General features: G+C 60.2%; 54 protein-coding genes and 1 pseudogene (1 of these 55 running past the window's edge). 25 read left to right on the top strand and 30 right to left on the bottom strand.

What is annotated here, in order from left to right; genetic code table 11:
• Positions 1 to 413, bottom strand: partial view of an exostosin domain-containing protein gene (locus AC3A5Z_RS22225; RefSeq protein ID WP_487521457.1) — the start only. 1747 nt of this gene lie to the left of the window's left edge; only the first 413 of its 2160 coding nucleotides appear in the window; it begins with the start codon at positions 411 to 413; the stop codon falls past the left edge of the window.
• A 227-nt stretch (positions 414 to 640) separates the two neighbouring features.
• Here AC3A5Z_RS22225 and AC3A5Z_RS22220 point away from each other — a divergent pair, with 227 nt between their 5' ends.
• The 7 genes from AC3A5Z_RS22220 (at position 641) to AC3A5Z_RS22190 (ending at position 8349) form a co-directional block, all read left to right on the top strand.
• Positions 641 to 1675: a hypothetical protein gene (locus AC3A5Z_RS22220; RefSeq protein WP_487521456.1), complete on the top strand. Its 1035-nt coding sequence runs from the start codon at positions 641 to 643 to the stop codon at positions 1673 to 1675.
• A 178-nt stretch (positions 1676 to 1853) separates the two neighbouring features.
• Complete coding sequence (locus AC3A5Z_RS22215; protein WP_487521455.1) at positions 1854 to 2693, top strand: hypothetical protein; 840 nt, start codon at positions 1854 to 1856, stop codon at positions 2691 to 2693.
• The gene (locus tag AC3A5Z_RS22210; RefSeq protein WP_487521454.1) at positions 2690 to 3634 is read left to right on the top strand and encodes a hypothetical protein; all 945 of its coding nucleotides are present in this window, start codon (positions 2690 to 2692) and stop codon (positions 3632 to 3634) included. Before AC3A5Z_RS22215 ends, AC3A5Z_RS22210 begins: the two co-directional genes overlap by 4 nt.
• A gap of 37 nt (positions 3635 to 3671) precedes the next feature.
• The gene (locus AC3A5Z_RS22205; RefSeq protein WP_487521453.1) at positions 3672 to 4385 is read left to right on the top strand and encodes a hypothetical protein; all 714 of its coding nucleotides are present in this window, start codon (positions 3672 to 3674) and stop codon (positions 4383 to 4385) included.
• 1 nt (position 4386) lies between these two features.
• Positions 4387 to 5331: a hypothetical protein gene (locus tag AC3A5Z_RS22200; RefSeq protein WP_487521452.1), complete on the top strand. Its 945-nt coding sequence runs from the start codon at positions 4387 to 4389 to the stop codon at positions 5329 to 5331.
• A 518-nt stretch (positions 5332 to 5849) separates the two neighbouring features.
• Entirely contained in the window at positions 5850 to 7175 is a 1326-nt protein-coding gene (locus AC3A5Z_RS22195) for a DUF1800 domain-containing protein (protein ID WP_487521451.1), read from the top strand.
• 13 nt (positions 7176 to 7188) lie between these two features.
• The gene (locus AC3A5Z_RS22190) at positions 7189 to 8349 is read left to right on the top strand and encodes a DUF1501 domain-containing protein (RefSeq protein ID WP_487521450.1); all 1161 of its coding nucleotides are present in this window, start codon (positions 7189 to 7191) and stop codon (positions 8347 to 8349) included.
• A gap of 7 nt (positions 8350 to 8356) precedes the next feature.
• On the opposite strand, the gene AC3A5Z_RS22185 is transcribed toward AC3A5Z_RS22190, so the two are convergent.
• Positions 8357 to 8752 carry a hypothetical protein gene (locus AC3A5Z_RS22185; RefSeq protein ID WP_487521449.1) on the bottom strand — a complete coding sequence of 132 codons (396 nt, stop codon included), beginning with the start codon at positions 8750 to 8752 and terminating at the stop codon, positions 8357 to 8359.
• A 279-nt stretch (positions 8753 to 9031) separates the two neighbouring features.
• On the bottom strand, positions 9032 to 9877 hold the full coding sequence (gene kdsA, locus AC3A5Z_RS22180; RefSeq protein WP_487521493.1) for a 3-deoxy-8-phosphooctulonate synthase: 846 nt from the start codon (positions 9875 to 9877) through the stop codon (positions 9032 to 9034).
• A gap of 382 nt (positions 9878 to 10259) precedes the next feature.
• Between kdsA and AC3A5Z_RS22175 the strand changes: the two genes are divergently transcribed.
• Positions 10260 to 10661, top strand: a complete 402-nt coding sequence (locus AC3A5Z_RS22175) for a helix-turn-helix domain-containing protein (protein ID WP_487521448.1) — start codon at positions 10260 to 10262, stop codon at positions 10659 to 10661.
• 1299 nt (positions 10662 to 11960) lie between these two features.
• On the opposite strand, the gene AC3A5Z_RS22170 is transcribed toward AC3A5Z_RS22175, so the two are convergent.
• Positions 11961 to 12248 carry a type II toxin-antitoxin system RelE/ParE family toxin gene (locus tag AC3A5Z_RS22170; protein WP_487521447.1) on the bottom strand — a complete coding sequence of 96 codons (288 nt, stop codon included), beginning with the start codon at positions 12246 to 12248 and terminating at the stop codon, positions 11961 to 11963.
• Positions 12248 to 12517 carry a ribbon-helix-helix domain-containing protein gene (locus AC3A5Z_RS22165; protein WP_487521446.1) on the bottom strand — a complete coding sequence of 90 codons (270 nt, stop codon included), beginning with the start codon at positions 12515 to 12517 and terminating at the stop codon, positions 12248 to 12250. The genes AC3A5Z_RS22170 and AC3A5Z_RS22165 overlap by 1 nt, the downstream gene beginning before the upstream one ends.
• Before the next feature lie 498 nt (positions 12518 to 13015).
• On the opposite strand from AC3A5Z_RS22165, the gene AC3A5Z_RS22160 reads away from it, so the two are divergent.
• From AC3A5Z_RS22160 to AC3A5Z_RS22150, 3 genes are all read left to right on the top strand, one after another.
• On the top strand, positions 13016 to 13618 hold the full coding sequence (locus AC3A5Z_RS22160; protein WP_487521445.1) for a hypothetical protein: 603 nt from the start codon (positions 13016 to 13018) through the stop codon (positions 13616 to 13618).
• 111 nt (positions 13619 to 13729) lie between these two features.
• The gene (locus AC3A5Z_RS22155) at positions 13730 to 14212 is read left to right on the top strand and encodes a hypothetical protein (RefSeq protein WP_487521444.1); all 483 of its coding nucleotides are present in this window, start codon (positions 13730 to 13732) and stop codon (positions 14210 to 14212) included.
• Between the two features lie 183 nt (positions 14213 to 14395).
• Positions 14396 to 15517, top strand: a complete 1122-nt coding sequence (locus AC3A5Z_RS22150) for an ATP-dependent DNA helicase (protein ID WP_487521443.1) — start codon at positions 14396 to 14398, stop codon at positions 15515 to 15517.
• Positions 15518 to 16409: 892 nt separating this feature from the next.
• On the opposite strand, the gene AC3A5Z_RS22145 is transcribed toward AC3A5Z_RS22150, so the two are convergent.
• From AC3A5Z_RS22145 to AC3A5Z_RS22100, 10 genes are all read right to left on the bottom strand, one after another.
• The gene (locus tag AC3A5Z_RS22145) at positions 16410 to 17744 is read right to left on the bottom strand and encodes a hypothetical protein (protein ID WP_487521442.1); all 1335 of its coding nucleotides are present in this window, start codon (positions 17742 to 17744) and stop codon (positions 16410 to 16412) included.
• Positions 17741 to 18409, bottom strand: coding sequence for a hypothetical protein (locus AC3A5Z_RS22140; RefSeq protein WP_487521441.1), 669 nt, complete (start codon positions 18407 to 18409; stop codon positions 17741 to 17743). The genes AC3A5Z_RS22145 and AC3A5Z_RS22140 overlap by 4 nt, the downstream gene beginning before the upstream one ends.
• Positions 18410 to 18488: 79 nt before the next feature.
• Positions 18489 to 19439, bottom strand: coding sequence for an SOS response-associated peptidase (locus AC3A5Z_RS22135; RefSeq protein ID WP_487521440.1), 951 nt, complete (start codon positions 19437 to 19439; stop codon positions 18489 to 18491).
• A 115-nt stretch (positions 19440 to 19554) separates the two neighbouring features.
• Positions 19555 to 20262, bottom strand: coding sequence for a GntR family transcriptional regulator (locus tag AC3A5Z_RS22130; RefSeq protein WP_487521439.1), 708 nt, complete (start codon positions 20260 to 20262; stop codon positions 19555 to 19557).
• 19 nt (positions 20263 to 20281) lie between these two features.
• A complete protein-coding gene (locus AC3A5Z_RS22125) occupies positions 20282 to 21541 on the bottom strand; it encodes an alpha/beta hydrolase (RefSeq protein ID WP_487521438.1) in 1260 nt (419 codons plus the stop codon).
• On the bottom strand, positions 21456 to 22544 hold the full coding sequence (locus AC3A5Z_RS22120) for an ABC transporter ATP-binding protein (RefSeq protein ID WP_487521437.1): 1089 nt from the start codon (positions 22542 to 22544) through the stop codon (positions 21456 to 21458). The genes AC3A5Z_RS22125 and AC3A5Z_RS22120 overlap by 86 nt, the downstream gene beginning before the upstream one ends.
• Entirely contained in the window at positions 22541 to 23605 is a 1065-nt protein-coding gene (locus tag AC3A5Z_RS22115; RefSeq protein WP_487521436.1) for an ABC transporter ATP-binding protein, read from the bottom strand. Before AC3A5Z_RS22115 ends, AC3A5Z_RS22120 begins: the two co-directional genes overlap by 4 nt.
• Positions 23605 to 24510 carry an ABC transporter permease gene (locus AC3A5Z_RS22110; RefSeq protein ID WP_487521435.1) on the bottom strand — a complete coding sequence of 302 codons (906 nt, stop codon included), beginning with the start codon at positions 24508 to 24510 and terminating at the stop codon, positions 23605 to 23607. Before AC3A5Z_RS22110 ends, AC3A5Z_RS22115 begins: the two co-directional genes overlap by 1 nt.
• A complete protein-coding gene (locus AC3A5Z_RS22105) occupies positions 24507 to 25472 on the bottom strand; it encodes an ABC transporter permease (protein ID WP_487521434.1) in 966 nt (321 codons plus the stop codon). The genes AC3A5Z_RS22110 and AC3A5Z_RS22105 overlap by 4 nt, the downstream gene beginning before the upstream one ends.
• Before the next feature lie 118 nt (positions 25473 to 25590).
• On the bottom strand, positions 25591 to 27216 hold the full coding sequence (locus AC3A5Z_RS22100; RefSeq protein ID WP_487521433.1) for an ABC transporter substrate-binding protein: 1626 nt from the start codon (positions 27214 to 27216) through the stop codon (positions 25591 to 25593).
• A 257-nt stretch (positions 27217 to 27473) separates the two neighbouring features.
• On the opposite strand from AC3A5Z_RS22100, the gene fahA reads away from it, so the two are divergent.
• Genes fahA through maiA form a run of 4 tightly spaced genes read left to right on the top strand, consistent with a single transcriptional unit; the run spans position 27474 to position 30471 of the window.
• Positions 27474 to 28724: a fumarylacetoacetase gene (gene fahA / locus AC3A5Z_RS22095; protein ID WP_487521432.1), complete on the top strand. Its 1251-nt coding sequence runs from the start codon at positions 27474 to 27476 to the stop codon at positions 28722 to 28724.
• The gene (locus AC3A5Z_RS22090; protein ID WP_487521431.1) at positions 28724 to 29584 is read left to right on the top strand and encodes a fumarylacetoacetate hydrolase family protein; all 861 of its coding nucleotides are present in this window, start codon (positions 28724 to 28726) and stop codon (positions 29582 to 29584) included. Before fahA ends, AC3A5Z_RS22090 begins: the two co-directional genes overlap by 1 nt.
• Before the next feature lie 9 nt (positions 29585 to 29593).
• Positions 29594 to 29830, top strand: a complete 237-nt coding sequence (locus tag AC3A5Z_RS22085) for a fumarylacetoacetate hydrolase family protein (RefSeq protein WP_487521430.1) — start codon at positions 29594 to 29596, stop codon at positions 29828 to 29830.
• Positions 29827 to 30471 carry a maleylacetoacetate isomerase gene (gene maiA, locus AC3A5Z_RS22080; RefSeq protein WP_487521429.1) on the top strand — a complete coding sequence of 215 codons (645 nt, stop codon included), beginning with the start codon at positions 29827 to 29829 and terminating at the stop codon, positions 30469 to 30471. The genes AC3A5Z_RS22085 and maiA overlap by 4 nt, the downstream gene beginning before the upstream one ends.
• 184 nt (positions 30472 to 30655) lie before the next feature.
• Here maiA and AC3A5Z_RS22075 read toward each other — a convergent pair whose 3' ends face one another.
• The 6 genes from AC3A5Z_RS22075 to AC3A5Z_RS22050 form a co-directional block, all read right to left on the bottom strand.
• Positions 30656 to 31891 carry an MFS transporter gene (locus AC3A5Z_RS22075; protein WP_487521428.1) on the bottom strand — a complete coding sequence of 412 codons (1236 nt, stop codon included), beginning with the start codon at positions 31889 to 31891 and terminating at the stop codon, positions 30656 to 30658.
• Positions 31891 to 33183: a TRAP transporter large permease gene (locus tag AC3A5Z_RS22070; protein ID WP_487521427.1), complete on the bottom strand. Its 1293-nt coding sequence runs from the start codon at positions 33181 to 33183 to the stop codon at positions 31891 to 31893. The genes AC3A5Z_RS22075 and AC3A5Z_RS22070 overlap by 1 nt, the downstream gene beginning before the upstream one ends.
• Positions 33180 to 33614, bottom strand: coding sequence for a TRAP transporter small permease (locus AC3A5Z_RS22065; protein ID WP_487521426.1), 435 nt, complete (start codon positions 33612 to 33614; stop codon positions 33180 to 33182). Before AC3A5Z_RS22065 ends, AC3A5Z_RS22070 begins: the two co-directional genes overlap by 4 nt.
• Before the next feature lie 150 nt (positions 33615 to 33764).
• Positions 33765 to 34799, bottom strand: a complete 1035-nt coding sequence (locus AC3A5Z_RS22060; RefSeq protein WP_487521425.1) for a TRAP transporter substrate-binding protein — start codon at positions 34797 to 34799, stop codon at positions 33765 to 33767.
• A gap of 40 nt (positions 34800 to 34839) precedes the next feature.
• On the bottom strand, positions 34840 to 36513 hold the full coding sequence (locus tag AC3A5Z_RS22055; protein ID WP_487521424.1) for a hydantoinase B/oxoprolinase family protein: 1674 nt from the start codon (positions 36511 to 36513) through the stop codon (positions 34840 to 34842).
• The gene (locus AC3A5Z_RS22050) at positions 36513 to 38561 is read right to left on the bottom strand and encodes a hydantoinase/oxoprolinase family protein (RefSeq protein WP_487521423.1); all 2049 of its coding nucleotides are present in this window, start codon (positions 38559 to 38561) and stop codon (positions 36513 to 36515) included. Before AC3A5Z_RS22050 ends, AC3A5Z_RS22055 begins: the two co-directional genes overlap by 1 nt.
• A gap of 194 nt (positions 38562 to 38755) precedes the next feature.
• Here AC3A5Z_RS22050 and AC3A5Z_RS22045 point away from each other — a divergent pair, with 194 nt between their 5' ends.
• Complete coding sequence (locus tag AC3A5Z_RS22045; RefSeq protein WP_487521422.1) at positions 38756 to 39421, top strand: helix-turn-helix domain-containing protein; 666 nt, start codon at positions 38756 to 38758, stop codon at positions 39419 to 39421.
• A gap of 14 nt (positions 39422 to 39435) precedes the next feature.
• Complete coding sequence (locus AC3A5Z_RS22040) at positions 39436 to 40725, top strand: NAD(P)/FAD-dependent oxidoreductase (RefSeq protein ID WP_487521421.1); 1290 nt, start codon at positions 39436 to 39438, stop codon at positions 40723 to 40725.
• Between the two features lie 250 nt (positions 40726 to 40975).
• Here the strand turns inward: AC3A5Z_RS22040 and AC3A5Z_RS22035 are convergent, their stop codons facing one another.
• Both AC3A5Z_RS22035 and AC3A5Z_RS22030 read right to left on the bottom strand, forming a co-directional pair.
• A complete protein-coding gene (locus AC3A5Z_RS22035; RefSeq protein ID WP_487521420.1) occupies positions 40976 to 41665 on the bottom strand; it encodes a DUF6946 family protein in 690 nt (229 codons plus the stop codon).
• A gap of 393 nt (positions 41666 to 42058) precedes the next feature.
• A complete protein-coding gene (locus AC3A5Z_RS22030) occupies positions 42059 to 42853 on the bottom strand; it encodes a DUF533 domain-containing protein (protein ID WP_487521419.1) in 795 nt (264 codons plus the stop codon).
• Between the two features lie 802 nt (positions 42854 to 43655).
• On the opposite strand from AC3A5Z_RS22030, the gene AC3A5Z_RS22025 reads away from it, so the two are divergent.
• The 4 genes from AC3A5Z_RS22025 to AC3A5Z_RS22010 all read left to right on the top strand — a co-directional run bounded on the left by AC3A5Z_RS22025 (position 43656) and on the right by AC3A5Z_RS22010 (position 46552).
• Positions 43656 to 45443 (top strand): nucleoside hydrolase-like domain-containing protein, encoded by a 1788-nt coding sequence (locus AC3A5Z_RS22025; RefSeq protein WP_487521418.1) that lies wholly within the window; start codon positions 43656 to 43658, stop codon positions 45441 to 45443.
• 677 nt (positions 45444 to 46120) lie between these two features.
• Positions 46121 to 46267, top strand: coding sequence for a hypothetical protein (locus tag AC3A5Z_RS22020; RefSeq protein ID WP_487521417.1), 147 nt, complete (start codon positions 46121 to 46123; stop codon positions 46265 to 46267).
• Between the two features lie 8 nt (positions 46268 to 46275).
• Complete coding sequence (locus AC3A5Z_RS22015; RefSeq protein WP_487521416.1) at positions 46276 to 46407, top strand: hypothetical protein; 132 nt, start codon at positions 46276 to 46278, stop codon at positions 46405 to 46407.
• Positions 46394 to 46552, top strand: a complete 159-nt coding sequence (locus tag AC3A5Z_RS22010) for a hypothetical protein (RefSeq protein WP_487521415.1) — start codon at positions 46394 to 46396, stop codon at positions 46550 to 46552. Before AC3A5Z_RS22015 ends, AC3A5Z_RS22010 begins: the two co-directional genes overlap by 14 nt.
• Positions 46553 to 46849: 297 nt before the next feature.
• On the opposite strand, the gene AC3A5Z_RS22005 is transcribed toward AC3A5Z_RS22010, so the two are convergent.
• The 3 genes from AC3A5Z_RS22005 to AC3A5Z_RS21995 form a co-directional block, all read right to left on the bottom strand.
• Entirely contained in the window at positions 46850 to 47590 is a 741-nt protein-coding gene (locus AC3A5Z_RS22005; protein WP_487521414.1) for an MgtC/SapB family protein, read from the bottom strand.
• A gap of 302 nt (positions 47591 to 47892) precedes the next feature.
• A complete protein-coding gene (locus tag AC3A5Z_RS22000; RefSeq protein ID WP_487521413.1) occupies positions 47893 to 48873 on the bottom strand; it encodes a sensor domain-containing diguanylate cyclase in 981 nt (326 codons plus the stop codon).
• On the bottom strand, positions 48870 to 49106 hold the full coding sequence (locus AC3A5Z_RS21995) for a hypothetical protein (protein ID WP_487521412.1): 237 nt from the start codon (positions 49104 to 49106) through the stop codon (positions 48870 to 48872). The genes AC3A5Z_RS22000 and AC3A5Z_RS21995 overlap by 4 nt, the downstream gene beginning before the upstream one ends.
• 289 nt (positions 49107 to 49395) lie before the next feature.
• Between AC3A5Z_RS21995 and AC3A5Z_RS21990 the strand changes: the two genes are divergently transcribed.
• The gene (locus tag AC3A5Z_RS21990) at positions 49396 to 49710 is read left to right on the top strand and encodes an H-NS histone family protein (protein WP_487521411.1); all 315 of its coding nucleotides are present in this window, start codon (positions 49396 to 49398) and stop codon (positions 49708 to 49710) included.
• Positions 49711 to 49963: 253 nt separating this feature from the next.
• On the opposite strand, the gene AC3A5Z_RS21985 is transcribed toward AC3A5Z_RS21990, so the two are convergent.
• On the bottom strand, positions 49964 to 50581 hold the full coding sequence (locus AC3A5Z_RS21985) for a trimeric intracellular cation channel family protein (protein WP_487521410.1): 618 nt from the start codon (positions 50579 to 50581) through the stop codon (positions 49964 to 49966).
• A 644-nt stretch (positions 50582 to 51225) separates the two neighbouring features.
• On the opposite strand from AC3A5Z_RS21985, the gene AC3A5Z_RS21980 reads away from it, so the two are divergent.
• A complete protein-coding gene (locus AC3A5Z_RS21980; RefSeq protein WP_487521409.1) occupies positions 51226 to 51702 on the top strand; it encodes a fasciclin domain-containing protein in 477 nt (158 codons plus the stop codon).
• 71 nt (positions 51703 to 51773) lie between these two features.
• Here the strand turns inward: AC3A5Z_RS21980 and AC3A5Z_RS21975 are convergent.
• The 3 genes and pseudogenes from AC3A5Z_RS21975 to AC3A5Z_RS21965 all read right to left on the bottom strand — a co-directional run.
• Positions 51774 to 51955: pseudogene (locus AC3A5Z_RS21975) on the bottom strand (transposase); the annotation flags it as partial.
• 430 nt (positions 51956 to 52385) lie between these two features.
• Positions 52386 to 53921: a hypothetical protein gene (locus AC3A5Z_RS21970; RefSeq protein ID WP_487521408.1), complete on the bottom strand. Its 1536-nt coding sequence runs from the start codon at positions 53919 to 53921 to the stop codon at positions 52386 to 52388.
• 302 nt (positions 53922 to 54223) lie between these two features.
• Complete coding sequence (locus tag AC3A5Z_RS21965; protein ID WP_487521407.1) at positions 54224 to 54700, bottom strand: hypothetical protein; 477 nt, start codon at positions 54698 to 54700, stop codon at positions 54224 to 54226.
• Positions 54701 to 54809: 109 nt separating this feature from the next.
• Between AC3A5Z_RS21965 and AC3A5Z_RS21960 the strand changes: the two genes are divergently transcribed.
• Both AC3A5Z_RS21960 and AC3A5Z_RS21955 read left to right on the top strand, forming a co-directional pair.
• Positions 54810 to 55334: a PepSY domain-containing protein gene (locus AC3A5Z_RS21960; RefSeq protein WP_487521406.1), complete on the top strand. Its 525-nt coding sequence runs from the start codon at positions 54810 to 54812 to the stop codon at positions 55332 to 55334.
• Between the two features lie 168 nt (positions 55335 to 55502).
• Positions 55503 to 55955 (top strand): hypothetical protein, encoded by a 453-nt coding sequence (locus tag AC3A5Z_RS21955; RefSeq protein WP_487521405.1) that lies wholly within the window; start codon positions 55503 to 55505, stop codon positions 55953 to 55955.
• The last annotated feature ends 330 nt before the right edge of the window (positions 55956 to 56285 follow it).

Below are 56285 nucleotides of genomic sequence, written 5' to 3'. Positions count from 1 at the left end.
GCCAGAACCGAGATCGCCTCGGCGCTGTGCTGTCGGGTCAAGTCCAGCCAGGTGCCGTAACTCGGCCGGCCGGAGGTTTTGAGCACGGTGATCTTGTCGTGGCGGACAGGCGGCATGTGCCCGTCATCCACCAGAAGGAAGATCCGGTCGATCCCCGCGACCTCGACGTTTTTCGCAAGGCAGCGGTCGAGCTCTTCTTGGCGGTCATGGTCTTCCGAAAGATAATACGGAGTGAACAAGTGAATCTTGGTCATCCGTCGCCCTTGAGTTTCATGGCTTTGACTGACTTCTCTTGCATGTGGTCTTGACATTGGGTCAACCCTGAGGAGACCGGCTGCGAGGGCGGTTAAACATAGATCTCTCCTCTGAACAATGCGGTTCCATGGAGGTCTGGCGCGGAATGGCGGGATCACTCATACTGGCTATCAAGGATGCGGCAGCCAGACATCTGCATCCTGTCGCGGTTTGCTCAATGGTGACCATCTTGGCTCTGATCATCGGGATGACATCTTCCCCCCTGTGGCGGAAGCCTTCCGAGCAGTTGCTGTTGACAGCCGTGGAGACCTTGTTCTAGGCCGCTGCAGCATGGCTTTCGGGCAAGGGCGCCTCATCGGTGCTCGCGAGACAGGAACGAAAGATCATGACGCTGTTCTTTGTCAGCCGCTCCGTGAGCGGCACTCGGATGCCATATGTTGCAGACAGTGTGGAGGACAACGCTTTCTGCAGTTTTCAAAGCTCGGGAGGCGCCATGTCAGTCCAGACAGAACTTCAGCCGCCACCTGCCAGGGATGGCGCGATGCGGTTCTTTTTCACCTCAGGGGTGAATGGTCCAGGGGCCCTCATGCGCTTGGGGGTGTCAGAAGCATCGCCCTTCGACCCGAAGGGCCTGCGGGCTGCCCTCGAAAGCGGTGCGCAAGCTCTTGTTCTGTTCCGCAGGGCCGAGACTCATGTGGTGGCGGCAATGGAACACGGGTCGAACCCGATCGATGCCCTGTCCGACTGGACAGTGGAAATCGGGCGACTGTTCCTCATCCAGCGCCGTCACCGCCGCCGCATCCTGCTGGCGGAGGACAGCCTCTTGCAGACCGAGGGTGACAAGCTGCGGCCCCTTATGGAGCGGCTGGGACTTGCCGGGCCCTTGCCGGCTGCGTCGGCCCCTCCGGCCTCGCCCGATCCGCTTCATCTGGCTCTCGCCCTCCAGCTTGTCAGCGCCACCCCGGAGGCGCTGCTGCTGCGTGACGAACTGGAAGCCAGCAGCCTACCCAACGCTCCTCTTGCTCTGAGCCCTCAGCAGATCACTCTGGCAATGGAGCAGATGAAGGCGCTCGTTTCGGAGCGAGATATCGCCCTTGGCCAAGTTGCCGTGTCACGCAAGGCCCTTCAGGAAGAGCGCGATCTTCTGAACGCGCATATCCTTGAACTCCAGCAGGAATCGGAAGCGCGATCCGCCCTGGCCGCCCGGCTCGAGACCCGGCTGGCCCAGATGGAAGAACAGCATCGGATATCCGTCGACCATGCGCGCAAGGCCACCCAGCGCGAAGAAGCCCTCTCCGCTCAGGTCGCCGCGCTCGAGGCGGAGCGCGACAAGATCTTTGCCTCGCATTCCTGGACGATCACCGAGCCCCTGCGCGCCTTGAACAACATGCTGGGCGGGATCGCCGGCAAGAGTAAGTGACGTCATGCTTCAGCCACTAATCGAGCCCGGCGGCGGCACCATCCTGCATATCGGAGCCGGAGACTGCCCCGAACTTGCAGATCATCTCGCCTCCGGCGCGAAACGGATCGTCCTTGTCGAGCCGAGGCCCGACCGCGTCGCCGATCTGATCCGGCGGACCGCCGACACCCGGGTCGAGGTGATCGCTGTGGCGATTGCTGGACAGGATGGCGAAGCCGATCTGAAGACCTTCAACATCCCCGGTCTGGCAAGCCTGCGGGATCCTTCGCTGCTGCTGGAGCTTTACCCGGGCTTGCAGACCACCCGCCGCGTCCGAGTGGAGACGCTGTCGCCAAGCACGCTGATGACCCTGCTCGAAACGCTTCCTTCCCCTGTCCGGGTGATCCTCGACGCCCCGGGGGCTGAAGGCGATATTCTCGACGCTTGGCGGGCGGATGGCATGCTTGCGAAGATCGACACGATCGAATTGAGATGCGGCAGTGCCGCCTGCTTTGCAGGGGGTCGTGACTTGGCCTACCTGCGCGGCCTTCTGGAGGCAGGGGGTCTCGAGGCCGTTGCAGGCGATATGACCGATCCGGACTGGCCGATCCTGCTGTTCCGGATGAACAGGACTGCTCTGGCGGCCGCCAGGACGGAGGGCAAACCCAAGGAGACGGCCCCCAAGGAGATGGCTGGCAAGGCGGCCTCGGCCGACAGCCTCATTCGTGAGCTGGAAGACAAGCTTGCTGCGGCCCGTGCCGAGCTGGGGCTTGCTCTGCGGCTGCAGACCCTCGCCTCCAGCGACCTTGAGAATCTCCGGAAGCGTCATGCCGAGCTTCTGGAGCGCAAAGAAAGTCAGGACATGCTGATCTCGCAGCTTGTCACCCGGCTTGAGGAAGCCTCGGGCTATCTGCAGGATCTGGCGCTTGTCAAAGCCGGGACCCCCGCCCGGCTCGGGGAGCAGGACGCTGCCGTCGCGCAGATCCGATCCGGCAAGCCGACGCAGAGGGGCGGCAAGGGGCGGAAGTCGCAGGGATGACGCGGCAGACCGACCGAGACCGGCTTCAGGGGCTGCTCTCCGGGGCTCTGGACCTGATCACGCAGCAGGGAGTCCGGCAGGGGCGCGTGGTCGCTCCGGCCCCTTTGGAAAGCCTGCTGGACCAATGCCGCGCGATGCATCGTCAGGCCCTGGCCGAGCAGGAGAGGCCCATCCGTCTCCTGCACCATTTTGCCTGCACCGGCGGCACGATCCTGTCGAAATGCATTGCGGCCATGCCCAACGTGGTCTTGCTGAGCGAGATCGACCCGCTCAGCACGAACCAGAGTTCCACCTTTGCGCCCAGCGATCTGATCCGGCAATTGCGGCAGAGCCGACACCCCCTGCCCCAGGACTTGGCCATCGAGATCTTTCTGGCCGGGCTCGCGCCGCTTCAGACTAGCCTGAAAGGCTCCGGGCGTCATCTGGTTCTCAGGGACCATTCACATTCGCATTTTTGCACCGAGGCAGACTGGACCACGCGTCCGTCCCTGCGCGAGATCGTTGCCCGTCGGCATGGCGTCGTCTCGGCGGTCAGCGTCCGCCATCCGATAGCCTCCTATCTCTCGCTGCTCAACAACAGGTGGGTCCAGTTCGAGCCCGCAACGCTGGACGAATATGCCCGCCGCTATCTTGCCTTCCTCGAGATGCATGCCGCCCATCCGGTCTTCCGCTACGAGGATTTCACCGCCGATCCGGAGCCGGTTCTTGCGGATCTCTGTCGGGCGCTGGAACTGCCCTATGCCCCCGGAACGCCGCTTCTTCTGTCCGCCATCCGGATGTCCGGAGACAGCGGGCGCTCGGGCGATGTAATCGCCCCCCGTCCGGACCGCATCCCGCCTGCCGCTCTCCGCGACGAGGCCGCGGCGAGCCCCGCCTACATTGCCCTTTGCGACCGGCTCGGCTATCCGCCTCTGGAAGACCTTGATGCACAAGACGCCTGACAGGCATTTGCTCCTCCTCCCACTATGAAAGCTCGTCATGGCTGAACCAGGCATCTCCCACCCGAGCCGCTGCGTCCTCATCCTCGGCATGCACAGAAGTGGAACGAGCGCCCTAGCCGGCAGCTTCCGGGAATTCGGCCTGCATATGGGGGATCTGCTCGACAAGAGCTTTGCATTGAACCCGAAGGGTCTGCAGGAGCCTGCCTCGCTCGTCTACATGCATGAAAATCTTCTCGAAGCCAATGGAGGGGCATGGCACGAGCCGCCGTCGGAGGTTGTCTGGAAACCGCTCCACACCTCGGTGCGGGACCTGTTCATCGAATCCCGTCATGGCCGTGGCACATGGGGCTTCAAGGAGCCCCGCACGCTTCTTGTTGTTGATGGCTGGATCGAGGCACTGCCCAACTGGACAGGCGTTGGCATCTTCCGGGACCCCGGAGAAGTCGCGCTGTCGCTCAAGAACCGCAACGGCTTCGATCTGGACAAGGGGTTTCATGTCTGGCGCGCCTACAACGACCGGCTTCTGGCGATGCACCGCCGACATGGGGTGCCCTTCATCGAATTCACTCGGGATGCCGACAGGATGAGAGAGGGCATGCGCCGACTTGCCCGGCACGCGGGTCTGACCCCGTCGAATGAGACGACATTCTTCGACGAGAGCATCCCGAAGAACATTGGCAAAGCTGAGGCTCTCGATCTTCCCGACGATGTCCGGCGAACATTCGATGCCTTGAAAGAGGCGGCTCTCTAAGATGTCCAGCCTCATTCACTCGACCCGGCTCTTTCCCAAGGGAAAGGGCGCAGATGCCTATCGCGTCACCGGGATTGCCTCGAGATGCGACTGGGTGGTTCTGACGGACACTGCCGCTCCGCAAAGCGCCCTCCTCCGTCAGGGAGGCCCGGAAGAGCCCAGACATATCTTCCTGTCGATGCGGGCCCCTTTCGTCGCCCTGCGGGTCTTCGCCCGGGAGATCCTGCCAAATTTGACATCACCCTTCATCCTGATCAGCGGCTCAGAAGATGTCACCCTGCCCCTGCAGACGGATCGGCGCTGGAGAGAGTTCACTGCCGAAGAACACGCGCTGATAAAGCACATCAACGACAGCCCGCTGTTGCTGCGCTGGTTCGTCGAGAACCTGAGCGCCGGTGCCACCGGGAAGATGTCGTCGCTGCCCCTCGGCATGGTCTATCCCGAAGGCGCGGCGGCGGATCTGACGGAGATGCCGGCCGTCCCGCCGCTGGCGGATCGACCCTTGCGGGTTCTCTGCGCCCATCGCGTCCGCGAGGGGGCGCAATGGGACATCCGCCGGGAGGTCACCCGGCTGGGCGAGGGCGCCTGGTCAGGCTGGACGACCGTGCTAAGGGAAGACGTTCCCGAAGACAGGTTCCTTCGCGAGGTGGAGGCGCATTCCTTTGTCCTCTGCGTGGAGGGTGGCGGGGTGGATCCCTCTCCGAAGGCCTGGCAGACATTGCTGCACGGGGCGATCCCGATCATCCGCTCCTCCAGCCTGCGCGACAGCTACTCGCAGCTGCCGGCGGTGTTTCTGGACGACTGGCAGGCGGATCGGATCGACCTGAACACGCTGTCCTCATGGAAGGCGATGCTCATGGGCCGGATGGATCCTCCCTCTGCACGAGAGAACCTACGCCAGAGGCTAATGATAGATTACTGGTGGTCTTGGGTTGCAACGCGATAAAGTGTAACAAGATATAAATCAAATGCCAGGAAGCTCCGTCGAGGCCAGGATAGCTGGACACATCGAAAAATGAGATTTCATTCGACATGAATGCGAAATGGCACATACGTGGAGTAATCGAATGGCAGTCGATGTGTTCATCCCTGTAACAACAGGCGCCTGATTATGTTGCTTCTTTCAGTGCCTGAGGCTGATCGCAAGGCTGCACGGCTCCATGTCGAAGCCCACCAAGAAATTGTGGCCTACGCTCTCCGAGATTCCCTACGTTAGTTAATCCCTCGTTAAAGCTCTGCTCCCTCTCCGGCCAGAGCGCCACGAGCTGCCCCAAAGGCAGAGGATCGGGCCTTGTCGCACCTATGATCCATCCGGGCTAAGGTGAGCGGATCGCGGAGAACTATAGGCCGCAGCTCTCTGCGGCGCAGCGCCGCGTGGGGCGCCGGGGGGATATCCGCGCGCGGCACCCTGCGCGACAGCCTCCCGCATTGCCGCCCCTTCCGGCGCGTGGCATGGTGACGGCCATGACACCGGCGCTTCTCGAGGATATTCGCTTCGGCTACGGCCCCCTTGGCAGCCGTGGGCCAGAGCAGAACGGATTCGAGCCGGAGCGGCTGCTGGCGCAGCTCGACGGGCCGGACCCGGCGGGGCGCTGGAAGCGCCCGCCGCTTGCCGAACGACTGGCGCTGCGCGAGGCGCGGCGGGCCGAGAACCTCGCCCGGCGTGAGAACCGTGCCCTGCCCCGCCCCGCACGCGAGGAACTGGACCGGATGGCCGCCGCCGACCGGCAGGCCTGGGTCGGACGGGCGGCGACCTCCGAGCGGGGCTTTCGCGAGCGGCTCGTGAACCTGTGGTGCAATCGGCTGACCGTGGCGAGCGGGCGCGGCGATTTGCCCTTCCTCGTGCAGAGCTTCCGCGACGAGGCGATCCGCCCGCATGTGCGCGGCCGCTTCGCCGACATGCTGACGGCCTCGGTCTTCCATCCGGCGATGCTGATCTATCTCGACCAGCTGCGCTCGGTGGCGCCGGATTCGCGGATCGGACGGCGGCGCAGCCTCGGGCTGAACGAGAACCTCGCCCGCGAGCTGCTGGAGCTGCACAGCATGGGCGGGCGCGGCTATGACCAGGGCGACGTGACCGAACTTGCGCGGCTGCTGGCCGGGCTCAGCCTCGGGCCGGAGGGCGTGGACTTCGATCCGCTGAAGGCCGATCCGGGGCGCAAGACCATCCTCGGCCAGCGCTACGGCGAGGGGGCCGAGGAGATCCGCCGCCTGCTCGAGGATCTGGCGCTGCGCCCGGAGACCGGGGCGAGCGTGGCGCGGATGCTGGCCAGCCATTTCCTCTCCGACACCCCGCCCGCCGATCTGGTGGAGCGGATGACGCGGCGCTATCTGCGCAGCGGCGGCGAGCTGCGCGCGACCTACGCGGCGCTCCTGACCCATCCCGCCGCCGCCGACCCGGTGCTGCGGAAGATCCGCTCGCCGCATGACTACGTGACGGCGACGCTGCGGGCGCTCGATCTGACCGGGGCCGAGACCCTGCCCAAGGGAACCCGGCCCCTGCCCGAGATGCTGCGCGGCATGGGCCAGCCGATCTATTCCCCCGGCCAGCCCAACGGCTGGCCCGACACGGGCGACGACTGGCTGACCCCGCCGATGCTGGCCACACGGATCGACTGGGCGGTGAGCCTCGCGCGGCGCGGCGCGGAGAAGACCGACCCGCTGCTGCTCTCGGCGCGGGTGCTGGGCGATCTGGGCCAGCCCGCAACGCATCAGGCGGTGCGCCGGGCCGAACAACGCTGGGAGGGGGTGGCCGTGCTCTTCGCCTCGCCCGATTTCATGCGCCGCTAGAAAGGGCTCCTCCATGGCCGACCTCCTGCTCTCGCGCCGCGCCTTCCTCATCGGCTGCTCCGCCGCCGCGAGCCCGCTGCTGACCCCGATCAGCTTTGCCGCCGCCCCCGGCGAGAACCGGCTGGTGGTCATCGTGCTGCGCGGCGCGATGGACGGGCTCGACCTTCTGCGCCCCTTGGACGATCCGGCCTATCGCGCGCTGCGTCCCAAGCTTGCCGCCGATGCCGCGGCTTCGGTCGATCTGGGCGGGCGCTTCGCGCTGCATCCGGCGGCGGCGGGGCTCGTGCCGCTCTGGGAGAAGGGCGAGCTCGGCTTTGCCCATGCGGTGGCCACACCCTACCGCGACCGCAGCCATTTCGTCGGGCAGGATGTGCTGGAGAATGGCGCGGGTGACGGCGGCCTGACGCCGCGGCAGGACGGCTGGCTGAATCGGGCCCTGGCGCAGATTCCGGGCGCCACCGCCGAGACCGCGGTCTCGGTCGGGCTGGAGCGGATGCTGATCCTCGACGGGGCAACGCCCACCGGGCATTTCCTGCCGGTGCACGAGGCGGGGCTCTCATCGCAAGGGCAGGTGCTCCTGAGCGCGCTGCACGGGGAGGATCCGCAATTCGCCCCGGTCTTCGCCGGGGCGCAGCAGCTGGTCGAGGAGACGGCGGGCATGAAACGCGCTAAGGGGGTCGATGGCGGGGCCGAGCTCGGCGGCTATGTCGCCGGGCGGCTCCGGGACGAGGCGCGCATCGCCAGCTTCTCGCTCGGCGGCTGGGACACACATCAGGGGCAGGAGCGCCATTTCCCGGCCCGGCTCGACACGCTGGTTCAGGCGATCCTCGCGATCCGAGACGGGCTGGGGCCGCTCTGGGACAAGACGATGCTGCTGGCGATGACCGAATTCGGCCGCACCGCCGCCGAGAACGGCACCGGCGGCACCGATCACGGCACCGGCGGGGCGCTGGTGATGGCGGGCGGCGCGCTGCGCGGCGGCAAGGTGCATGGCCGCTGGCCGGGGCTGGCCGAGGCCGATCTGCTCGACCGGCGCGACCTGCGGCCCACCGGCGACGTGCGCGCCTATGCCGGCTGGGCGCTGCACGACCTCTTCGGGCTCGGCCTCTCCGAAATTGAAGGCGCAGTCTTTCCCGATCTCGAGATGGGCGCCTCGCCGCAACTGTTGCTCTGAAGTAGGCCTATTTTACCAAGCGGATATGAGCTGTTAACAACCTTGGCTCAAGAACGCCGAAAGCCAGAGCGGCAAAGCCCAAACTGCGCCCGTCAAGTCCCAAAGGAAGTGGGCCGTAATCAAGGTTTACCGATCTCATCCACTCAACAGAACGCTCGACCCGTGACGCGGCCTCTCTAACGGCATTGCGGCCATTTTCATCTAAAATGCGTAATGCCAAGCTGGATTCTGTGCGGCATATAGTGCGTATGGCAAGGCGAACAACCACTTTCAGATCCGGGCCGTTATATGGTTCTAAAGAGGTTTCTAAGTCACCAAGTTCTGCGACAATTTCTGACAATGGCGGCAAAATCTTATTGATCGGAAACATAACTCTAGGACAATCCCGCTCATCTTTCTGCAAGGTTCTCCAGCAAATTTTGTTCAAAACTGAGTTTAGGTCGCTGAGCATCCGACACCTGATTAATGCAATATGAGATGTGAATCTGTTCAGGCATCATATGATTATTATCTATCAAAGTTCCGCGTCTTGTTGTCACATGCCTTCTCAAGATGGGGTGTTTCACCTGCTCATATAGCCTGCCTGCTCAGACAGGGCATGATGACCTGTTCAAGCGTTTTTCTAGTAAGAACAGCTTAGCGGCAATGAAATGAGGGGTGGCCTGGCTACCAGGGCCGTGGGCTACAGACTTTGAGTGGCCGCCAGGGATTTCGTCAGATCGTCATAGGCACGCAGCGTGGCGATCAGTCCGGCCATCCGCTCGATGGGAATCATGTTTGGCCCATCCGAAGGCGCGTTGTCCGGATCCTCATGCGTCTCAATGAAGAGCGCGCTCACCCCCACTGCACAGGCGGCGCGCGCCAGCACCGGGGCAAATTCGCGCTGTCCACCCGAAGCACCGCCGAGGCCTCCCGGCTGCTGTACCGAATGAGTGGCATCGAAGACTACTGGCCAGCCAGTCGCAGCCATGGTTGGCAGGCCACGGAAATCGGTGACCAGTGTATTGTAGCCGAAGGAAGTGCCACGCTCGCAGAGCAGGATGTTGTGGTTTCCAGTCGAGGCTACTTTGGCTGCCACATTCGCCATGTCCCAAGGTGCCAGGAACTGGCCCTTCTTAATGTTCACCGCCCGCCCGGTCTCGCCCGCGGCGAGCAGGAGATCGGTTTGGCGTGAGAGGAAGGCCGGGATCTGTAGCACGTCGCAGACCTCGGCCGCCGGGGCGCAATGGCTTGACTCATGCACGTCAGTCAGCACCGGACAACCAAATTCCTCGCGGATCCGACCGAGGATCTCCAGACCATTCGCCATCCCGAGCCCGCGGGCGGTGCCCAGTGAGGAGCGGTTGGCCTTGTCGTAGCTTGCCTTGAAGACGAAGCGCGTGCCGGTGGGGGCGCAGGCCTCGGCGATCCGTTCGGCCATCATCCGCGCATGATCGAGGCTTTCCAGCTGGCAGGGCCCGGTGATCAGCATGATCGGATGGCTGCCACCAACCAAAATGTCGCCGATGTTCACGATAGTCTGTTGCATGTCGTCCTCCAATTATCTCTCTGACTACGCGATTCACAGTGGGGTTCAAGCCTGAATTGGCTTCCGAGAACAAGCCTTGGAGGAAACCGTGTCGCCTCAACAAGCAAGGAAACCATGCGACCACGCGGCTACCGCTATAGAGCAGCCCCGAGGAGAATTAGAATTCTGGACATGGGCTTGTCTCTCGCATGGCCCTCGAGAGAGCCGGTTCTGCGTTTAGGGTCGCCTCATTCTCTACCGCAGGTGGCGGTCCGAATCTGGCCAAATGCCGGTTAATTTATAAACAGAAAAACTGGAGTAACAATCCCACAGTTCCCCATCAGGCCGTCTCTATAAACTAACAACGCAGCAAGTTCGCTGCTGATGTTTATGGAGATGACAAATGACCAAAAAGCCTCACGCTGAAACCCGCCTCGCTCAGTTCCTTTCTAAGCGTGTTCTGGAGCTGCGCGCTAAAAAGTCCCAGATTGAAATTGCGAATGAGGCGGGCTTCATAAATCCGAACATGATTGCCATGATCAAGAACGGTTCCTCCAAACTTCCCTTAGACCGTGTGCCTGCACTGGCACGGGCACTTGATTGTGACGCTGCATATCTGCTGCGCCTCAGCTTGGAGCAGGCGATTGGCGACACTGCGGCTAGGGCAATTGTCGAAATCTTCGGCACGCCGGTCAGCGCCAATGAAGCAGGCTGGCTGCAGGAACTGCGCGAAGCAAGTGGCCATTCCGATCCTCGGATGACCTCGCGTGGTCGCGCTGCTATCCGGTCGGTATTCAGCAAATGATCAATTTGGATCGTCAGGTGGTAGAGGGGTTTCGGCTCCCCAGTAGCGCCCCCGTTACGGACAATGAGAAAGCTTGGATCGACCTGTTGCGCATGATTGTAGGTGATCGCGATCCCCCGCCGACCTACATGGCGGCCCGGGCTCTGCAAGAATGTCTTCACCATCCGACGTTCTGAAATGACTTAGGGAGCAATGGGGACAGGTCAGGATCGTCGTTCGTGGATTGCTCTTCTGTCTTCTTAGCGGTTCTTGTAACGAGATGTGCCAAGCGCTTCCTCGCAATGTGGGCTGGAGTAAGCGAACTTATTCCAGCCTTCGGGAGCCACCGCCTGCGATCGCCGAAGACTTGTTGTGACACAATCTCCGCGCATTTGCTGCCCGATGAGTGGAGGCGTTGGTTGGTGCCACTGCATCTAGGGTTATCAAATGGCCAAAGACCAGAAATAGTTTACATCGATGACCGGAAAGTTTACGTCGCAGCGCCATGATGTTTACCTTACACAAACGGTGGGAAACTTTTCCTAGCTAAAACCACTCATCATGAGGCGAAAAACCGTGAAAAAGTTTACCATATGTTTACCTTAAGTTTACATCAGAAACGCTGCAAAAAAAAATCGATGCCAGTATGCGAACGGCATGGGAGCGGCTCAAAGACCTTAGCTGTCCGGCGGCGCCAGGTGTAAGCCCCGTAAATAGAATAGGCCGAGGGTTTACAGCCTAGGATCGAAAATTTTGAAAGAACGTCAGCCTATGGCAGGTGGCGATTGAACTCAGAATCACTATAGTGAGTTGTTCGAAGCGATAGTCTGCGGAAGCGCGCGCCTGCACGTTTAACGCGCCGCTGCGACGGCCCTTAGCTCCCTTATGATATGCATGTTTTGCGGGCGGGCGGCAGAGCGAGTTGCCGCAAACCAGGTGCGTGGGCCATGTGCGCTGAGGGCATGGCATCGAAGAAGCTGGGCACGGACGTAATCCTGATCCTCCAGACGCCTGAGCGACAATCCATTTGATGAGTCCACGCTACGGGGTTCTCCCAGGCGCTCTCTGACGTCCATCAGCGGATGAAGGTCTGCTTTTGCTCATGCGTCAGCGTGCCGGGATTGACGATCTCTTCCAGAAGAGTGCTTTCGATGTGCCGAGTGGAGCCGGGAGCTCGTCAGGGGCGCAAGGGGAGGCATGCCGATCACCCATGCGGGTTACACCAACGCAAATCCAAAAGACCCCTGAGGCGCGCTCACAGCGCCGTGCGGGCACCTCTTCCGGCCGCAGCGCCTGGTCTCATTCCAGCCAGCCAAAGAGTCAGTCGATCAGGTCTTGCCACTGACGAGCGCCATGAAGAACGCGGACGATTTCCACATCTTCCCCCCCTTGCCGGTAGAGGACGAGATAACGCCCCGCCGGGAGCAGCCGTAGATCAGGCCGGATGTCGGCTCGCATCACACCCATGCCGGGCATGAGGGCGAGGTTTGCAAAACGCTCTTCGATGTCGTCCAGCCAGCGCTGTGCAGCCCGACCGTTGTCGAGGGCAATGTAGAAGGCTATCTCCCGCAGATCGTCCTCAGCTTTAGGCAGGATGCGGAAGGTCATCAGTCTGCGACCTGGGCCCTCAGATCCGCGCGTAGTCTTGCAAAGGTTGCTGGGCCATCCTGCGCAGCACCGCTGGCGATACCAAGATCCCACTGGCGCCGCAGCTCATCTACTGCCTGCCCGCGCTGTCTCTTGCGTAGCCGCCAGTCGCGCAAGGCTTCGCGCATGACCTCGCTCGCCGAAGCATATTCGCCGCTGCTGACCGCGTCCCGGAGAGCGGCGGCGAGCTCGGGTGTCAAAGCAACGCTTAGTTTTTCTACATGGGCCATGGGTGATCCTTTCTGGATCTTACAAAAGTAGGAAGAATTCCTACTAGTGGCAAGTCTGCCGTTGAGGACGAGGGAGTGCCAGTATGCAAGCGAGAGCAGGCAGAGCGGGCTCGATGAGGCGTGCAAGCAGGACCGGGATGCGAGTGCATAAATAAGGGTCCTGTGATGCCTCTGATCACCGGCTGCTATCTGTCTCGATCTGGGCCCAACCCAGCTACCTGAGGTGCGCCAGGCTGTACCACATCAGCGCTCTTCCTCCACTATTGCCTCAGAAAAACGCCTGGTCGACCATGCCAGTTCTTGAGAAAACTATAGAATACATCGGGTTATGAACAGAAATCTGCGTCTGCTTACAGAGGTCCTGATGATTGTCGGTGCATCACTTTGATCTGCTACTATATTTGAAAGTAGCTGTGAACACGCCCTCCCCAGCTGAATCAACGTGCTTGTCCCCCGGACTGCGCGTCCAATAAACATGTGCCTATATAGGAATGCAACATGACCAATATTGATGACTTGAGAGCCCGATTTGTCGCGGATGCAGCGTTAAAAAGCGCACGCGGATCGTCTACTTCTGCGGATAAGCGCGCGCCTAACTATAAGACGCCTTTCAATGACCTCCCTAGTAGTGCTCTGGAATCGATTGCAGAGAAGGCTAAACTTGACGAGTCTTTCAGCGCAGTTCTTGAAGACTTGTTGCTTTACGGATTTGAAGATGACCGTGACAAGCCTTTCTCTGCTTTTCTGAGAAAATGTGGCTCGATCGATGAAGTTCGGGAATGCTTGGCTGATTGGTCTAGACACCTTGGTGAAGTGACTAAGACTGTAGACGATCTTAGTAAGATGTTAGACGGTTATGGTGCGGCATATGCCACGATTGCGGTGCTGGAAGATAAGGTATCGGAAATGCCCCCCAATGTGCTTCTGGACCTCTTGGAAGAAGGGAAGGCGATTTTAGTGCAGAGCTTTGCACTCGGGCTTAGCGGACCCAAAACTTTGCCTGTTGATGTCGCGAAAGAGTACATCCGGAGCGCTCTCCGGCTCAAGGCTCTGCACTCTGACGCAGGCTGGGCAAGGCAAGCCATTTCGCAGCTCGCATAGAACATCTTAGGGGTCCCCGCAGCTTCGCATCGTAGAAAAGTGAGATCGTCACGTCCTATGATCTGTTGCTGCGGGATGCCTGCAACTTTTCTCAAATACGGAACCAATACAATGACTTTTTCGAACAAACTCGAGGTCCAGGCACCGCCCTCGGAGACTATGCAGCATGACCTTCAGCGCACGCGTGAATGGGAAGCACGCGATGACACCTACGCGCATAACGTTGAGATCATGTTCCCTATGGCCGTCCGGCGCAAGTTTGGCCTGGATGCGCTCGTCATCGACATCCGGGATATTCTCACGCTCTGCGCCAAGGATCGCGAAGGTGGGCAGGACCTCATCGACATCCGGGACGAGTTTTATCCGGACGAGCATACCTACGACGACGATGACGAGGATCTGAGCCGGCATGAGCTCGATGATGATCAGATGGAGTTCCTTCAGGCCGCGGCATCGTCGCTTCTCGAGGACGATCAGGTTGTGAGCCGTCCCGATAAGGGTGGTGATGCTCCGAACGCTGCGCTCGCAGGGCCCGACGAGGAAATGTCGGGCTACATCTGGGTTCATGAAGGGGACGAACCGCCCCGTGGCTGAGGGCGCATTTTAATAACAGCGCACGCAGGGCAAAACCCCTGAGCCGCTGCTTTCGCCAGCCACCGGGTTACAGTTCCTGCTAGCCGGTGTGCTAGGCCGCAGCGCTTGAACTTCCAAATTAAACCGCGTTGTCGCCCCGGGCTCTTCCGAGGGCTCTCTCCAACCGTTCCTAAGGACCAAACCATGACCGCTCATCATCCCGCTCTGTCTGCTGAACAGATCTCCGCTCTGGACAAAGCCGGTTCCTGGCTCAGGAGCAGCCGCAAAAACAAGAAGCAGGTGTTCAAACTCTTTGGTTACGCCGGCACCGGCAAGACCACGATCGCCAGGCATCTTGCCGAGGGCGTAAATGGTGACGTTTTATATGCAGCCTTCACCGGCAAAGCTGCGCTCATGCTGCAGAAGAACGGTTGCGCAGACGCCTCCACGATCCATCGCCTGATCTACAGCTTCGAAGAACAGCCGGATGGCTCTCAACGCTTTGTGCTCAATCCTGACAGCCCTGTTGCGAACGCTTCGCTTGTCATCGTCGACGAGGCCAGCATGGTAAGCGAAGAGCTCGCTCGGGACCTGCTCTCGTTTGGCAAGCCCGTCCTTGTTCTCGGCGATCCGGCACAGCTGCCTCCGCCGGGCTGCCCGGGCTACTTCGTTCAGGGCACGCCGGACGTGATGCTGACCGAGATCCATCGTCAGGCGCTCGACAACCCGGTGCTGAGGCTCGCGACCGCGGTGCGGAACGGCGCGTATTTGCAGATCGGTGACTATGGCGAAAGCCGCGTCCTCTCTCTGAGGGATGTGCAGATGGCAGACTACCTGGCGGCGGATCAGATCCTGACGGGGACCAATTCGCGGGCCGGGCGGTTGAATGATGATGTTCGTGAAGCTCTTGGACGCAGTAGTCCTCTGCCTTGCGTCGGTGACCGGCTTGTTTGCCTTCGCAACGACTATTCCAAGGTGATCGTCAATGGCGGGATGTTTGAGGTTCGGTTCGCAGACAAAGCGCGCCACGCACCTGGCTTGTTGAACCTGAAGCTGGCCAACCTCGATTTTCCGGATCTGCCGGAGTTCGTGGTGCGGGTGCCGGAGGAGTGTTTCAGCCTGGAGGGCGCTGGGACTACGATAACTGCGCGCCGGGACGTCCAGCTCTTCAACTATGGCTATGCCTTGACCGTACACAAGGCGCAGGGCAGCCAGTGGGACAACGTGCTGATCTTTGACGACGGTGACCGTTTCGCGAAAGACCGGCACAAGTGGGCCTATACCGCGCTTACTCGCGCCGCTGAGCGCGTGACGCTGGCAGTCTGACATAGGCGCCACCCAGGGGCAGAGAAGTTCATCCAGCGCTTCACTGTCCCTCGTTGCTGATCCCCCGGGGAGGGGACGAGGGGACTGTCCAAGGCGAGCCACGACTGGTCCACTTCGCGGTGAACCTGACAGTCGTAATCGTCCAGGGTGACGCATGGTTGCTGCACCTGAGCTGCACGTCACCGATGCGAAGCCCGACTTCATGCTGATGCATTGTGATGCTCGCGCTGCCGATGCACGTATATCATAGACCCTATGCAGTTGATCACGCTCCCTCGACCCCAACTTCTGCAACGCCGAGGAATGGCTGGGCGCTCATCCACACGGGACGCGGCGTAGAATTCTCTATGCCGTGGCAAGGTCCAGGGGCGTTGTCATCGTCATCTTCGGCGTGTGTATGGTCAGCGTGATCCAGGGCCGCCAGATCAGGGGGCGAGGAATGGCTCGTCATCCAGTGGGGAACGGGCGGGCGGTTCCATCTCCATGGTCGATGTCCTAGGGATTTCGAAGCAAGTCGATGGGGATGCGTACTGAGGGCGGCGTGTTCCGGGGACGAAAGCTCCCGTAGAGGTTTGCCGAAGTTCTCGCCCACATGCGCGTTGCACGGGGTTCCTGCGGGTGCGCGCTGACAACTAATTGTCCCAGATCAGGGTGGTTCGGTCAAGAATTTCTGGAAATCATCCACCGATGGCAGCGGGGTTCTGCCGGTATCGATACCGCTCAAGACGTCAGTAAATGCTTACCGATCATGAAGTCACAGTTGGGCCTTGGCCGTTCGCTCTAATGACTCTCCCACATGCTGCTCCCTCCTTTATGTCTCTCCTCTCTCCCTTCCTTCCTCCCCCACATCCTCCAGGACGGGATGCAGGTTCATGCTCCTACGCCTCCTTCATCACCTGCGTCTCCAGGAGAACGCCTTCCACTTCTTGGTCAGCGCATCGAAAGCGTCGCCGGCGCGCTCGTTGAACTCTGTCCAGGCAAGCCGATCGCCCGTGCTGCCCGTGCCGACCCGGTCTCGTTCATCTCCTCTTCTGCGCGCCTGCTTTGCCTCAAGTGCTGCCAGCGCCTTCATGAGGTCGAGCCCGTAGAGGCCGCGCGAGACGAACTCGTTCCAGAGAGGGCCGTGGCGGTCCTGATCTTCCGGAAATGTTGGCAACCAGAATGTGAGGTAGCGCTGGCGAACATCCCGGAACTTCAGCTTGGCTAGATCTTCAATTGAAGCCACGCCGAACTGCTGGCTCAGCCTGTCGTAGCCCGCGACCTCGACTTCGATCCGGGCACGGCGATCCTTCTCCGGCAGAACTACGGTTGTCCCCGCCGCTGCGTCTCTGTGGTCTTCCACTTTATGCTGGATTCGATACTGAAGGTTCTCGAGCTGCGCGCCGCGGTAGAGCGTGCCGTCCAGATAGAGCTGGTTGCCGACCTTGCCGTGGCGCAGCCGCTCTTGGACATGGGGCTCATGAACGGCATTGTCCGGAAATCGGCGAGGGGCTCTTTTGGGGCTGCTGAACAGAAAGTATGTGATACTTTTGCCACTAGCATCCGGGATCGGATACTGCTGCCGGGCATCTGCATGGTGGGTTTCGAACAACCCCGGGTCGACGTGCAGGTGACGTTGGAGCAGACCGACCATCTGCTCCCGGAGCTGGACGCGCTCCGAAGGATCCCAGCTCCCGCGCGGATAGACGTCCAGCGCCACCTCGAGCAGGAAGGGCCGAACCTCTGTCTCAATGCCGAAGGCTGCCTCGACCGCCGCCAGTGCAGCCGACACGCTGCCGGGCGTGGGATCCTGGAGAAGGACCGCGAAGATCCTGCCCGGCCCGAGGCTGTGATCGATGCCTGGTGGTAGAGCTATCACCCCGCGCCAGCCGATCTTCCCGTCCCCGGAAATCATGTCCTCCACATAGCTGGCGGATCCGGATCGCTGTATCTGCGCGCGAAGTCCGCTCCAGGACGTGGTCAGCCGCGTCGCAACGATCAGGATCATCCGGTCTATCAACGCATCGAAGCGGAAGTTGCCCTTGAGCGCTGTTGTCGGCGTGAGGGCCAGTTTCCCGACGAGTCTGGCCTGGGGTCTAGCGAAGGTGCCGGTCGAACTTTTTCCGGCTGTAAAGAGATCGTAGCCGAGGGTGGATCGGGGCAGGGATGCGCCCGCCGGGCCTCTGTAGAACGCGCTACGGGCCGCGGACGTGTAGTCCAGTGGTAGGAGCAGGGCAGGATGCGTCATGCCCGCCCTGAGCCGCTCCGGAGGGCCTTCAGCGTGCGCTCCAAGTGGGGCGAGCGAACCCGCCTCTTTGACGTGCCCGAGATTATCTTTGTCGTCGCCAGATCTGCGAGATAGGCCTCGAGATACCGGAACGCGGTTGCTATCCGCCGGCGAAAGTCGCTGGGGGCGGTAGCTTCGCCAAACATGATCGTCCAGCGCTTGCTCAGGTGGGTTCTCGTAAGACGCTCACTCGTATGGGCGGACGGTTTGGTCGACATCCCCCGCCAGGTCCTCTTCCTGTCGGCGTCGTGTAGCTCTGCAGCCGCAGCCGCAACCGTCCGGAGCACCGCGATGTCGTCAGGGTTCGATCCCGGCACCGGAGCAAGACCTGGCTTGCCATTCACCACCCACCTGCCGAAGCACAGGATTTCGAGATGGCTCGGAATACTGCCATCAACTCTGATATGGTCAGCGGCAGAAGAGGGACGAACTCTTCCTGCAACAGCGCCCCGCAGCTGGCGGACAACAAGAGCGTTCAGTCCTTCAATGAAAGCTTCAAGATCCAGGCAGATCCCGTCGGGTGGCAGCCGGCAATGCGGAAATCTCACAGCAATCCAAGCAGCACCCAGCCGGAGATTTTTCGCGGCGGGGTCGATAGCTGGGCCCAAGAAGAGTGGGTATGTCATCGATCTTTTTCTTGATTCTGCATGTGGGCAGTGCATGCCACCAGAGGCTTAATCTGTGCAACTGTGCTGGTTCCACCATTCAACGCTTCTGCAGTATCTGAACCGCCAGCGAACGCTGCAGCGCCTTGGTCTCGCACCAAGGCGCGCGGAGCCACGCTTCCCACTCCTCTGGCTCTGTCAGGATCACCGGCATGGCCTTCGGGTGCGCCGGGGCGACCTCGGCGTTCGCCTCCGTTGTCAGGAAGCCGAAGAGCTCGTCCGTCGTTTCACTATCATTGATGCTCCTTACCGAAGTCCATGTCGTCCAGATCCCTGCGAAGAAGGCTGGCCGATCATCGACAACCCGGAACCAGGCGTTCCTTCCGTTAGGCATTCGGATGTCCGGGACGGCAAAGGTGGTAAAGGGCACAAGGCAGCGGCACTCGGTACCGAGCCAGCGACGCCAGTGCGGCGACTGGGTGTTGCGGATGTCCGTGACGCCGGGATCGGTCGTCTTGCCGATCATGAACTGGGGCGGCGTCGGCATGCCCCAGCGCGCCATGAGCAGCTCGAGCCCCATCTTGCTCGCGCGAATGATGGGTGCGCGATCGTCAGGACAGATGCGCTGTTGCGAAGGCAGGTTACCTGCAAGATTGGTGAACGGCACGGCAAACAGCTGACGCAGGGCATCCTGCGACTTTGCCTGAGAGTAGAGATTGCACGCCGGCTGTGCCTCTTTCGGTCCTGCGGAAACATGCGGTGAGCTGTAGAGCTCGCTCATGGTGTCGTCGGCCAGCGCCAGCATGGGAAACCTCTCCTGGAAGGCAACCGCGTCCTCGATGCAGCGAAAGTGGACCGACATCGCATCGCCCAGCCAGGCGCGATGCGCAGTGTGGGCCACGTTTGCCGCACCGAACTGGCGATGCAGCCAAGTCCAGACGTCGTTCTGAGTGCCCAAAGAGAAGAGGCCATTTTCTGGGATGAGCACGCGGATGCGCACCGGGAAGGCGTGCTCATCGATCTTGCTTTGCTTGGGGCTTCGGCGAGTCATGCAAGAACATATGAAGAACATTTGCGGACTTCGGAAGTCAGAAAGGCTGAAGCGGCTCCTTGTCGTCAGCCGAGCTGGTGTCGGAAGCATGACTTATTGGTCGGGCAAAAAGCGGTTACATTCCATTGAGCTCATCCGTAGCAGCTTCGTCTTGCAATGTTGGGCTCCGGCTTTGCGCCGCTTCCAACCGCCTCTCACCTCCGATCCGGCGATATGACGCTCGCGATGAGAGGAGGTGTGCCTTCATCACTGTTTCGGCCCATTCCGCGTCGCCAGCCTCGAATGCATCCACAAGCTCACCGTGCTGGCGGTTGCTGCGCAGCAACTCGTTTCGGGTCCAATTGTTGAAGGTAGGACTGACCACCGGCTTGCGTGCTATTGCGTTGATCATCTCAGCCAGCATGGCGTTACCACCTTGACCCCAGATGACGCGGTGGAATGCCGCGTTTATCTCGCGATAGGCGCGGCGGTCGGGTTCGGCGTTGTCGATGGCATGATCCATGCGCGCATGCAGAGATCGCAGGCGATCTAGGAAAGGCACATCAACATTCGGCACAGCAAGCCCCACCGCGATGGGCTCGACCGCAGCGCGCATGGTAAAGATGTGGATAATCTCGTCTGGATCCGTCTCAGCAACCACCGCACGGCGATAGGCTTCGCGTTGGATGACGCCCTCGGTCTGCAGCCTGCGTAGAGCTTCACGGATCGGAGTGCGGCTGACGCCGAGGCGACTGGCGAGTTCGCTTTCCGGCAGCACATCACCGCCGATGTAAGTCCCATCGGCAATCAGAGCGCGTATTCGGCTATAGATATTTTCGGCCATCCGGCACTCCGATGGAATGTTACTCAAACCCGCGTCGGGAGATCCAATCCGAAACTATCGTGGCCGCCGCAGCAAGATGATCGGGCTGGCCGACAAAATAGTGGTTCGCGCCACTGATCACTTGCATCGTCTTGTCCTGCGATGCCACGGCATCATGGATGAGTCGAGTGTGAGGCTGTGGTACTGCGTCGTCCGCCCCACATTCGACGGCAAGAAATGGTACGGTGACATGTCGCCCCGTCTGGAGGCTGTCGGCACGGGTGTGGGCGGGAGACCATTGCGACAGCCAGCTCCGCAGTGTTGAATAGCGGCCCAGACCGACGGGGCCGCTGTTCACGGTTTCTGGGTTGCCCATGTAACTCCAGCCGGGTTGACGGCCATTGGGATCAATTGTGGGATCGAGGAAACGAGGATCGGCCATCGTCCGGTGCGTGACAAAGCCACGCTCCATCTCAGCTCCACCCTTGCGGCGCAAGTCATGCAGGGTCTGTTCCACCCGTTCGGTGATCCGGCGCATTCGGTCTGCTTGCGCTTCGCGATAGCGGGCGACAAAAGCAGCGTCGAGCAATCCCCGGTCGGCGTATCCAAGCCGATAGAGATCAAGCTCCGGATCGCGATCGTCCGGGTTAGCCTCGTCCCGTACTGAAGGATCCAGCCACTCGGTCAACAACACAGCCCGCGAAGAATGTGCGGCCAGGCTTAGTACTGCATCCGCTGGGATCAGTCGGGCTGCCACAATATCCGCAGGATCGCCCGCTGGGGTTTCGGTGATCGTCGGGTTCTCGGCCTGTGACTGATAGAGCATGGTCAGTGATCCACCGCCGCTCCACCCGCAGAGCACAACTTGCTCGTAGCCCCAATCCTCACGTGCGGCCCGGATATAGCCGCCGAGATCCAGCAACACGTTTTCCATGATCAGTGCAGTGTCGTTGCGCTGATACCGGCTCCCCGCGCAGAGGACATGATAGCCGCGCTCCGCCATGGCACGTGGCAGTGGCAGCAGCTGCAAAGTCGACGCGGGGTGCATAAAGATCAGCAGGGTCGGTGATGCCACGCCCACCGGGCGGATCAGTATGCCCTCCATATTTGTAAGACCCTGACTGCCTGCGAAACCATATGTCTCTGTAAAGGCCCGATTGGCGGCAAGGGTCAGATGTTTCCAGTCGAAGGTCAGCTCATGCATTGCGGGGAACTCAGCTTGGGGCATGGGCAAGGACACCGGCATCTTCAATGTGAGTGACCCGCCCTGCTTCCGGTCGAGGTAGGTCAGGATAGGCATGGCTGGCGCTGTCGTCGTGGATGTGACAGCGCACGCGGCGTTCCTCCGACTGATTGGACAACGCGGGCTCCACGGCTTCGCAGAGTGCGGTAGTAAAAGGGCAGCGCGAGGAAAATCGGCACCCCGGCGGGATGTTCAGCGGCGACGGTACGTCCCCCCGCAGTTCTTGTCGGACGGGCGCTTTACCCGGGTCCATCCGCGGAACGGCGGCCATCAAGCGCTGCGTGTAGGGATGCAGTGGGTCTGAAAGAATATCCTCGGCTCTGCCTTCCTCCACGACCCGGCCTAGATACATCACGACCACATGGTCGCAGATATAACCGACCGTCGCGATGTCGTGCGAAATGTAGAGCACTGCCAACCCCAACTCGCGTGACAATTCATCGAGCAGTTCGAGAACGCTGGCTTGGATCGACACGTCCAGCATCGACACCGGTTCGTCCGCTACAATGAACTTCGGCTCCAAGACCAGCGCACGGGCAATGGCGATGCGTTGGCGCTGCCCACCGGACAGATCGGTAGGGTAGCGGTCGATGTTGTCGGCTGCCGGGATACGAACAAGGTCCATCGCCCGAGCCACCCGCTGCCGTCGTTCCACCGCAGTGCCAATCCGGTGAATGACCAGTGGCTCCTCAATGATCTGTCCGATGGTGAGGCGCGGGTTCAGCGAACTGTACGGGTCCTGGAAGATGATCTGGGCCTGACGCCGGTAGTCCTTGAGGGATGGGCCCTCGACATGGGTGATATCCTTGCCGCGGTAGAGCACCGCTCCACCTGTTGGCTGGTACATGCGGACCAAGGACATGCCCAATGTGGATTTGCCGCAACCGGACTCTCCGACAAGTCCGACAATCTCGCGCTCCCGGATGGTCAGGTCCACACCGTCCAACGCCCGCGCGACCATGGGTTTCTGACCAACAAGGGCACTGATGATGCCACTGCGCGCCTGAAAATGTGTCTTCAGGTCGCGCGCTTCAATGACAGTCTGCCGAAGGTCGGTCATGCCGGCTCTCCCAGTTTGTGCCAGGTTTCAGGCTGAGTAGAGGCCTCGCGAAACTCGGCTGCTCGCTCGATATAATGGCAGGCCGCGGATTGCGCGCCGACCATGACCATTGGCGGAGCGACTTCCCGGCACTTCTGGGTGGCAAAGGGACAGCGGCCAGCGAACCTGCAGCCCGGTGGAGGGCTCACCAGATTGGGAACCACGCCGGGAATCGAGATGAGCGGCTGCCGCGGTTGTCCTCGAACGGGTAATCGTGGAAATGCATTCTGCAAGCCCATCGTGTAGGGGTGCAGCGGGCGCTCCAGTACAGCGGCCGTGGGTCCGGACTCTGCCACGCAACCAGCATACATCACCACAGTCGCCTCGCAGATCTCCGCCACGACCGCGATGTCATGGGTGACAAGAATCATCGACCGCCGCATGTGGTCGTGGATGCCGCGGATGCGGGCCATGATCTGTGCCTGCATGATTGGATCCAGTGCGGTCGTGGGTTCGTCCGCCAAAAGCATTCCAGCATTGAGCGCCAGCGCCATCGCGATTACGGTCCGTTGCCGCATACCGCCAGAAAACTGATGCGGGAACTCGCGCAGGCGGGATGTCGGCAGGCCCACCAGTACGAACATCTCCTCAGCGCGAGCCCAAGCAGTTGCGCGGCTGACTGCTTCATGCGCGCGGATTGCCTCGACGATCTGATCCCCGATGCAGTAGACCGGGTCCAACGAGTTCATCGCACTTTGGGTGATCAGAGATATCCTGGTCCAACGAATATCCCGCAATGCCCGTTCCGACAGGCCAAGGATGTTCTGCCCATCGAGAAGCGCGCGACCTTGAACGATCGTACCGTCTGGCAACAGGCCCATCAGGGCCTTGACGACGGTGCTCTTTCCGCAACCGCTCTCGCCCACAAGACCAAGGTTTGTGCCTGGACGGACGTGGAAGCTGACATCCTGCACTGCGTGGAACAACCCGCGTGTGGTGCGATAGGAGATCGACAGGTTCTCGACCCGCAACTCTGCGGCGGGTTTCGTGGCCAGCTTCTCGGTCAGTTGCGCCAGCGACATCAGCGTCTCCTCAGCCGCGGATTGGTCTGTTCCTCATAGGCCCGGCCGATGAGGTACAAGGACGACACCAGTAGAACCAAAGCTAGCGAAGGCGGCACGACCCACCACCAGGCGGTGCGCAGATTGCCACTGGAAAATGCGGTGTTCAGCATCTGTCCCCAAGAAATCGCTTGCGGATCGCCGAGGCCGAGAAAAGACAGGCTCGCTTCCGTCAGGATGGCAAAAGCGACGGACATCGTGACCCACAGGAACACAACACGGAACACGTTCGGCAGGATGTGCCGCAGGATGATGTGCAGGTGAGAGGCGCCGGCAGCGCGAGCCCATTTCACATATACCCGCTCGCGCTCCGTAAGGACTGCCGACCGAATGATGCGCGCTCCGTTACGCCAAAACAGGACCGTGATGACAAGGATGATGTTTTCTATGCTTGGGCCCAAGAGGGCTACCGCAACAATAGAAAAGGGCAGAGTGGGGATCGACAAAGCAATGTCGGTAATCCTCATCAACACATCGTCGATCAGCCCGCCGAAGTAGCCTGACACAACACCGAATAAGGTGGAGATGAAACCTACGGCAATCGCTGCCACCGTTCCCACAAGCAGTGCTACGCGGAAGCCGTGCAGGAATTGGCTTAGGACGTCCTGACCAAAGGCCGTCGTTCCAAAGGGATGGGCAGCCGTGGGCGGAGCCAGCCGGTTCAGCCTCCCGCTTTCGGTGAGCATCGCCTGAAAGGGATCGTATGGCGAAAGCCAAGGCGCGAACACGGCCAGCGCAACAAACAGCATCAGAACCGCAACGCCGACGACCGCGAAGCTGTCCTGCATCATCATGCGGAGGGAGTCTCTCGCGAACGCCCATGGGCTACGACCGCGAATAGCCGCCGGTTCGGGGGACACTGTCATTTGTACACCACCCTTGGATCAAGCTTGCCGTAGACAAGGTCTGCCGCGAGGTTCGCCAGCACGATCATGACGGCCAGCAGGAAGAAGGCCGCCTGCGCGAGCGGATAGTCCTGTCGTGTTACGGCAAGTACGAGTTCGCGCCCGACACCCGGCCAAGAAAAGACTATCTCGATCACCACGATCCCAGCGATGGTTTCGGCAAGCGCCGGAAACAGCCATGTAATAAGCGGCAGCATGGAGTTTCGCGCGGCATGCCAGGCGACCCGGCGTGGCGGCACTCCCTTGGCACGAACTAACTCGATGTAGTCTTCGGTCCGATTCTCAACCACGCCGGACCGCATCAGCAAGAGGTTTTCAGGGAGAAAGTAGATGACGACCGCGATAAGCGGCAGCGTAAGATGGTGCAGGAAGTCCAAGGTCAGGTAGCGGGCAAAGCCTGTTGTCTCACCCGGATCACCCATGCCAAAGCCGGGGAACCAGCCCAGGGTACTTGAGAACACGGTGAGCAACGCAATACCAATGACGAAGTTAGGTACCCCGCGGATGACAGTCGCCAAGAAAATCCCTGACCGCTCAAGCTTGCCGCCGCGCTTGGCCCAGCCAACCGCAGTGCCGATCACCGCCCCGATCGCTGCACCTAGTAGGAGACCCGGAACCGCCAGCCACAAGGTGTTGACGATCAGCGGGAACAGTACTTCCCACACCGGTTTACGATAGAAAAACGAAGATCCGAAATCGCCCTGCAAAAGATTGCCCAAGTAGGCGATATACTGATCCCAGAGGGATCCTGTCAGACCCCATCGTTCCAGCAGCACCTGCCGTGCCTCGTCAGTCAAACCGCGTTCCAGCAGAACGGCCGTCGGATCGGCAGGCATGACGCGAAACATGAAGAACATGATCGTCGTGACGGCCCAAACCACCAGCACGCTCTGGGCAAGGCGACGAAGGATATAGGCGCGCATGGCAACCTCTGGGCATGCCTGGATCAAGACGGCAAAGGCCGCGCAATGCTACAGGCTGTCTGCAGGAAAGGATGGAGCCTGCCGCAAAGGTCCGCGGCAGGCCTATCAGCCCAAGCGTTTATTGCTTGGGATAATGCAGTCGTCCGCTGGCATCCCAGCCGTAACCTGCGGCTTCCAGAGTCGCCTTGGCGGCCTCGATGTCGAAGGGAATTTCCGGCAGGTTCGGGTTGTGCCAGAGGCCGATCTGCGTCGGAACGGGACCTTCACCGGCGGGCACGGCAAAGCCCAGCCAGCCTTCATTCGCGGCGCGCTGCTTCGACGTAGCCTGGCGCAGGGCCTTGCGGAAGGCGGCGTCAGTAAACGGTGCCTTTTCGTTGTTCAACCAGATCAGCATTGAGCCATGCGAGGGGATTTCAAGAAAGTCGAGGTGGTCGTTCTCCGCGGCGAGATCGCTCATGGCTGCAACCGGCAGCACCATACTGGCAACGTCTCCAGTCCCGTCTACCATGGCCGATCGGATCGCATCGGCCTGACCCAGCGCCAGCCGGCGCAGACCATCATATTGCGCCGGATTGAAATGCTCCGCGAAGGTTTCCAAATCATGCGTTTCATTCACACGCCAAGACTTGAACTTGAACGGCCCGCTGCCGATCACCGCGCCGTCGGCCACCACGTCGCGAGCTACCATATCTCCTTCGTAATCCGCCCAGATGTGCTCCGGCAGAATGAATGCATAGGGCAGAACGGTGGTGATGAACGATGCATCCGGCGTCTTGAGGGTGACGTTGAACGTCAGGTCGTCAATTTTTTCAGCACCGGACAGGTTCGCGATACGAGAGGACATGGCTGGCGGTTGCAACTCCACCACCTTGTTGAGCGTGAACACCGCGTCGTCCGCTGTCACTGCTTCGCCGTCATGGAAGGTCATGCCCTCACGCAGCGTGATCTTCACGGTTTGCGGGTCAGTAAATTCCCATGCACTGGCCGCCCATGGTACAGTCTCGCCCTCGGAGTTGTTCTTGGCGAAGGTGTCATAGACAAAGCGTAGCCAACCAACTGCCCCCTCCTCGGCCATCGGGTTATAGGTGGTGACATCCTCGTAATGCGCCCAGTCGAGGATACGATCGTCGGTCAGCGGACGCGCGGAGAGCCACGGGTCGATCAGACCTTCATGGGCGGCAACTGGTTCGGGGCTGGTGACATTCTCCCATTTGTCGCTGTTCCACAAAATGCCGTAGACGGTGTTCGTCGCTGGCCACCACGGCATCTTGTCGTAGAAATACTGTTGCGCTTCGTGAACGAGCTTCACGCGCTCAGCTGGATCGACGATTTCGCGCTGCTTCTGAACAAGTGCGGTATACTCTTCGTCGCACCACTTCGCTCCGTTCCGCCGTGCGCCGCAGGCACCGAGATCGTGCAACCAGTAAGTCGGATCAACCCTATCGGGATCTGCGCCGACGGTGAAGACCGCCATGTCCTCTAGCCCACCGCCAACCATGATGTTGGAGATAAAGCTGCTGAATTGGATGGGTTGCATCTGGAAGGATAATCCCAGCTTCGCCCATTCCTCGGACAGCACTCGGGCCGATTGCTCGTACATTGGCCCCATATCAGTCGCATAATAGACAAGCTGGATCTCCGGCACCGGCTCTCCCAGATCCTGGGCTGCGGCGGCACCGCACAACGCGGCAATACTCGCTGGCAGCCACAAGGGCGCGGCCAGCCTCCTGATGGTGGCAGTCATGTCCTCTCCTCCCTTAAGCGCCGTTTATGCGCGCTGGAACCGTCCGCAGTGCGGGTGGTCTCCTCCTCCATCGCGTGGTCGGTGCAGATCAAAAGTGTATACGATAATTTAATGTGTCAATGTTTTTCTTCTTGATGTTTGAGCATAATTGACAAAAGTGAATACAAGTCGATGCGTGTCTTGAGATGACAAGGCTCAGTTAAGCTAGTCTCAAAACATCACAAGTGGCAGGGGAGGCCGGGGTGGAACGATCTTGGGTGACCAGTGCGAACAGCGCTGACAACGACTTTCCGCTGGCGAATTTGCCTTACGGCGTCTTCGCGACAGGCGGTGAAAAGCCGCGGTGCGGCATTGCCATCGGCGACAAAGTCCTAGACCTATCCGTCTTGGCGGCTGCCGGCATACTGCACGCAGATTGTGGATTTGCCGATGGCGAGCTGAACACCTTTATGTCCAAGGGCGCTGAGCTCTGGGCCGAAACGCGTGCCCGCGTCACAGACTTGCTGGCCGAGTCAGGGTCAGGCGAGCTGCGAAAAGACCCGGATCTGTTGGACCGTGCCCTCCTGCCAATGAAAAGCGTGCAGATGCGGCTGCCCTTTCGCGTCACTGGCTACACCGACTTCTATGCAGGTCGCCAGCATGCCTTTAATTCCGGTTCCATCCTGCGGGGGCCTGAGAACGCTCTGACTCCAAACTGGTCTCACATGCCCATCGGCTACAATGGCCGCACCTCAACAGTCGTCGTCTCCGGCACTCCTGTACGCCGCCCACTAGGCCAAATCTTGCTGCCAGGCTCCGATGTACCCAACCTCTCCGCCTCGCGTCGCCTTGACATCGAAGTCGAGTTCGGTGCCGTGGTGGGGATACCTACCGAGATGGGCCAGACCCTGTCGGTGGCCGAGGCTTGGGAGCATCTGTTCGGCTTCGTGCTTCTGAACGATTGGTCGGCCCGTGACATCCAGCGATGGGAAGGCCAGCCCCTTGGGCCGTTCCAGTCGAAGGCCTTTGCAACAACTGTAAGCCCTTGGGTCGTGACCCGCGCCGCGCTGGAGCCGTTCCGCAGCAAAGGCTGGCCACGCGACCAGACCTTGCTACCCTATCTAAATGAAGCTGAGGACTATTTCTTCGACCTCCAATTGGAAGCACATCTTGAAGCGAAGGGCACGGCTACCAGCCGCGTCGTCCAGACCAACACGAAACACTTGTACTACTCCGCTCCGCAGCTGCTAGCCCATCACGCCCTATGCGGATGCCGCATGGAGAGTGGCGACCTTTTGGGATCCGGGACGATCTCGGGTCCAGAGCGCGGCAGCTTTGGGTGCCTCATGGAGCAGACATGGGGCGGACGCGATCCCGTTGAGTTAACGGACGGCGGCACCCGACTGTTTCTCGAAGACGGCGACATCGTCACGCTGACGGGCTGGGGCCAAGCTGATGATTATCGCATTGGATTTGGCCAGTGCGAAGGCCAGATTCTGCCCGCACCAACAAAAGTAGGAGCAATCTAATGCGGTTATGCCGATACGACGAAAACCGATTGGGAGTGGTGCGAGGCAATGCCGTGCATGACGTGACTGCGGTGCTGGAGGAGCTGCCGACCTTCCGCTACCCGCTGCCCGATCACGACCCGCTGATTGCCGCGCTGCCTGATCTGCGCGCGCGGATTGAGAAAATGGCCGACGAGGCTGCTGCAGTCTCTCTTGGAAGCGTTAGGCTATTGCCCCCGGTCGCCTCGCCGCGCAAGATCGTGGCAGCACCGGTGAATTATCGCTTGCACCTTGATGAGGCACTGGCTGATCCCACAATCCACCACCAGACAAACATCATGCCCATCGACAAGGCTGGCCTGTTTCTGAAAGCCACGAGTTCGCTGATTGGGGCTTCGTCACCTGTCATCCTACGCCATCCCGACCGCCGCAATGACCACGAAATCGAACTAGTCGCGGTTATGGGCCGCCGTGCCGACCGTGTCTCTGCCGCAGAAGCGCTGTCTTACGTGGCAGGCTACTGCATCGGATTGGATATGACGATGCGTGGCACCGAAGAGCGCAGCATGCGGAAATCGATCGACACCTATTCAGTGCTCGGCCCATGGATGGTGACGGCAGACGAACTGGCCGATCCGTCGAACCTATCGATGGAACTCACGGTCAATGGCGAGATCCGCCAGCAAGCCAGTACCGCTGACCTTATCCGCGATCTTCCGACGCTGATCGAGCGCGCCTCTTCCTTCTACACGCTGATGCCGGGCGACTTGATCTTCACCGGCACACCTGAAGGTGTCAGCGGGGTGCAATCTGGTGACGTAATGGTAGCCACGATCCAATGTATCGGAAGGATGCAAGTGTCGGTTCAGGCGGACCGGTAGGAAAAACAGATGGAATATTGCAGCGTGAACGGCTTGGTGCGGCAGGACGCAACACTGGATCAGCTAATCTGGTCAGACTCTGAGATCATTGCCGCATTGTCATCATCGGTGCCGATCCCGCCAGGAGATCTGGTCTATACCGGCACCCCTGCCGGCGTCGGCCCGCTGGCGCATGGCGATATCTGCACCGTCCACATCAAAGGCCCTGCTCCAGTCACTACCGTCATTGCCCCGCGCACGTCATGATCTTGCGTCTGCACAACTACTTCCGCTCTTCCACCTCCATCCGCGTCCGGGTCGCGCTGGGGTTGAAAGGGCTCGACTACGACTATGTTGCTTGGAACCTCCGCGCCGAGAAGCACTCTTCACCTGAGTATCGTGGGATCAATCCGCAGGGACTGGTGCCTGCCCTTGAGGTGGACGGCTTGGTGCTCACACAGTCGCTGGCGATCATTGAGTATCTAGAGGAGCGCTTCCCCACCCCTCCGCTTCTTCCCGCCGATCTGGCTGGTCGCGCACGGGTACGCGCTTTGGCGAACATGATCGGTTGCGACATCCATCCGCTAAACAACCTGCGTGTCTTACGGCAACTGGAAACTCGCTTCGGAGCAGGTCCAGACGCGCAGGCCGACTGGTTTCGTCATTGGGTAGGCGAAACCTTTCAAGCGCTGGAGGCGATGCTGGCAACAGATTCAGCTACCGGTCGCTTCTGCCACGGGGACACGCCCGGCCTCGCCGATATCTGCGTCTATGCCCAAGTGCTGAACAACACCCGTTTTGGGATTGACGTATCCGAGTGGCCTGCCATCTCGCGCATTTTCGCAGCCATCGGAGATCTGGAAGCGTTCCGTGCAGCCGCTCCTGGCCTGCAGCCGGACGCCGTTTGATGCTAGCGAGTACCTTTCGTGCGGGACCGGCTTATGGGGGGCGTCCCGAAGCAGCCAAACAGAGCTAGGACGCGAAAGGCGATCAGGTTTAGGCGCAGATTCTCAGCGATGCATATGCCACCTTATCGGCAGCCGAACGTCACTACCCCATAGCGCAGCCCCGAAATGCGGCGGTCAATAGGTTCTATGCTTGATCCTCTGAGGACGACTGATGCCAAGCCCACCAGAGCGCCATGACCTGAAAGGCGGCAAGACAACCCAAGGAATAAAAGTAGGGAGTTTTCGTTAAATCTGCTTCCGTCCAAGCGAATACGACACCAAGACCATACTGAATTGCGAAGGTGGTAAGGATGACAGCAGTGTTCATCAGTGCATTAGATATCCCAATCATGTCTTTGCTCTGGGCAAGAGCCACGTAGGCGTAGGATAGAGTCACCACGTTATAGGTAAGGGAAAACAGCAGCCAGGCGGCCGGATTGGCGGCAACTGGCCCGGCGATGAGCACTATCTCTGCAATGATGAACAAAAAAGCACTACCCAGTACAACATGGCGATAGTTGATACCGAACCTCTGGAGCAAGCTTGAGATCATGCCGCCAAGGGCCGAGCCTATGGTCAATGCGACGGCCATGGCCGTCAATGTCCATGAAATTCGGTCAATAGGGTAATCGGCAACACTCTGCATCCAGGTAGCGGCCCAAAGCCCCTGCATGGCGGTACCGGTTCCAAAGCACAGTGCGGACAGCGGAAGATAGCTTCTTAGCCGCGAATTGCGCGCAGCAACCGGAACACTGCGAAGCCGTTCACGCCAAGAGACTCGTCTCGACTGCTTTGGGTCAGGGGTGGCCACGAAGATCGCGCACGCCAGGACGAGGATGAGACAGGCCAAAACTAGAAATATCTGCTGCCATGTCCAAACCTGAATCAGCAGGCTCACTGGTCGTGTTGCACCGAGGGCGCCCAGCCCTCCCGCCGCGAGGAAGAGGCCTGTCGCAAGAGGCAGTTGACGGGCCGTCAGCCAGAGGTTCGCTGTTTGAAATGAGGCGACCAGACAGCCCGCCAGACCGATGCCTATGAGGAGCCGCGCAAGGACCAGCACGACAACATCATTCGACAGGCCGAACGTGGCGACACCGATAGCCGCTGTGCACAGAAGTGCGGCTTGCACGCGGCGAGGACCATAGGCATCCAGACAGATACCGATTGGTATCTGTGCCAAGCCTAGACCAAGGAAATATGCCGCAGTCAGAAATCCCAAAGCATTAGGTCCTAGCCCCAGATCCTGCTGGAGGGCGGGAGCCAGAATGGCGTTCACGGTGCGGAAGAAGAGCGAAAAGAAATAGGCGGTCCCGAACAGAAACAGGACGAAGAACAGCCGCCCCTTTCCGAGGCCGCTGTCGTCGGTGTCAGATACCCCCATTAGAACATCGTTCTGGGCAGCAGCAACGCGATGATTGGAAACGCCGTAAGGATCCCAACACCTGCGAGCAGGATCAGCCAGTAAGGCATAGAGGCCCAAGCGGCCTGCAGCAGCGTCACACGGTTTCCCGTAATTCCCGAGATGATGTAGAGGTTCATCCCTACTGGCGGGGTCAGCATTCCCACCTCAATCAGGATGGTGACGATGACGCCCAACCACACCGGATCGAAGCCAACGCCTGTCATGACCGGAAAGACGATGGGCAGGGTCATCAGCATCAACGATATGCCGTCGAAGAAGCAGCCAAGGACGACATAGAATACACATACGGCGAGGAGGACCATCATGGGCGACATGTTCATGGCCTCGATCGAGGACATGACCTCTCGCGGAAGGCCCAAGATCGAGATTGCTTGGGAAAGGATTAGGGCACCGAGCATTACGACGCCGATCGCAACGAACACCTGCACCGAGTCCGCAAATGCATCCCACAGCTTCCGGAACGTAAGTCCACCCCAAGCGAATCCGAGGATAATCGAGGAGAGAACACCCAGGCCCGCGGCCTCTGTGGGCGTCGCCAAGCCAAGATAGATCGTTCCTAGGACCGCAAAAATCAGCAGCGCGAAGGGCCAAATCGGCAGCAGTCCGGCCAAGGCAGCACCAAGACCAACGTTATCTCCTCCCGCAGGAACAGCTCCATCAGTCCGACTGACCACAAAGCCGATGTAGAGCATCATCATCACGGCAAGCATGAGCCCGGGAAGAAGGCCGGCTAGGAACAGTTGGCCAATGGAGACCTGCTGCGTAGCGCCGTAGATCAGCAAGGAAAGGCTGGGCGGGATCAGCAAACCCAGGGTTCCTCCTGCCGCAAGCGTTCCGACGACGGCCTTAGGTTCGTATCCTCGTTTTACCAGTTCAGGATAAGCAACGGAGCCGACAGCGGCAGCGGTCGAGGTCGAAGCACCCGACACCGAGCCAAACAGTGCGCTTACGGCAATGTTCGTGTGGAGTAGCTTGCCTGGAATCCGCATGAAAAGAGGAGCTACGGCTGTGTAGAGACGGCTGCTGACGCCGCTTACGAGCAAGATTTCCCCCATGAAAATGAATAGGGGAACCGCGCTCAATGTGAAATCGGTGAAGACATTCCACATTGCATTAACAGCTAGGTCGGTTGCTCCGCCGACCACAAATTGCAGGATTACCATCCCTGTAAGCGCAAGCCCCAGTCCGATAGGCAAGCCGGTGACTGCGGTGAGAAGAAAGCCGGCGGCGATTACGAGCCATACCATCATTCACCCCCTCCCGCGGGATGGGAAGGTCTGTCCGGCTCTACCGGCGCGATGGCGAGAAACAAGGCTGCGAGCCCCGACAGGAGACATGACAGCGGGAGCAAGGCTGTCCATGGCCACAGGATCAGCCGGCTGCCCGCGCTGCGCGCATCAAGCGCCAGAGTGATCTGCAGATAGTCCCACGTCAGCTTTCCGAACCAGACGCAGAAACCAAAGATCAGCAGATGCGCCACGCGTCGCATGATGGCCTTACCACGCGACGACAGCAGGTCCGGGACGATGGAGACGCAAATATGGGTCTGGCGCCAGGTCACGACCGGCAGGCCGGCGAAAATCATCGACATGAAGAGCAGACCCACCAGCTCCTCGGTGAAGGCGAAGGGGGAACCGATCAAGTATCGCATGACTGAAGAAAGTGTGACGAATACCGCCATCATTACGCCAAGACCCGCCGCAAGGCGCGCGAGAACTGAGGCCAGCCGGTTAGTCCAATGTATCGCAAGCAAGTGCTATCCCCCAAAGGCATTTCATGGGTGCCAGGCACAAAGCGCGGTCTGTTCAAGACGCGCGCCTTGTGCCCGCGTTTACTTCACGGCTTCGCTGATTGTCTGATAGACTTGTTCGGCATTTCCGCCGGCTCCCGCTGAGAGCTCCTTCCAGACCTCGCCAGCCGTGGCGACGAATGCCTCGCGATCGCTTTCGGGGAATGGCTCGAGCAATTCTCCCCCGCTGGCATAAAACTGTTCCATTGCTTTTTCGTCGTTTTCACCGCTCAGATAGGACGCGAAGGAGCTCTTTTCGGCCTCGGCCGCGGCATCAAGAACGATCTTCTGAACATCTTCCGGCAACGCATCGTAGGCGGTTTGCGATGCAATGAGGTTCAGAGGGTGCAGCACATAAGGGAAGAGATAGCTCGCATAGGGGGCGACCTCCTGCAGCGAGACGGTTACCGCCAGTCCGATAGGATAAACGGCGCAATCGACCACCCCGGTCTGCATTGCAACATAAAGATCGTTCTGTCCGATGATCTGCGCAGAGATCCCCATCTTTTCGAAGACGTCGACGTGGAACTGCTCCCAGACGCGGATCTTCTTGCCTTGGAGGTCTTCCAGTGTCCTCACAGGCTCCTTGCACATGATATGCGTGTCCCGCACCGCATGGCCGATGAAGCCCAGCAGCTTGATGCCGGCCTCATCGTAGGTCTCCTCGTAGATCGTCCGGAGCTCGGGAAGTATCCTCTGAAGTGTTTCGGGTTCGGCGACAACGCCGGGCGGGAGCGTATAAGCATATTGTGGCTTGTCGCGCGTCAGATAGCCGGGATAGATCCCCGCCGCTTGGATAATGTTGCCACGCGGCAAAATGCGCAGCATGTCAGCATCCTTGACACCAAGGCTGCCGCCCGAGAACACCGTGATGTCCAGCTTATCGCCGGCTTGTTCAGACACTGCGTCCGCGAAGGCTTGATAAGCCTGTGCCTCAGGGCGCCCGGGTACAAACACGATGTGCATTTTCCATTCGGCGTCTGCGGCCGAGGCCATGTTCGGCTCGGCGAATGCCGCTCCTGTCAGCACCAGAGCGGTACCGACAAGAAGCGATTTGAAGCTGTGTGGGTGGGACATATTCTTCTCTCCTGTTGTTACCGGATGTGTTCCGGTTGACTCAAGCTCCGTAGATTTCGGCAGCCAGTTCTGCGCTGACCTTGCCATTCTCGACATCCGCTCTCACGAGCGCGCGATCACGTTCCTTAGGATCTCCGAAACCTCCGCCACCGGCTGTCTCGATGAGTATCCGGTCGCCAGCAAAGAGACGCGTGACGAGTTTCGAACGGACGACCTCCTCCTCGCCGCTGGCGCGGTAGATGACGGTCCGGGCGCGCATTCCGGGCTCGCCGCCGAAGGCGCCGGAGGGCGAACAGAAGTGACGCTCGCCGCGATGCGTGAAGGTGACCTCTCCTGCCAAGACCAAATACTCGCGTTCGATCCCCAAGCCGCCGCGCTGGCGGCCAGCGCCACCTGAGTCCCGACGCAGACGCGTCTTGGTAATGCGGATGGGAGCATCGCGTTCAAAGGATTCCACGGGCAGGTTCATGCAGTTCGTGGCATCGGTTTCCACGACATCCACACCATCCCTGTCGGATCCGGCCCCGCTTCCGCCGGCAATGAGCTCGCCAACGACATATTGTTTCCCCTCGGGGTCGGATCCGCCGAACATCAGGGCCAGCATCTCGCCCGCAGCATCGGCACCGACGACATCGGGAAGGATGTCGCGCAGCGATCCCAGGATTGCTCCCGTCGCGCGCTTGATCGTGGCTGTTCGAGAGTTGACCGGCGCGGGTGCGACCGGGTTCAGGATACTCCCTTTCGGTAACACCAGATCCACCATCCGGAAACAGCCGCCGTTGGTGGGTATGTCTTTGCCAGTGATGGTTCGGAGAACGAAATAGGCTGCGGCCTGACTGCCTGAGGGCACCACATTGAAGGGTCCACGGACCTGAGGATTGGTCCCAGTAAAGTCGCAGACAAAGCGCCCGTCCGCGATCGTCACGGCGACCTCGATCCGGATCCGCTTATCGAGTTCAATCCCGTCGTTGTCATTGAAGTCGACGTAGGTGTAACGGCCCTGCGGCAGTTTTAGCAATGCCTCACGCGTCATCTTCTCGGATCGGTCAAGAAGTTCGCCGAACAGGTCCAACATGAGTTCGGCACCATGCACATGCGCCAGTTCGGCAACCCGCCGCGCGCCTACGGAACAGGCAGATACCTGTGCATTGATGTCGCCCATGAATGTATCCGGAATGCGGCTGTTGAGCCGAAGGATCTTGATGACTGTCTCATCGAAGGTTTCGTATCCGCTGCGAAACTTCAGTGGAGGGAGACGCAGACCCTCTTGGAAAATCTCGGTTGCATTGGTGGGGATTGAGCCTGGCGACATGCCACCGACATCCTGATGGTGTGTCATAGCGGCGGCGAAGGCGATGGGGCGATTTTCGGAGAAGATTGGCATCACTAGTGCGATATCGGGCAGATGTGTGCCGCCCAAATAGGGATCGTTCATCAGGTAGATGTCGCCATCCACCATCCCGGAGGGCGGGAACTCCGAGACGATCCGTTTCACCACAGGGATCATCGTGGCGAGGTGGATCGGAATTGCGATCGCCTGAGCCAAAGATTCTCCTTCGAGGGTGAAGAGGCTCGCGGAGGCATCGAGCCCTTCCCGGACGATCGGCGAAAACGACGAACGCAGCAGAGTGGACTGCATCTCGTTCGCGATCCCGTCGAGCTTGTTGCGGACCACCTCAAGCGTAATCGGATCGATCGCTGCCAGCTTAGCCATCATGCGTCTCCCTTATCGTTGGTCAGAAGAATGTTGCCCCCGTCCAGCACCTGGATGGACCATCCTGGGGGAACCACCGTCGTGGTGTCCGCTTGCTCGATCACGGCAGGCCCCGACATGGTGCTGCCCGGGATCAGCCGGTCGCGATCGTAGACATCTGCATCAACGCGGGCGTCATAACCTGGTAATGCAATCCCCCGCCTTCCCTTACGCGCGTTCTGCCCATCCTTAACGTCGGGCGCCCTGTCGATCAGCGCGTCACCACCAGAGCGATGGATCGCGCGAAGGTTAACAACTTGGGCCGGGGAGTTAGCCGCATGACCAAAGATCCGGAAATGCGCGGCACGGAAGCCGGTGCGCAGCTGGTCCGCAAGATCCTCGCCAAGCGTGAAGGTGACTTCCAGGTAGTGGGATTGACCAACAAAGCATACGTCTGCTGAGTAGCGAACCTCTGTAGCGTCGGCTCCCACGTTCTCCTTGGCCATCAGGGCCGCGCAGGCAGCGTCTAGCGCCTTCAGTTCCTCAGTCACTTCGGTAAGCGACAAGTCATCGAGATGGCGTGCGTAAGCTACCGATTTCTCGTGTTCTATGACGGCTGAGAGAAGCCCGATCGCCGAGAGCACCCCGGGGTGACGCGCCATAAGGATACGGTTAATGCCAAGATCCGTGGCAAGCGCTGCAGCGTGGATGCCTCCTGCACCGCCCAAGGGCAGCAGCGCAAACTCGCGCGGATCATATCCTTGCCGGATGGAAACCAAGCGTATTCCCTCAGTCATCTGAGTATTGACAACTCGATGTATCCCCAAAGCCGCCTCTTCGACGGTCAGACCAAGGGGCGTTGCTACCGTTTCTTCGATGACCTTGAAGGACAACTCCGGTTTCAGCTTCAGGGTGCCGCCTGCAAAATAATCAGGATCGAGATAGCCCAGCACGATGGATGCATCGGTCACCGTGGCGTTTTGCCCGCCCCGGTTGTAACAGGCAGGACCCGGCTCTGAACCAGCCGAATGCGGTCCGACACGTAATCCTCCGGCACCATCGATCCAGGCGACGGAGCCGCCGCCCGAGCCGATTGCATTCACGTCGACCATCGGCACGCGAATATTGTAGCCAGCGACATAGCCTTCAGGCCGGATCAGGGGTTCGCCTGCCCGAATAAGCGCGATGTCGGAACTTGTGCCTCCAATATCTACGCTGATGAGATCGCCGATCCCAGCAGATTGCCCCACCATTTGAGCGCCGATCACCCCCGCCGCGGGACCTGACAGGAACAGCCGCACCGGGCGCTGCCGAGCCACTTCGCTGCATGTAATGCCGCCTCTCGACTGCATAATCTGAAGGGTCGCAGGAACGCCTAGGCTCTTGAGACCGTCCTCAAGATTGCCAAGGTATTTGTCAATGACCGGCTTTATGTAGGCATCAAACGCCGTTACGACCGTTCGCTCATATTCCCGAAATGCAGGATCGACTTCGCTCGACAGCGACAGGGCTATAGCCGGATAGAGATCGCGGATGATCTCAGCGGCGCGACGCTCGTGATCAGGGTTTATGAATGAATAGAGGAAGCAGATGGCAATACCCTGCACTCCGCCTTCTGCCAGATGCTTTGCCGCAGCGCGAACACTGTCCTCGTCCAGAGGCGTGATTACCGTTCCGTCAGGATCGACCCGCTCAACGACCTCACGGCGCAGGGCGCCTGGCGCAAGATAGCCGGGCTCCTCTGGATCGAGCACCGCGGCATAGAGCGTTTGCCGGATCTGCCGGCCTATTTCCAGAATATCCTTGAAGCCATCGGTGGTCAGAATGCCGGTTTTGCCCCCCTTGCGTTCGATGACAGCGTTGGTCGCAACGGTGCTTCCATGCACGAAACGCTTGATGTCCGTTGCCGAGATACCCGACTCCTGTTCGAGCAGCCGTATGGCTTCGAGCACAGCCTTGCTCGGATCGTTTCGCGTGGTTGGCACTTTCATGACGCGCAGCGGTTGCCCCGGTTCACGACACACCAAGTCCGTGAAAGTGCCGCCGATATCTACACCTATTTCAGCCATGATTTGTCCGTGTCCCTCTTTGTCTGGATGAGTTCTGATCTGGTGATTTCACGCGCGTATTAGCGTCCGTCGAAGTGTTCGGGCGGGCTGCGCCTGCCCGGTGCGGAGCCGCCTGCTCATCGTCAGATGTTGCTACTTTGAGACATCTTCCTCACGTCAGCCTCCACGTACGAAGTCGCCACGAAACTTTATAGTTGAAATTCCCGATCTGTTATTTCACTGTGACGAAAGAAACAGCGGGTTGTCAATCAATGGATGCGAGTTTTTCGAGTCGACCGACAAGAACGCGGGCAGGGCCCGAGCTGGGCGGCAGCGTGGGCACAATGATCAGGCAGCGTCGAAAAGTTCGCGGCCTGTCGCTGAAGGATGTGGCCGCCAAGGCGAACGTCTCGATTGGTTTGCTGAGCCAGATTGAACGCGGCATCACCATGCCCTCGGTTCGGTCGCTCGGTGGGATATGCCATGCGCTCGAAATGCCTGTTGGCTGGCTTTTCGAGCAGGGCCTTTCGCCGGACAGCAGCAAGATCGTCGTCCGCCGGCATGCACGTCGCATTCTAGATCTCGGCCCAAAGGGAATGATCAAGGAGTTGATGACTCCCGACAGTTGCACCGGCGTGCAGATGATGCGGCTCGTGATACGACCTGGCGGGTCCACTGGGGATACGCCCTACAATCATCCTACAGGTTCCAAATGCGGGACGGTTCTTGCCGGTACGCTCGGGCTTGAGGTGAACGGCGAGGTAGAGCGGCTGAGTGAAGGCGACAGCTTCGCCTTTGACGCGATATGTCCCATCCGGTTCTGGTGCGAAGGCGAACAGGACACAGTTGTTCTTTGGGTTGTTACTCCGGCCGTCTATTGAGAATGAGGAACTGCATGATCCGTAACGAAAATCCGAGCCTTTCCAATTCGCTCTGGACAGCGACGGCCAACAGCTTCTCGCCGTATGAGCCTCTGGTAGGAGAGCATCAAACAGACGTGGCAATCATAGGCGGCGGCTACACCGGGCTCTCTGCTGCCCTCCATCTTGCAGAAAAGGGCGTGGCCGTCACGTTGCTGGAGGGAGAAGAGCCCGGCTGGGGGGCCTCGGGACGGAACGGAGGACAGGTCAATCCGGGATTGAAGGAAGATCCAGATGTCATTGTCGATCGTTTTGGCGATTGCCTCGGCGGCCGCATGGTCGAGTTGTCTGGAAGTTCGGGCCAATTCGTCTTCGACCTGATTGCCCGGCTCGGCATCGACTGTGCCGCAAAGCAAACGGGCTGGATCCAGCCGGTTCACAGTGTTCAGGCGGAGAAAACGGTTCGCTCTCGGGTGGAGCAGTGGTCGCGTCGAGGAGCGGCACTCCGGATGCTCTCGAAGGAGGAAACAGCGCATCTGCTTGGCACGCACGACTATAGTTGCGCGATGATCGACGAACGCGGGGGCAACCTGCATCCGCTAAACTATGCCCTCGGTTTGGCTTCGGCAGCGGTTCGGGCAGGTGCTGTCGTGCACGGGAACTCTCGTGTCACTAGGTTGGCGCAGGAAGAGCGGGGGCATGTTCTGATCACGAGCACTGGGAGGCTTCGTGCAAGGATTATTCTGGTTTGCACGAACGGCTATACCAGCGATGTCACCCCGCCCCTGAACCGAACGGTTGTACCAATTTGCTCAATCCAGGTTGCCACGGATGTTCTCGCTCCGGAGCTCGCGCAGACCATCCTTCCTTTCGGCCATTCGGCCTCGGACAGCAGGCGACTTCTTTTATATTATCGAAAGGATCAAGATGGCCGCTTTGTCATGGGAGGGCGCGGAGCCTATAGTGCCAGCGGCATCGCCTCGCAGATGCAGTCCTTACGAACAAAATCCGAGACGCTCTACCCTCAACTTCGGGGCACCCCATGGCGGTTCGCTTGGGGCGGCTTTGTCGCGATGACTGCAGATCACTATCCGCACCTCAACCAGGTTGCTCCAAATGTCATGGCGGCGATGGGATACAACGGGCGAGGTGTGGCCATGGCATCGGTCATGGGGAAAGTCTTGGCTGACTGGGCTTCTGGAGCATCGCCGGATGCACTACCTTTTCCGGTTACTCCCCCTTCGCCCATTCCTCTACATTTCCTTAAAAAGCCTGCCGTCATAGCTACCGTAGCTTGGTCGCGACTGCGCGATTCCCTCGAATAAGCAAAAAACGTTCTGCAAGCCTACCGCAAGAAGCGTGAGTGCATCGCTTGTTACATCTCCTATAGGCGTAATTTTCCTTAAATGCAGAGCACTGTCAGCCAGCCATTGGTACTATGTTAGTCGCGATAAGTTACCCTTATCGGACGTGATGTGAGGAGTGGCGCCGACAGCAAGCGCGATATCGAAAGGCTAGCTAAACTTTGCGAGGCCAAGGCTCAGCCGCCGTCGGATAAATGAGCCTTTCCCGGGACTAATCTGCATTGATCGCCGTCTCCTCTTCTTGGACAATGTATCTTGGATCTCCGGTGGCCCATCCGAGGATCAGGTCGCGTCCGTCCGGTAGCTTTCGCACCAACGCAGTCCCGCGTGCGGCGTCAAGTCCAAGGAACCCGCAAAACGCGGCGAAGTCCTCGAACCATCTGTGTTCTTGAGAGAAGGACTGGACGATCATCGCCGCGGCACCCGCGTGGAAGCGGTCTGCCTCGACGATCGCAGCAGCCGTGCGATGGAACAGCTGGTAGCGCAGATCCGATGGCGGCTCCGGACATCCCAGCAGGGCGCAGATGGCGGAGAGACGTTGCCGTTTGCCTGACGAACCACTCTGCAGCCAGTGTCCGAGCGTCTTATCGAAAGGCTCATTGACCTTGGCTTCAACCGCGAGAGCGATGGTGCCCACAAGAGCGCGCACGAGGGCAAAGACGTCGCACTGGCTTTCCCGGCTCCCGCCGGGTAGCGGCACTTTGTGCTCCGGGATGGCGAAAAGAAGGTCAGCCTTAGGGCCGAGGATCGCGGCGATCTCCGTGGGGAGGCGGCCTCCGGCTGCTTCCCAGGAGCGCGCGGTCGCCATTGCGGAGTAGCCGGCGCGCCAGTGCTTCTGTGGATCTGCGAGCAGGCGCCGCCAGTCAGATAGGGCCTGAGTAGGCACAAGTATTTTTGACATGGTTTGACGATGTGCCAGATCTGCAGATCGCGCAACCTTCGGATCAGTTCGCCAGCTGGTCCGATGCGACCGCGTCACAAGCATACGAGGGCATAGAGAATTCACATAGGAGTGAAATACGTATAGGGGGCGCAGCCCCCGGTAGGGGCCTCACATGGCGCTCCTGCGAAGCCCAGCACCACGCCAAGTGCCGCAGCATCGCAGCGCACCCGGAATTGATACCGCGGCAACGCGGGCGGCGCACATACCCGCGGGGCCTGCGCGTTAGCGTGGAGTGCCTAAAAGAAAAAGCGACCATCAGCGCTATGGCCCGGAGACGAAGGCAAGAAAAAGCCCCTACACCGGGGGAGGCGTAGGGGCAGAGAGAAGGGAGAAGGACAAGAGATTCTAGACTTAAACTGAAGACGCCACCGCGCTTGGAGCGCCGGTCATTTTGTGAAGTCTGGCGACCACGCCAGCATCAAGACGCAACGCCGTAGCCAAGCGGCGGAAATAATGGCGTTCTGCTTCCGTATCGATGTCGACTGCCATCAGCGCCGCCAGATAAATCTCCGTAGCAACCTCGGGACGTGACACTTGCGCCCCCAGTGCGTCGACATCGACAGGGCGCTGCACCTCTTCCCGCGCCGCCCGGCGCTCCTCTTCGGTCGCCTCGTCGTCGTGCATCCGGCCGAGGAGCTTTTCCATTTCAGCGTCATCAACGTGGCCGTCGACCTGTGCCGCCCCAATCATGGCCCTGAGCACCAGTCGCTCGGTATCGGGGCCAGTCAAGGCCTTCACCTCTTCTGCAGTTGGCTCCATGTCCGGTGCAGCGGTGCCCGCCTGTTGCGCGGAGTGGTCCCGCCAAGCTTTTAGAGCCAGCGTCCCGAGCACTGCCATTGCCCCGCCCTTCGCCGCACCGCCAACGCCGCCGCCGAGCAGCGCCCCAGCCGCGGCCCCGATGCCGCCGATCTTGGCGCCGCTCATCCCGCCGGCCTGATCCTTGCCAAGAAAATCACGCGCCTTTTGCGCCAGATCTCCCCCCGCCCCGGCGCTTCCGACCCCTCCCGAGCCGCGCATTAGCGAGCCAAGGATCTGTTCGATCCCCCCGCCCTGCCCGGCGTTGGAGGCCCCGGTGCGCAGCCGATCTTGCGATTGGCCAGACGTTCCCTGACTGATCATCTTCCCGATGATGTTTCCCAAGCTCATGACATTGTTCCCCACATTTGGCGGCGCGGCTGCGCGCGATTCTCCAATTTAATGGTCGGGGCAAAGGTATGGTTCCGAATGCCGGGGGGCACCTGGGTCAGACCGGGCGATAGCCTCATGGCAACCGACCCTAAGTCAACGTCGACAAATAAGGTCATCACTGGCCCGGCTATGAACGCCGCATGGCTACCATGCCACTGGTATCGCTGTGGCCACAGTTACCCTGCCTTTGCCTTGGCCTTGTGGTGATCGGTCTGCAGCCGGGCGGATCACACCTCGTGTAGGCCATCGAGAGGGGGCTTTCCATTTCTCCAATGCCTCAAACCAATCGGCTCAATTCTCCCCTCTCTGCCGGGACAACCGGGACACCCTATAGGGTGTCTCGTCGCGTCCCGGGACAGACCGGAACATGTCCCGCTGTTGTCCCGCTTTGTTCCAGTGCAGAACGAGACGGGGACACGCAAGCAAAAGGAGTCAGAGCCAGTTTTGCGCGCCAGTTGAGATGCTGGACAGGAAGACCGGTGCCGACTTCTGTGAGGTCCGTGGGCCCGACACAGAACACTGGGCGTCGGCAGGACCTGCGGGTCGGCGGTATTACGTAGTCAGTAGGCCGGTTTTTGCCGGAAAACCGGGACGCGCCCTTCAGGCCTACACACCAATCCTGAACCTGCTAGGCCTCTCCCGGGCTTTCACCGCCCCTTAACCATCATCGCGGCAATCGGTCTCTCTATCTGCGGTTGAGCGAACGAATGCGAAGCTAGCTTGTCTGATTTAGGCACCGACAACGGAGACCCAACCCGCCATGCCACTTCCCAGAGTCTTCATATCGACCGACCTCAGGCTCGCCGCCGAGGAGAAGGACGACTCCCAGTCGCTCATCCATGCACTGCTCTACCAGGACAAGATGAACATCGTCGGCATCGCCGCCACCCCGTCCAAGTGGAACGCCCAGGACGGCCTCGTGGGCGACATCGACCGCATCATCGACACCTATGGCCTCGACCACGCCAAGCTCGCGGCGCACAGCGGCGACTTCAAGACCGCCGAGCAGCTGAAGGCCATCAGCTGGCAAGGCGCGCTCGACACCGCGCCGGGGCAGGGCTGGTCGAACCCCACCGACTCCTCCCGCGCCATCATCGCCGAGGCCAAAAATGCTGCGGCCGCCGGCGAGAAGCTCAACGTGCTGACCTGGGGCGGCGAGACCGACCTCGCGCAGGCCCTCCACGACGACCCGTCCATCGCGCCGCACATCCGCTTCTTCAGCATCGACGACCAGGACGAGACCGCCTACGCCTACATCAAGGCGAACTTCAAGGGCGCCTTCGACATGTGGGTGGACAACCTGTCGACCTTCAAGGGCACCCACGCCAGCCCAGTCGGGGGCGAGTGGACGCAGGACATCATCAAGGGCTGGCATGAGGAGAACGCGCGCGGCCACGGCGCGCTCGGGGACTTCTTCTCGGAGTTGTCGGGCGACATCTTCAACGTCTCGGGCGTTAAAATGGGTGACAGCCCCACGGTGTTCCGCTTCCTCAGCGGCGATCAGAACGACCCCACAAAGGAAAGCTGGGGCGGAGAGTTCGTCCAGCAGCCGTCAGGCGGCCCGGGGCGCTACTACACCGACAACCCCGACGACGCGCTCGACTTCAACCGGCCCGACACCGACGGCGCCATGACGGTCTACGAGGACCGCTCGGCCTGGCTGGCGGACTTTGCCACGCGCCTGGACTGGCTGAAAGGCGACGCGCCCACGCCAACGCCCACCCCGCCGGCAGCCGGCAACCTCCTGAGGGACGCGTCCTTCGAGGTGACTTCCGTCACGACCGGGCAGTGGACCGAGCTCAGCTCGACCGCCGGCTGGACCGCCATCGCGGACGGGCGCATGGAGGTGTGGGACGCCCACCGCGGCGTGACCGCCACAGACGGCTCGCAGTTCGTCGAGCTCGATGTCTACGGCGACGCGCGCGACGGCATCTTCCAGGACGTCAACGCCGCCACGGGCCAGGCGCACACGCTGAGCTTCGCCCTGCGCACGCGCTCCGACGCGCCCGCCTCGACCAATGACGTCGAGGTGGTGTGGAACGACCGGGTCGTGGCCACGGCCACGCCCGGGACGGACTGGGGCACGTTCACGACCACCGTCACCGGCGCGGCGGGCACGGACCGGCTCATCATCCGCGAGGTGGCCTCCCAGGGCGGCGACGGCGTAGGCGCCCTCCTGGACGACTTCGTGTTCGTCCGGTCCGAGGCTCCGACGGGCGGCACGGCCCCCGACACCGTGTCGGTCCGGGTAAGCGGCGACGCGTGGGAGGGCGACCCCGCGTTCGCGCTCCTCGTCAACGGCGTGACGGTCGCCCCGTCCACGATCGTCACGGCGGACCGCGCGGCGGGGGAGTGGCAGACGCTCACCTTCACGGGCGACTGGGACCTCGACGGCAGCGATCAGGTCGGCGTCAGGTTCCTCGAGGACCGCTATGCCGGGCCCGGCCGCGACCGCAACCTGTATGTGGACGAGGTCAGGCTGAACGGCGAAGCCAACGGCGCGGACAGGACGTTCCTCCAAGCTGGGACCGAGACCTGGGATCTCTGACGGGCCGGGCACGGGCGACGGTCCGGGGGTGCCGGTTCGAAGCCCCCGAAGTCCGCCAATCCTTCAGCAGGGCGCATGGTCGAGCCCGCGCTTCGCTGAACATTCTGCTGCACGTCTGATGGGCCAGCGCTGTGTTGGCTTTCCTACCCTCATCTACGGCACATCCGGCACACCTGACCTTCGTGCCATGTGATGCTGTCTTGCGGCAGCCGTTCCAGATCCTTGACCGGGCAGTCTGCTAGACAAGCGTCTATCGCATCCGTTGTCATCACCCGAGTGCGGTCATGCAACGTCGTCATCGGGTCCGATGATGCCTCCGTGACGATGGTGCAGGTCAGGCCTTGGAAGTCGGGCAGCGTCACGCTGGTCCGGAGCCCAGCCAGAATAAAATATGCGCACCCCCGACGGGGGCGGGAGTGCGCTTAAAATTCTCATTAAAGGAAAGTTTGTGATCTAAGGCCGGACAACGTAGACCCAAGGCGGTCGTTCCCGCATCGGATTGAAACAGTCTGTTTCCGATGCGTGACCAATTCGGATCATGTGACCCGCGTATCCGAATTGCGGTGACAGCACGCTGACGTTCGTGATCAGAGCGGCGTCAGGAAGGCCGTGCCAGAAGGCTGCAGGCGGTCGCCCGACAGCGGAACCGCGCAGGACTCAGCAGAAGGAGACGTTGCATGGCGCGCATCAAGGGGTCCAACCTGAACAACACGCTGCAAGGCACCGGGACGGCGGACGAGATCTTCGGCCTCGGCGGCAACGACCGGCTCTATGGCCGTGCCGGCAACGACGAGCCGAGGGTGGGCGCGGCGCCGATGTGCTGAACGGCGGCATGGGCAATGACGAGATCGATGGCGGTGCGGGCAATGACGTGCTGACAGGATGTCTTCGAGTTCGACTTTGGTGGGGGCCGCGACCACATCACCGACTTCACCAATGGCCAGGACCGCTTGGATCTCGATGATTTCAGCCGCTCGCAAGTCGAGGCGGTGATTGATGGTGCCCGGCAATCGGGCAGCAATGTGGTCCTCACCCTCTCGCAGAATACCAGCATGACGCTCGAGAACACGAAACTGGCGCAGCTGGACATATCCGACTTCCTCTTCTGATCCACCGTCGTCACTTCCTGTGCCAAGACACGCCCATGGCGAAACCGCCTAGGTCACCCTTTCAAGGAGGTAACCCGGGCGGCCTGTCTTGAATTATCGGCCCCCAGGCGTGCATCGGCGCTCGCACCTGCAGAGAGCCACCAGCCGCGGGTCCCGGAGGTTGTCGGCACCCCCTTGCCTGCACATGCGAGACGCGCAGCAGGCGATACAAGTCGTCCAGGTCCAAGGCAGCCTCCCTATGCAGGTCTAGGAGGCAACGATTGCGATGACTTGCTAAAAATAGGCAAGCTGGGGGCTTCACCCTCGCGCCGGTGATCCCGCCAGCGGATCATCGGTCGGCATGATGGCATAGCTCTGAATGCCCGGTGCTCTGGCGAGAGCAGACGCCAGCCTGTCGATTTGCTCGCTCCCCCGGCAGTAGGTTGAGGTGGTCAGTTCCAGAATACTGGCTTCCCGATTGAAGCTCTGGCTGATGGCCCCCTCCCCCAGCCCTTCGTTTTTCAAGATAGTGCGCATCGCCGGTGCATCGAAGGCACCTCCAGCCTCAGTTACCACCCGCAGCCGCACCTCGGTGCGCACCGAAAGCAAGGCGAAAACGATCCGCAGCAGCATCAGAACAATCAGCGTCGCGAAAGTGCCGGCTACCGCGAGCCAATACATGCCAACGCCGTAGACGATCCCGAGTGCTGCCGTAATCCAAAGAGACGCCGCCGTGGTCAGGCCATGGACCGAGGGACCCTCGCGAAAGATCACCCCGGCGCCAAGAAAGCCGATACCGGTAAGAATGCCATGCGCCATCCGGGCTGGATCCGTGACAAGCTGGGTTTCAGGCAAGAGAGTGACGACCCAGTCGGCCTGATGCGCGGCAGCGAGCGTTAGAAGTGTTGCAGCGAAGCAAACCAAGGTGTGGGTTCGGAGTCCCGCAGGCTTGCCACGGAGTTCACGCTCCAACCCGATGAGGAGGCCCGTCGCAAGACTGCTGAGCAGGGGGAGCGTGAAGTGATCCTCTGCAAAACCGCGGATGAACTCTTCTATCATGTAGTGATCCCCTATCTCCGAAGGAGAATGGCGGGACGAGACGCTTCGTTCCTCTATAAGTGTGAAGTGCCAGGAGTGGCTGCAGACGTCAGCATCCTCCGCTCACCCCTGATAACCGCGAAGCATTATCGAAGGCGACTTTGACAGGTGCTTATAGGTCACGCTGGCCAGCGTTTACCCCTGACAAGCAGGGCCCTGCGGGCGGGGCATCCGTGTTGCGAAGGCAGGCTCATAGCGACTAGCTGAGCCAATCCAGCAACGAAGATCTCCTCGCCAGGAAGCCTGCGATCAAGGAAGGATCTTTATCCGCACCGACAGCAGTTTCGACCGCCAGCCTTTGCTTCGTAGAGCAGACCGTCGGCCCCAGCGAGCCAGGCGTCTACAGAGGTCACATCTTTGCTCAAGCTGAGTGCGCCGAAGCTCGCGGTGACGCGAAGGTCAATGCCATCCACGGCGACGGGTGTCTCGGCAAACCGTCGGCGCAGCCGTTCGGCCAGACCGGCCGCATCGGCCTGATTGGTGTTCGGCAACAGCACGGCAAATTCTTCGCCACCGATCCGGCCCAAGGAGTCGCTCTTGCGCAGCTCAGCTAGGCATCTCTGGGTAAGGGTTCTGAGAACCGTGTCTCCGGCAGGATGACCGTAGGTGTCATTGACGGCTTTGAAGTGATCGACATCGAACATGATGATCGCTGCCTCGGTCCCATAACTCGAAGACCGTGCTATCTCTTTCTCGGCGATTTCGACCCAGCCCCGGCGGGTCATGGCGCCGGTCAGGCCGTCGCTCATCGCGATCTGCCGGAGTTCAAGCTCATTGAGGATCAGCGCCGCAAAGCTTTTCATGATCTCGACCTGCGACGCGTCGAAATTGCGTGGCTTCATGTCGATCGCACAGAGTGCGCCAAGGTTGTAACCGTCAGGGGTTTCAAGAGGAACGCCCAGGTAGCTGCGCACCCATGGATCGCCGGTAACCAGAGGGTTCATCATGAACCGTTGATCGAGCGTTGCATCTGGGACCACAAGCGGATCACGCGTCTTGATCGTGTGTGCGCAGAACGCGATCTCTCGAGAGGTCTGGCAAGCGGACAGCCCGGCAATCGACTTGAACCATTGCCGTTCCGCATCGATTAGGCTCACCGCCGCGATCGGCACGCCAAGGACATTTTGAACAAGCTTGGTAAGCTTGTCGAAAGGTTCTTCCGGCGGAGTGTCCAGGACGGAATAGCGGCGCAGAGCAGCGAGCCGCCCAAGCTCATCCTGCAGCTTATCATCGTGCTGGATCATGTGCGTAACGCAAGGATGGCCGTGATGAGTTCATCACGATAGGACTCGAAAGCCTGCTCGACGACAGAACGAACATGCTCTTCATCCATTCCGCTGTTCAGGAGGCTCGACGCCAGCGTCAGCAGGCCCTGACCTTGACGTTCGATGCTGGCCTGCAGCACGGGGGGCACGTCGACCTCAGCCAGCGGCTGCATGGCCGCGTCGACGACGTCTTGCGGCAAGGGTTTAAACACGTGATCAACCTCCGGTGGACTCCACCTGACCGTCTATGCGCCACCAGATCAACCGAAATCGCAAGATCGGCGGTTTTCGGAGTTCGCGGTTTCACATCATCCGGGAGGAAAACGCGGGCCCTAGGTGGAGCTGGCTATCTACAGAAATGGCCACTGCCATATTCGGCACGGCATGACATTCACGCTTTGTTAAGAGTCCCTAGCGTCATTTTCTATATTGTTGCGCTGAACAGCCTTGATACCTCTTCTTTTCCGAAATAAGTGAAACCATTCCAAACAGGAGCTTTCCATGGACATCGATCTAGCGACCCTTTCCCTGAAAGAACTGAAATCACTTCAGGCACAGATCACCAAGGCAATTGAAAACTATGATGATCGTCGCAAACGAACAGCGCTGACAGAGCTTGAGGAGAAGGCCCGCGAGCTTGGTTTTTCCCTTGCAGAACTGACAGGCACACCTGTCCAGCGTAAGCGGTCTCCCGCAACGCCCAAGTATGCAAATCCAGCCAATGCAGACGATACCTGGTCGGGCCGTGGTCGGAAACCGCGCTGGTTCTCGGATGCGCTTAAAGCTGGCAGCAGCGCGGAAAGCATGTCGCTCTGAGTTCATGCGATCCTGATAATGTGATCACGTTTGGGGCGTTTTACGGCGCCCTGAACTCAAAGTAGCACAAACAAACCTCACCCATCCTGAGGCCGGATTGATGCCGTTTCGGTTCCGTCGTAGAGAGCGATTCTTGACAATCGCAAAGCGCTTTTCGCAATTGAAATAAGGTGGTTGCAATGTCACCTGAAGCGATAGAGCGTCTGAGCAACAGGGCCAAGGATCCGATCACCAAGCGGCCAGGACGATCGCATCAGCGCCACGGCGAGCGGGGTGCGCTCCAGCCATATATCACACTGATGACGCGTAGCAGGAAGGCTGCGGATACGCCTACCAACGTCACGAGCCAGCTGGCCATCTCAAGACGCTCGCCTATGACAACCACAGTTGCACCCACAAAGGCCGCCAGAGCATAGATTTCCTCTCGCAGCACTCTCGGGATCTCGGCGACAAGAAGATCGCGGACGAGACCGCCCCCGACCGCGGTCAATACACCGAGGAGCACGCTTGCAACTGGATCCAGACCATAATCCAGGCCCTTGCGGCATCCCGTCACGGCGAAGAGTCCCAGACCAAGGGCATCAAGCACCATCACCGGCTTCCCCAGCCTGGACATAACAGGCATACAAAAAAAAGCGACGAGTGCTGCTCCCAGCGCAACCAGCAGATATCGCTCATCCGCCAAGGCAATCACTGGCGTGGCGCCCAACAACATATCCCGCAGCATCCCGCCGGCGAGTGCTGCAGCGACCGAAAGCACGATGACCCCAAAAATATCCAGACGATTACGGATGGCTAGAGTGCCGCCGCTCAGTCCGAAGGCGAATGTGCCCAGCAGGTCGACACCTGTAATGAAAAGCGAAACATCCATCGTATGTTGCATATTCCGGAGTGTGCTTAACTCACAAGCACCCGTTTTGCCCTGGTCTGCGGCGACTGAACCGAGCTGGGCTGATTTCGGTTAGTTGCGCGGCCATGGGTTCTGTTTCCAGAGGTGCATAAAAGTTGGCTTCGGCCGGCGGAACGTCCTTGATCCGTGGGTCCGTATCGCGCCAGTAGGCACGAAGCCGCGCGACTGTTCGCTCCGTCACTTCGACAGATTGCCGGGCCAATCGAGCGCGTCGTTGAACATGCCGCCCTGCAAAAATGCGTCACGGCGCGATCGTCGTGACATTGCCGGGTTGATGAGGCATCAGCGCAAAATGACCAAGGCAACCACTCCTTTATTCAGCTCCCAGGAGGCGCATCGGCGTGATCTTCGAAGCTCACAGTCCACTTCGCCGCCGAGGCTCTGGAGGCGATGGGCCAGCCTGCATCGTCGGAAGATGCTGCTATTCAGATCACGACAGATCAAACCGAGTCACCGTTAGTTGACTGGAATTTCCTTTCGGGCACGGCTTAGCCCAGTGGCTGGCGGGGCAATCCCCAAGCGCGAAGATTTGAAGGTGATCTGTCACGTTCGAAGGCACGTCTCCCACTCGCCAACACAGCTGGCGTCAACATGGAGACCACCTGATGATCCGTAGAACCCTTCTTGTAATGACCGCTGCCTCATTCCTCGCCGTGCCTGCCTTTGCCCAAGAAGCCGACATCGTCGATACGGCTGCCGCCGCCGGAAGTTTCACCACGCTGGTAGCCGCCGTCGAAGCTGCCGGCCTGGTCGAGACGCTGAAAGGCGAAGGTCCGTTCACAGTCTTTGCACCGACGGACGCTGCCTTTGCGGCGCTTCCGACAGGCACAGTCGAAAACCTGCTGCTGCCCGAGAACAAGGAGCAGTTGGTCTCGATCCTGACCTATCACGTCGTGCCTGGGGCGGTGATGTCCACCGATCTCACCAATGGCATGGAAGCAGCCACGGTGCAGGGCGGCAACGTGACCATCATGACCGAAGGTGGCGTGAAGGTGAACGAGGCCAATGTGACTCAAGCCGACATCGCGGCCTCGAACGGCGTGATCCACGTCATCGACGCGGTCATCATGCCCTCGATGTAACCCTGGCCCGCGGCGGCTCCGGCCGCCGCACTTCTTCAGTCCTTGATGATCGACATCGCCAGCACCTTCGGCAATTGTCCGTTAGCGAAAAATGCAGCAGTCGAAGTTGCGTTCAGTTCCCGCATCCAGCAGCCGCAACAAGCTCTCCACGACATAGAGGTCACGCGCGGCCCGCGCCACCGCCACACCCCAGATCCGTCACCAGCCTCACCGCCTCGATCTTGAACTCTCGGTTGAACTTCCGTCTCGTCATATCCACTCTCCGCTTCATGGGTCACGATCTCATCTTCGTGTCTATAAACCGGCAGCAGATCACATGGCTGCCTTATATTTCACCTCCGTCTGCCTCTATACGCCGGTCTTCCAGGATGATCCGCATCCCGTCCTTGCAGCAGCGTAAGACAGGCAGCTCCCGGCATGATCAGCATGCCCAAGAGGTCCAGCGGGCGCACAGTTTCGTCAGGAGGCGCATGCGCTGCTGGTCACCGCGCAGATCCATCAGGGCTGGCTTCGGCCTGAGGCTGGGGTGATCAAGCGGCCCGAGGTGGTGGAGGACTATGGCGTGCATGTCTTCGTCGTGCTGGGCTACGCCCGGCAGGGCTTTCTGGTCTTGAACTCCTGGGGCGAGGGCTGGGGCGGTCTGCCGGTGCCGCTGGACGGGGCGGCGGTGCCAGCTAACCCCGTCAGCTGCCTTTACCTCCGCCTTTGCCGCTCCCACCGTCACCCTTGCCTCCCGCGCTTCCGCCACCCTTCCCGCTTCCACCGCCACTATTCCCGCTACCGCCACCACCGCCGCTGTTCTCGCCCCCACCGTTACCTTTCCCTCCGCCACTCTTCCCTCCATCGGTTCCACCGCCACCCTGCCCTCCTCCTTGGCCAGAGCTGGCCTTGTCGCCCCCCGCTTCGGGGCCGCCACCGCTAGCGGTGGCGTCATTGCTCCCTTGGGCACTGCCACCGCCTGAGCCCGGACTGGACTTTCCCGCTCCACCGCCGCTTTCCGAAGCCCCGGGTGTTCCGTTAGCTTTTGACCCCTGTCCTTCTCCGGTGGAGATGCCTCCGTTGCGTGTCCCGGCGGAAGCACCGCGGTTGTCGTTCTGCTTCTGCGCGCCATTTCCCGACATGACTCCGGGCCCAGCCGGTTCAGCGCGTGCTGCGCTTCCTGTTCCTACCGACATCTCCGCAACAATGCTTTCGCGGTCAGCTGCTTCATGATTTCCAGGTGTCGCTGCTGTTGCGATTGATGACGTCTTGACGTTGCGCGGCGTCGTTTCAGTCTGGCGAGGGAGGGGTGCCACGCCCAATGCAGGCGGAACGGACGTGAGACAGTCGAAAGCGGCACATCCTCTGCCGCTGCCATCGTGTTTTTGCTTGGGCCAAAGAACAGAGACGACATCCTCGGTGCGCTTCCGCCGATCGGAAAGCCTCCAGATCACAGGCGCTGTCGGTTGCGAACGCCCCGCTGTTACATTCCGCAATTCTGCGATGCCGTGAGCCATGGTCAGCTCGGCCGAGCGCAAATGTTCTACCGTCAGGACGGAGGAAAGTGAGGCGAGTTCAAGCTCTGCCGGCCAGACAAAACCGGGCGGGAGGCTGGGCGTAACATCTGGCATCCTTGCCATGTCCGGCGCGGCCGGAGGCGCCAGAAGTGAAGGGCTAGCACCCGTGAACTGCTTTATCAGTGCCGGTAATTTTGGAAGGGTGGCTTCAAGCGAGGTCTCGCGCAATTCTGCGATAGTTTGAAACGGTATGTGCGCAGGTGCCGAGATTACATCAAGTGCCGGATCGGCAACCGCAGCGGCGGCGGCGTCCAGCACGGGCACTTCAGCGGAAACCATCATCGGTGCGGCTTCGGAGTTTGGGACTTCAACTGCCGGCTCGGCCAAGTCATCAGCCATCAGGGAGCGGATGTCTTCCCCAACCTGCAACTGCTCGATGCCGTGCGCATTTTCCATGGGGAAGGGCCTTTGCACCGTGGCCCTGGAAGGGATCCCCGCAAACCTCTCCATCTGCCCAGAAAACAGTTGCATAACTGGCATCTCGAGCGTCAGGGCAAGACCGATGGCGAGATAGATGCCTCCTGCCCCGACCAGTAATAACAGGGGCTGCGAGCGCCACATTGGGATCGGCAATTGGTCTAGAGACAAGGGCACTTTGGATGTCGGCTCTTGCCCGGGGGGCACCACATGGGCAGCGTATTGATCCGGCACGTAAAGTCCCATGATGCCCTCTCTCGCGGCTTTGCCTGCCTCATCTCGACGCGCCCTCGCCTGATGGCAGGTAGCATAGGTGGCACCAGGCTTTCCGACGATAGGATCACAGGTTAGCTGAACACTCTGCCAACAGCTCGTTCATCTCCCGTTCACCCAGAAGGACAGCTCTAGATTCAAATGACCGATGAAATGCCTTCATCTGGAAAGCCCAGCACCCTCTAGCCAAGATTCGGCGAACACCGTCTCTCAAGGCGAAGCTGCCCTATCGCCTCTGGATAAAGCGACCGAGCGCCCAGAGATCCAGACGAGCTTCAGCTGAGCAGTAACACAGCCAGGGTCGTCACATTTGCTGCCAAGCAAAGCAGCACAAACAGCAGGAGGCGTCGGTCCCTCCGCCGGACGGCCCTAATTTCGATGAGGGATGCGCGCAGGATGGCGTAACCGGCGGCAATATCGCTGCGGCCCTGCGCGAGCAAGCGGTCGCGCTCGGCACTTTTCAGTTTGTAGGGCATCCCGTCCCAAGTCCCGAAGGCTTCGAGTTCGCGCGCCAGCGTTACCCGCCCAAGCACGTCCATCTCTAGCAATTCCACCTCACGGGCCCCTGCCCGTGCCGCCATGCGGATGCTGAGTTGCTGTTGGCGCAAATACTGCGCGGCGCGGATGTCGCTGGAAATCTGCGATTTCACCGATGGCGGATCAGGCGCCGCTGCAAGGTTTGCGCCCAGTTGCGGGCTTTCCGCAGGGGAGACATGTGTGCTGCCCTCCAACCGCTGCTCGAAACCGTCCATGTTAGCTTCCTCTTCGCGGCTGCCATGGAGGACTTACCACACCAGCGGTTAACCCTGCTGCAACCGCGCGTTCATGCTCGGTTCATCATGGCTTTGATAGGTGGCTAGAATGTTCCGTCACCTGGCCATCCTCAGCCTTGCTGCATCGACACTCCTGCCGGATGAGGGCCTGGCGTGGCAAAAGCTTAGTCAGGCCGAACTTCGTGCCGAGGTGCGGAACGGCAACAGCCTGAGCCTCTCCAAGGTTCTGCGCAAGCTGAGGCAAACGGTTCCGGGCGAGGCTGTCGATGTCCGTGCCGTTCGGGGCGATCGCATCTTCTACCGCTTCATTGTGCAGCGCGCCAACGGCAGGCTGACCCCAGTGGTCGTTGACGCCGCAACCGGCAAAGTGATCCCCAACAGCAGCGCTGCCGCCCGTGAAGTAGGCGAGGCGGTCCGGGACGCCGCCCGGCGTCCCGGAGATGCGCAAAATCCAAGCAGCGGCAAGAGCAGCCGAGGGAAGAGCGGCGGGGTGACCGGGAATGGCAACAGCAGCGGCGCAAAAAACAGGACCGGCGGTGGCAACAGCAACGGCGGTGGCAACAGCGGGAACAGTGGTAGCAACGGTCGAAATGGTGGAAACCGTCGAAACTAGACAACGAGAAGTGGCATGAACTGCAATGGATAATAAAAGTCGCCCAGACGACGCCTGAAGCGAAAACAGAATGATCTTCAACGTAAATCAGCTATGTTTATCGCTCTATCTCGTGCAGCCCCTGTTTGACGCGAGTATGTCTCCCTGAAAATCAAAAATGAGTAGCCAATGAACGTCTTGATATTGGAATCTCGCTTTCTCAGAGCGTTTCAGGTTGCCCGCGTCGTTGGAAATGCTGGACATACTGTTGTTGGACCATTTTCATCTCCTGACGATGCACTGCACGTTGGTGAGGCAATTAAGCCGGATCTGGCGCTTCTTTCCTTGGACCATGCCGAGAAATTCATCTTGCACCATGTAGCTATGATACTGAACAGCAGATGGTCTGTTCACTGTCTTTATGTCGGCAACGATCCTCCGCTTGGTAACGGGTCTCGTGATTTTGCACTAGGACAAATTCTTCGACGGGATGCCAAGCTATTGATAGATACTCTAAAGATCGTGAAGGACATTATTGAAGACAGGCCTTTTGCTGAAGTTCCCGCAGGCTTGTTGCTATACCATCATTATGCCGAGCTCACACCATCGCGGAGCGAATACAAAAGCACATGGGATAACTGACCTCTGGCCTGCAGAACCTGCAGCTACTTGAAGTCTTTGTGCATGGTGCTGATACTGATGACCGCCTGAAAATGGGTTGGCTCAGCCTAACCTCGACATCCAGTCATTCCGCGACGGATCCGGTCAAAGGTCTGGTCCCTGGGGTTTTTGGTCGCTGGCGGAGCTGCATCAACGGTTGCTCTATCAGCCGCCAAGACAATTCGGCTAGCAGGAAGGACAGGGTGATCCAGATCAAGCTCCTTATCAACTTCAGGGTGGTCTGCCCCCTGAAAAGTGGTCCTCCCTGAGGTAGGCTTTTGAGCCCATTGGAGGATGAGAAAATGGCACAGA

This window comes from Cereibacter sp. Soil_C_27, assembly GCF_057657095.1.
The sequence above is the reverse complement of the archived record's forward strand: the minus strand, read 5'-3'. Positions and strand labels throughout refer to the sequence as shown.

Coding starts and splice junctions, on each gene's coding strand:
- AC3A5Z_RS22155 (WP_487521444.1), top strand. CDS start 13,730: ATGACTTTTTCGAACAAACTCGAGGTCCAGGCACCGCCCTCGGAGACT.
- AC3A5Z_RS22200 (WP_487521452.1), top strand. CDS start 4,387: ATGTCCAGCCTCATTCACTCGACCCGGCTCTTTCCCAAGGGAAAGGGC.
- AC3A5Z_RS22125 (WP_487521438.1), bottom strand. CDS start 21,541: ATGCCTATCCTGACCTACCTCGACCGGAAGCAGGGCGGGTCACTCACA.
- AC3A5Z_RS22175 (WP_487521448.1), top strand. CDS start 10,260: ATGACCAAAAAGCCTCACGCTGAAACCCGCCTCGCTCAGTTCCTTTCT.
- AC3A5Z_RS22110 (WP_487521435.1), bottom strand. CDS start 24,510: ATGACAGTGTCCCCCGAACCGGCGGCTATTCGCGGTCGTAGCCCATGG.
- AC3A5Z_RS22085 (WP_487521430.1), top strand. CDS start 29,594: ATGGAATATTGCAGCGTGAACGGCTTGGTGCGGCAGGACGCAACACTG.
- AC3A5Z_RS22035 (WP_487521420.1), bottom strand. CDS start 41,665: ATGTCAAAAATACTTGTGCCTACTCAGGCCCTATCTGACTGGCGGCGC.
- AC3A5Z_RS22005 (WP_487521414.1), bottom strand. CDS start 47,590: ATGATAGAAGAGTTCATCCGCGGTTTTGCAGAGGATCACTTCACGCTC.
- AC3A5Z_RS22160 (WP_487521445.1), top strand. CDS start 13,016: ATGACCAATATTGATGACTTGAGAGCCCGATTTGTCGCGGATGCAGCG.
- AC3A5Z_RS22120 (WP_487521437.1), bottom strand. CDS start 22,544: ATGACCGACCTTCGGCAGACTGTCATTGAAGCGCGCGACCTGAAGACA.
- AC3A5Z_RS22195 (WP_487521451.1), top strand. CDS start 5,850: ATGACACCGGCGCTTCTCGAGGATATTCGCTTCGGCTACGGCCCCCTT.
- AC3A5Z_RS21965 (WP_487521407.1), bottom strand. CDS start 54,700: ATGGACGGTTTCGAGCAGCGGTTGGAGGGCAGCACACATGTCTCCCCT.
- AC3A5Z_RS22165 (WP_487521446.1), bottom strand. CDS start 12,517: ATGGCCCATGTAGAAAAACTAAGCGTTGCTTTGACACCCGAGCTCGCC.
- AC3A5Z_RS21990 (WP_487521411.1), top strand. CDS start 49,396: ATGGACATCGATCTAGCGACCCTTTCCCTGAAAGAACTGAAATCACTT.
- AC3A5Z_RS22000 (WP_487521413.1), bottom strand. CDS start 48,873: ATGATCCAGCACGATGATAAGCTGCAGGATGAGCTTGGGCGGCTCGCT.
- AC3A5Z_RS22115 (WP_487521436.1), bottom strand. CDS start 23,605: ATGTCGCTGGCGCAACTGACCGAGAAGCTGGCCACGAAACCCGCCGCA.
- AC3A5Z_RS22015 (WP_487521416.1), top strand. CDS start 46,276: ATGGGCAATGACGAGATCGATGGCGGTGCGGGCAATGACGTGCTGACA.
- AC3A5Z_RS21985 (WP_487521410.1), bottom strand. CDS start 50,581: ATGGATGTTTCGCTTTTCATTACAGGTGTCGACCTGCTGGGCACATTC.
- AC3A5Z_RS21955 (WP_487521405.1), top strand. CDS start 55,503: ATGAACGTCTTGATATTGGAATCTCGCTTTCTCAGAGCGTTTCAGGTT.
- AC3A5Z_RS21980 (WP_487521409.1), top strand. CDS start 51,226: ATGATCCGTAGAACCCTTCTTGTAATGACCGCTGCCTCATTCCTCGCC.
- AC3A5Z_RS22130 (WP_487521439.1), bottom strand. CDS start 20,262: ATGGCCGAAAATATCTATAGCCGAATACGCGCTCTGATTGCCGATGGG.
- AC3A5Z_RS22090 (WP_487521431.1), top strand. CDS start 28,724: ATGCGGTTATGCCGATACGACGAAAACCGATTGGGAGTGGTGCGAGGC.
- AC3A5Z_RS22220 (WP_487521456.1), top strand. CDS start 641: ATGACGCTGTTCTTTGTCAGCCGCTCCGTGAGCGGCACTCGGATGCCA.
- AC3A5Z_RS22055 (WP_487521424.1), bottom strand. CDS start 36,513: ATGGCTAAGCTGGCAGCGATCGATCCGATTACGCTTGAGGTGGTCCGC.
- AC3A5Z_RS22040 (WP_487521421.1), top strand. CDS start 39,436: ATGATCCGTAACGAAAATCCGAGCCTTTCCAATTCGCTCTGGACAGCG.
- AC3A5Z_RS22190 (WP_487521450.1), top strand. CDS start 7,189: ATGGCCGACCTCCTGCTCTCGCGCCGCGCCTTCCTCATCGGCTGCTCC.
- AC3A5Z_RS22060 (WP_487521425.1), bottom strand. CDS start 34,799: ATGTCCCACCCACACAGCTTCAAATCGCTTCTTGTCGGTACCGCTCTG.
- AC3A5Z_RS22030 (WP_487521419.1), bottom strand. CDS start 42,853: ATGAGCTTGGGAAACATCATCGGGAAGATGATCAGTCAGGGAACGTCT.
- maiA (WP_487521429.1), top strand. CDS start 29,827: ATGATCTTGCGTCTGCACAACTACTTCCGCTCTTCCACCTCCATCCGC.
- AC3A5Z_RS22050 (WP_487521423.1), bottom strand. CDS start 38,561: ATGGCTGAAATAGGTGTAGATATCGGCGGCACTTTCACGGACTTGGTG.
- AC3A5Z_RS22025 (WP_487521418.1), top strand. CDS start 43,656: ATGCCACTTCCCAGAGTCTTCATATCGACCGACCTCAGGCTCGCCGCC.
- AC3A5Z_RS22140 (WP_487521441.1), bottom strand. CDS start 18,409: ATGACATACCCACTCTTCTTGGGCCCAGCTATCGACCCCGCCGCGAAA.
- AC3A5Z_RS22020 (WP_487521417.1), top strand. CDS start 46,121: ATGGCGCGCATCAAGGGGTCCAACCTGAACAACACGCTGCAAGGCACC.
- AC3A5Z_RS21960 (WP_487521406.1), top strand. CDS start 54,810: ATGTTCCGTCACCTGGCCATCCTCAGCCTTGCTGCATCGACACTCCTG.
- AC3A5Z_RS22150 (WP_487521443.1), top strand. CDS start 14,396: ATGACCGCTCATCATCCCGCTCTGTCTGCTGAACAGATCTCCGCTCTG.
- AC3A5Z_RS22135 (WP_487521440.1), bottom strand. CDS start 19,439: ATGACTCGCCGAAGCCCCAAGCAAAGCAAGATCGATGAGCACGCCTTC.
- AC3A5Z_RS22075 (WP_487521428.1), bottom strand. CDS start 31,891: ATGGGGGTATCTGACACCGACGACAGCGGCCTCGGAAAGGGGCGGCTG.
- AC3A5Z_RS22100 (WP_487521433.1), bottom strand. CDS start 27,216: ATGACTGCCACCATCAGGAGGCTGGCCGCGCCCTTGTGGCTGCCAGCG.
- AC3A5Z_RS22145 (WP_487521442.1), bottom strand. CDS start 17,744: ATGACGCATCCTGCCCTGCTCCTACCACTGGACTACACGTCCGCGGCC.
- AC3A5Z_RS21970 (WP_487521408.1), bottom strand. CDS start 53,921: ATGGGACTTTACGTGCCGGATCAATACGCTGCCCATGTGGTGCCCCCC.
- AC3A5Z_RS22105 (WP_487521434.1), bottom strand. CDS start 25,472: ATGCGCGCCTATATCCTTCGTCGCCTTGCCCAGAGCGTGCTGGTGGTT.
- AC3A5Z_RS22070 (WP_487521427.1), bottom strand. CDS start 33,183: ATGATGGTATGGCTCGTAATCGCCGCCGGCTTTCTTCTCACCGCAGTC.
- AC3A5Z_RS22065 (WP_487521426.1), bottom strand. CDS start 33,614: ATGGCGGTATTCGTCACACTTTCTTCAGTCATGCGATACTTGATCGGT.
- AC3A5Z_RS22205 (WP_487521453.1), top strand. CDS start 3,672: ATGGCTGAACCAGGCATCTCCCACCCGAGCCGCTGCGTCCTCATCCTC.
- kdsA (WP_487521493.1), bottom strand. CDS start 9,877: ATGCAACAGACTATCGTGAACATCGGCGACATTTTGGTTGGTGGCAGC.
- AC3A5Z_RS22170 (WP_487521447.1), bottom strand. CDS start 12,248: ATGACCTTCCGCATCCTGCCTAAAGCTGAGGACGATCTGCGGGAGATA.
- AC3A5Z_RS22210 (WP_487521454.1), top strand. CDS start 2,690: ATGACGCGGCAGACCGACCGAGACCGGCTTCAGGGGCTGCTCTCCGGG.